Source organism: Streptomyces sp. NPDC048600, assembly GCF_055587025.1.
The window spans coordinates 111,640-166,751 of record NZ_JBVJGZ010000016.1; the positions used below are offsets into that span (position 1 = coordinate 111,640).

55 protein-coding genes and 2 pseudogenes (1 of these 57 running past the window's edge) are annotated in these 55,112 nt (G+C 72.9%); 31 read left to right on the forward strand and 26 right to left on the reverse strand.

Annotated elements, in window-relative coordinates; all coding sequences use genetic code 11:
• Positions 1–63 precede the first annotated feature (63 nt).
• Complete coding sequence (locus ACZ6SQ_RS22225) at positions 64–807, forward strand: PaaX family transcriptional regulator C-terminal domain-containing protein (protein WP_469564713.1); 744 nt, start codon at positions 64–66, stop codon at positions 805–807.
• Positions 808–969: 162 nt separating this feature from the next.
• Here the strand turns inward: ACZ6SQ_RS22225 and ACZ6SQ_RS22230 are convergent, their stop codons facing one another.
• Positions 970–1,761, reverse strand: coding sequence for a pectate lyase (locus tag ACZ6SQ_RS22230; protein ID WP_469564715.1), 792 nt, complete (start codon positions 1,759–1,761; stop codon positions 970–972).
• Positions 1,762–1,992: 231 nt separating this feature from the next.
• Between ACZ6SQ_RS22230 and ACZ6SQ_RS22235 the strand changes: the two genes are divergently transcribed.
• On the forward strand, positions 1,993–3,258 hold the full coding sequence (locus tag ACZ6SQ_RS22235) for an extracellular catalytic domain type 1 short-chain-length polyhydroxyalkanoate depolymerase (protein WP_469564859.1): 1,266 nt from the start codon (positions 1,993–1,995) through the stop codon (positions 3,256–3,258).
• 69 nt (positions 3,259–3,327) lie between these two features.
• Here the strand turns inward: ACZ6SQ_RS22235 and ACZ6SQ_RS22240 are convergent, their stop codons facing one another.
• Positions 3,328–4,407: an NADH:flavin oxidoreductase/NADH oxidase gene (locus ACZ6SQ_RS22240; protein WP_469564717.1), complete on the reverse strand. Its 1,080-nt coding sequence runs from the start codon at positions 4,405–4,407 to the stop codon at positions 3,328–3,330.
• 98 nt (positions 4,408–4,505) lie between these two features.
• On the opposite strand from ACZ6SQ_RS22240, the gene ACZ6SQ_RS22245 reads away from it, so the two are divergent.
• Positions 4,506–4,868, forward strand: a complete 363-nt coding sequence (locus ACZ6SQ_RS22245; RefSeq protein WP_469564719.1) for an ArsR/SmtB family transcription factor — start codon at positions 4,506–4,508, stop codon at positions 4,866–4,868.
• Here the strand turns inward: ACZ6SQ_RS22245 and ACZ6SQ_RS22250 are convergent.
• A complete protein-coding gene (locus ACZ6SQ_RS22250) occupies positions 4,857–6,254 on the reverse strand; it encodes an FAD-dependent oxidoreductase (protein ID WP_469564721.1) in 1,398 nt (465 codons plus the stop codon). The two genes, ACZ6SQ_RS22245 and ACZ6SQ_RS22250, sit on opposite strands and share 12 nt — an antisense overlap.
• 220 nt (positions 6,255–6,474) lie before the next feature.
• Between ACZ6SQ_RS22250 and ACZ6SQ_RS22255 the strand changes: the two genes are divergently transcribed.
• Complete coding sequence (locus ACZ6SQ_RS22255; protein ID WP_469564724.1) at positions 6,475–7,227, forward strand: DUF6214 family protein; 753 nt, start codon at positions 6,475–6,477, stop codon at positions 7,225–7,227.
• 111 nt (positions 7,228–7,338) lie between these two features.
• Here ACZ6SQ_RS22255 and ACZ6SQ_RS22260 read toward each other — a convergent pair whose 3' ends face one another.
• Complete coding sequence (locus ACZ6SQ_RS22260; RefSeq protein ID WP_469564726.1) at positions 7,339–7,998, reverse strand: DUF305 domain-containing protein; 660 nt, start codon at positions 7,996–7,998, stop codon at positions 7,339–7,341.
• A gap of 216 nt (positions 7,999–8,214) precedes the next feature.
• Here ACZ6SQ_RS22260 and ACZ6SQ_RS22265 point away from each other — a divergent pair, with 216 nt between their 5' ends.
• Positions 8,215–9,717, forward strand: a complete 1,503-nt coding sequence (locus ACZ6SQ_RS22265; protein ID WP_469564728.1) for an LVIVD repeat-containing protein — start codon at positions 8,215–8,217, stop codon at positions 9,715–9,717.
• Here ACZ6SQ_RS22265 and ACZ6SQ_RS22270 read toward each other — a convergent pair.
• The 6 genes from ACZ6SQ_RS22270 to ACZ6SQ_RS22295 all read right to left on the reverse strand — a co-directional run bounded on the left by ACZ6SQ_RS22270 (position 9,705) and on the right by ACZ6SQ_RS22295 (position 14,604).
• Positions 9,705–10,511 carry a TetR/AcrR family transcriptional regulator gene (locus tag ACZ6SQ_RS22270; protein WP_469564730.1) on the reverse strand — a complete coding sequence of 269 codons (807 nt, stop codon included), beginning with the start codon at positions 10,509–10,511 and terminating at the stop codon, positions 9,705–9,707. The two genes, ACZ6SQ_RS22265 and ACZ6SQ_RS22270, sit on opposite strands and share 13 nt — an antisense overlap.
• Positions 10,512–10,722: 211 nt before the next feature.
• Complete coding sequence (locus ACZ6SQ_RS22275; RefSeq protein WP_469564732.1) at positions 10,723–11,412, reverse strand: HAD family hydrolase; 690 nt, start codon at positions 11,410–11,412, stop codon at positions 10,723–10,725.
• Positions 11,413–11,421: 9 nt separating this feature from the next.
• On the reverse strand, positions 11,422–12,222 hold the full coding sequence (locus ACZ6SQ_RS22280; protein ID WP_469564734.1) for a phosphatase PAP2 family protein: 801 nt from the start codon (positions 12,220–12,222) through the stop codon (positions 11,422–11,424).
• A gap of 148 nt (positions 12,223–12,370) precedes the next feature.
• Positions 12,371–13,309, reverse strand: coding sequence for a M56 family metallopeptidase (locus tag ACZ6SQ_RS22285; protein WP_469564736.1), 939 nt, complete (start codon positions 13,307–13,309; stop codon positions 12,371–12,373).
• 133 nt (positions 13,310–13,442) lie between these two features.
• Positions 13,443–13,985: a DUF5134 domain-containing protein gene (locus ACZ6SQ_RS22290; RefSeq protein WP_469564738.1), complete on the reverse strand. Its 543-nt coding sequence runs from the start codon at positions 13,983–13,985 to the stop codon at positions 13,443–13,445.
• A 226-nt stretch (positions 13,986–14,211) separates the two neighbouring features.
• The gene (locus ACZ6SQ_RS22295) at positions 14,212–14,604 is read right to left on the reverse strand and encodes a VOC family protein (protein WP_469564740.1); all 393 of its coding nucleotides are present in this window, start codon (positions 14,602–14,604) and stop codon (positions 14,212–14,214) included.
• A gap of 123 nt (positions 14,605–14,727) precedes the next feature.
• Between ACZ6SQ_RS22295 and ACZ6SQ_RS22300 the strand changes: the two genes are divergently transcribed.
• Positions 14,728–15,273, forward strand: a complete 546-nt coding sequence (locus ACZ6SQ_RS22300) for a GNAT family N-acetyltransferase (protein WP_469564742.1) — start codon at positions 14,728–14,730, stop codon at positions 15,271–15,273.
• 3 nt (positions 15,274–15,276) lie between these two features.
• On the opposite strand, the gene ACZ6SQ_RS22305 is transcribed toward ACZ6SQ_RS22300, so the two are convergent.
• Positions 15,277–15,960: a glycerophosphodiester phosphodiesterase gene (locus ACZ6SQ_RS22305; protein ID WP_386378683.1), complete on the reverse strand. Its 684-nt coding sequence runs from the start codon at positions 15,958–15,960 to the stop codon at positions 15,277–15,279.
• 337 nt (positions 15,961–16,297) lie between these two features.
• Between ACZ6SQ_RS22305 and ACZ6SQ_RS22310 the strand changes: the two genes are divergently transcribed.
• The 5 genes from ACZ6SQ_RS22310 (at position 16,298) to ACZ6SQ_RS22330 (ending at position 21,755) form a co-directional block, all read left to right on the forward strand.
• Positions 16,298–17,695, forward strand: coding sequence for a DUF6421 family protein (locus ACZ6SQ_RS22310; protein ID WP_469564745.1), 1,398 nt, complete (start codon positions 16,298–16,300; stop codon positions 17,693–17,695).
• 41 nt (positions 17,696–17,736) lie between these two features.
• Positions 17,737–18,483 carry an SDR family NAD(P)-dependent oxidoreductase gene (locus ACZ6SQ_RS22315; RefSeq protein ID WP_469564747.1) on the forward strand — a complete coding sequence of 249 codons (747 nt, stop codon included), beginning with the start codon at positions 17,737–17,739 and terminating at the stop codon, positions 18,481–18,483.
• Positions 18,480–19,550 carry a threonine aldolase family protein gene (locus ACZ6SQ_RS22320; protein ID WP_469564749.1) on the forward strand — a complete coding sequence of 357 codons (1,071 nt, stop codon included), beginning with the start codon at positions 18,480–18,482 and terminating at the stop codon, positions 19,548–19,550. The genes ACZ6SQ_RS22315 and ACZ6SQ_RS22320 overlap by 4 nt, the downstream gene beginning before the upstream one ends.
• A gap of 82 nt (positions 19,551–19,632) precedes the next feature.
• Entirely contained in the window at positions 19,633–20,223 is a 591-nt protein-coding gene (locus tag ACZ6SQ_RS22325) for a transglutaminase-like domain-containing protein (protein ID WP_469564751.1), read from the forward strand.
• Positions 20,224–20,555: 332 nt separating this feature from the next.
• Positions 20,556–21,755 carry a hypothetical protein gene (locus ACZ6SQ_RS22330; protein WP_469564754.1) on the forward strand — a complete coding sequence of 400 codons (1,200 nt, stop codon included), beginning with the start codon at positions 20,556–20,558 and terminating at the stop codon, positions 21,753–21,755.
• Between the two features lie 9 nt (positions 21,756–21,764).
• On the opposite strand, the gene ACZ6SQ_RS22335 is transcribed toward ACZ6SQ_RS22330, so the two are convergent.
• Together ACZ6SQ_RS22335 and ACZ6SQ_RS22340 are read right to left on the reverse strand one after the other, a co-directional pair.
• A complete protein-coding gene (locus tag ACZ6SQ_RS22335) occupies positions 21,765–22,781 on the reverse strand; it encodes a hypothetical protein (protein WP_469564756.1) in 1,017 nt (338 codons plus the stop codon).
• Positions 22,782–22,881: 100 nt separating this feature from the next.
• The gene (locus ACZ6SQ_RS22340) at positions 22,882–23,610 is read right to left on the reverse strand and encodes a lysophospholipid acyltransferase family protein (protein ID WP_386378672.1); all 729 of its coding nucleotides are present in this window, start codon (positions 23,608–23,610) and stop codon (positions 22,882–22,884) included.
• Between the two features lie 411 nt (positions 23,611–24,021).
• Here ACZ6SQ_RS22340 and ACZ6SQ_RS22345 point away from each other — a divergent pair, with 411 nt between their 5' ends.
• The 4 genes from ACZ6SQ_RS22345 (at position 24,022) to ACZ6SQ_RS22360 (ending at position 27,141) form a co-directional block, all read left to right on the forward strand.
• Positions 24,022–24,390, forward strand: a complete 369-nt coding sequence (locus ACZ6SQ_RS22345; RefSeq protein WP_469564758.1) for a TlpA family protein disulfide reductase — start codon at positions 24,022–24,024, stop codon at positions 24,388–24,390.
• A gap of 220 nt (positions 24,391–24,610) precedes the next feature.
• Positions 24,611–25,120 carry a flavin reductase family protein gene (locus ACZ6SQ_RS22350; RefSeq protein ID WP_469564760.1) on the forward strand — a complete coding sequence of 170 codons (510 nt, stop codon included), beginning with the start codon at positions 24,611–24,613 and terminating at the stop codon, positions 25,118–25,120.
• Positions 25,121–25,338: 218 nt separating this feature from the next.
• A complete protein-coding gene (locus tag ACZ6SQ_RS22355) occupies positions 25,339–26,127 on the forward strand; it encodes an electron transfer flavoprotein subunit beta/FixA family protein (RefSeq protein WP_389322408.1) in 789 nt (262 codons plus the stop codon).
• A gap of 51 nt (positions 26,128–26,178) precedes the next feature.
• Positions 26,179–27,141 carry an electron transfer flavoprotein subunit alpha/FixB family protein gene (locus tag ACZ6SQ_RS22360; protein WP_386378664.1) on the forward strand — a complete coding sequence of 321 codons (963 nt, stop codon included), beginning with the start codon at positions 26,179–26,181 and terminating at the stop codon, positions 27,139–27,141.
• A gap of 100 nt (positions 27,142–27,241) precedes the next feature.
• Here the strand turns inward: ACZ6SQ_RS22360 and ACZ6SQ_RS22365 are convergent, their stop codons facing one another.
• A complete protein-coding gene (locus tag ACZ6SQ_RS22365) occupies positions 27,242–28,144 on the reverse strand; it encodes an endonuclease/exonuclease/phosphatase family protein (protein WP_469564763.1) in 903 nt (300 codons plus the stop codon).
• 156 nt (positions 28,145–28,300) lie between these two features.
• On the opposite strand from ACZ6SQ_RS22365, the gene ACZ6SQ_RS22370 reads away from it, so the two are divergent.
• A complete protein-coding gene (locus ACZ6SQ_RS22370; protein ID WP_469564765.1) occupies positions 28,301–29,596 on the forward strand; it encodes a DUF6986 family protein in 1,296 nt (431 codons plus the stop codon).
• Positions 29,597–29,608: 12 nt separating this feature from the next.
• Here the strand turns inward: ACZ6SQ_RS22370 and ACZ6SQ_RS22375 are convergent, their stop codons facing one another.
• The 3 genes from ACZ6SQ_RS22375 to ACZ6SQ_RS22385 all read right to left on the reverse strand — a co-directional run bounded on the left by ACZ6SQ_RS22375 (position 29,609) and on the right by ACZ6SQ_RS22385 (position 32,392).
• Positions 29,609–30,415 (reverse strand): alpha/beta fold hydrolase, encoded by an 807-nt coding sequence (locus ACZ6SQ_RS22375; RefSeq protein WP_469564767.1) that lies wholly within the window; start codon positions 30,413–30,415, stop codon positions 29,609–29,611.
• 119 nt (positions 30,416–30,534) lie between these two features.
• Positions 30,535–31,335 (reverse strand): hypothetical protein, encoded by an 801-nt coding sequence (locus tag ACZ6SQ_RS22380; protein ID WP_469564769.1) that lies wholly within the window; start codon positions 31,333–31,335, stop codon positions 30,535–30,537.
• Positions 31,336–31,342: 7 nt separating this feature from the next.
• On the reverse strand, positions 31,343–32,392 hold the full coding sequence (locus ACZ6SQ_RS22385; RefSeq protein WP_469564771.1) for a LacI family DNA-binding transcriptional regulator: 1,050 nt from the start codon (positions 32,390–32,392) through the stop codon (positions 31,343–31,345).
• A 199-nt stretch (positions 32,393–32,591) separates the two neighbouring features.
• Between ACZ6SQ_RS22385 and ACZ6SQ_RS22390 the strand changes: the two genes are divergently transcribed.
• From ACZ6SQ_RS22390 to ACZ6SQ_RS22400, 3 genes are all read left to right on the forward strand, one after another.
• Entirely contained in the window at positions 32,592–33,539 is a 948-nt protein-coding gene (locus ACZ6SQ_RS22390; RefSeq protein ID WP_469564773.1) for an ROK family protein, read from the forward strand.
• 138 nt (positions 33,540–33,677) lie between these two features.
• Entirely contained in the window at positions 33,678–33,881 is a 204-nt protein-coding gene (locus ACZ6SQ_RS22395) for a hypothetical protein (protein ID WP_389322422.1), read from the forward strand.
• A 144-nt stretch (positions 33,882–34,025) separates the two neighbouring features.
• On the forward strand, positions 34,026–35,075 hold the full coding sequence (locus ACZ6SQ_RS22400; RefSeq protein WP_469564775.1) for an NUDIX hydrolase: 1,050 nt from the start codon (positions 34,026–34,028) through the stop codon (positions 35,073–35,075).
• 206 nt (positions 35,076–35,281) lie between these two features.
• On the opposite strand, the gene ACZ6SQ_RS22405 is transcribed toward ACZ6SQ_RS22400, so the two are convergent.
• Complete coding sequence (locus ACZ6SQ_RS22405; protein WP_469564777.1) at positions 35,282–36,637, reverse strand: M20/M25/M40 family metallo-hydrolase; 1,356 nt, start codon at positions 36,635–36,637, stop codon at positions 35,282–35,284.
• Between the two features lie 249 nt (positions 36,638–36,886).
• Between ACZ6SQ_RS22405 and ACZ6SQ_RS22410 the strand changes: the two genes are divergently transcribed.
• From ACZ6SQ_RS22410 to ACZ6SQ_RS22420, 3 genes are all read left to right on the forward strand, one after another.
• Positions 36,887–38,272, forward strand: coding sequence for a geranylgeranyl reductase family protein (locus tag ACZ6SQ_RS22410; RefSeq protein ID WP_469564779.1), 1,386 nt, complete (start codon positions 36,887–36,889; stop codon positions 38,270–38,272).
• 114 nt (positions 38,273–38,386) lie between these two features.
• Complete coding sequence (locus ACZ6SQ_RS22415; RefSeq protein WP_469564781.1) at positions 38,387–39,640, forward strand: sensor histidine kinase; 1,254 nt, start codon at positions 38,387–38,389, stop codon at positions 39,638–39,640.
• Positions 39,637–40,302, forward strand: coding sequence for a response regulator (locus tag ACZ6SQ_RS22420; protein WP_469564783.1), 666 nt, complete (start codon positions 39,637–39,639; stop codon positions 40,300–40,302). Before ACZ6SQ_RS22415 ends, ACZ6SQ_RS22420 begins: the two co-directional genes overlap by 4 nt.
• Here ACZ6SQ_RS22420 and ACZ6SQ_RS22425 read toward each other — a convergent pair.
• Both ACZ6SQ_RS22425 and ACZ6SQ_RS22430 read right to left on the reverse strand, forming a co-directional pair.
• Complete coding sequence (locus ACZ6SQ_RS22425) at positions 40,263–40,550, reverse strand: DUF6332 family protein (RefSeq protein ID WP_469564785.1); 288 nt, start codon at positions 40,548–40,550, stop codon at positions 40,263–40,265. The genes ACZ6SQ_RS22420 and ACZ6SQ_RS22425 overlap by 40 nt on opposite strands.
• Positions 40,551–40,628: 78 nt before the next feature.
• Positions 40,629–42,119 (reverse strand): MFS transporter, encoded by a 1,491-nt coding sequence (locus ACZ6SQ_RS22430; RefSeq protein ID WP_469564787.1) that lies wholly within the window; start codon positions 42,117–42,119, stop codon positions 40,629–40,631.
• Between the two features lie 85 nt (positions 42,120–42,204).
• Here ACZ6SQ_RS22430 and ACZ6SQ_RS22435 point away from each other — a divergent pair, with 85 nt between their 5' ends.
• Positions 42,205–42,609, forward strand: a complete 405-nt coding sequence (locus ACZ6SQ_RS22435; RefSeq protein WP_469564789.1) for a MarR family winged helix-turn-helix transcriptional regulator — start codon at positions 42,205–42,207, stop codon at positions 42,607–42,609.
• Between the two features lie 10 nt (positions 42,610–42,619).
• On the opposite strand, the gene ACZ6SQ_RS22440 is transcribed toward ACZ6SQ_RS22435, so the two are convergent.
• Entirely contained in the window at positions 42,620–43,357 is a 738-nt protein-coding gene (locus tag ACZ6SQ_RS22440; RefSeq protein ID WP_469564791.1) for a maleylpyruvate isomerase family mycothiol-dependent enzyme, read from the reverse strand.
• A gap of 246 nt (positions 43,358–43,603) precedes the next feature.
• On the opposite strand from ACZ6SQ_RS22440, the gene ACZ6SQ_RS22445 reads away from it, so the two are divergent.
• Positions 43,604–44,056 carry a phospholipase gene (locus tag ACZ6SQ_RS22445; RefSeq protein WP_469564793.1) on the forward strand — a complete coding sequence of 151 codons (453 nt, stop codon included), beginning with the start codon at positions 43,604–43,606 and terminating at the stop codon, positions 44,054–44,056.
• An 86-nt stretch (positions 44,057–44,142) separates the two neighbouring features.
• Here ACZ6SQ_RS22445 and ACZ6SQ_RS22450 read toward each other — a convergent pair whose 3' ends face one another.
• From ACZ6SQ_RS22450 to ACZ6SQ_RS22460, 3 genes are all read right to left on the reverse strand, one after another.
• The gene (locus ACZ6SQ_RS22450; protein WP_469564795.1) at positions 44,143–45,657 is read right to left on the reverse strand and encodes an amidohydrolase; all 1,515 of its coding nucleotides are present in this window, start codon (positions 45,655–45,657) and stop codon (positions 44,143–44,145) included.
• A 28-nt stretch (positions 45,658–45,685) separates the two neighbouring features.
• Entirely contained in the window at positions 45,686–47,515 is a 1,830-nt protein-coding gene (locus ACZ6SQ_RS22455; protein WP_469564796.1) for a glycoside hydrolase family 15 protein, read from the reverse strand.
• Positions 47,516–47,795: 280 nt separating this feature from the next.
• Complete coding sequence (locus tag ACZ6SQ_RS22460; protein ID WP_469564861.1) at positions 47,796–48,575, reverse strand: DeoR/GlpR family DNA-binding transcription regulator; 780 nt, start codon at positions 48,573–48,575, stop codon at positions 47,796–47,798.
• A gap of 164 nt (positions 48,576–48,739) precedes the next feature.
• Here ACZ6SQ_RS22460 and ACZ6SQ_RS22465 point away from each other — a divergent pair, with 164 nt between their 5' ends.
• Together ACZ6SQ_RS22465 and ACZ6SQ_RS22470 are read left to right on the forward strand one after the other, a co-directional pair.
• Positions 48,740–49,621, forward strand: a complete 882-nt coding sequence (locus ACZ6SQ_RS22465) for an SIS domain-containing protein (RefSeq protein WP_469564798.1) — start codon at positions 48,740–48,742, stop codon at positions 49,619–49,621.
• 33 nt (positions 49,622–49,654) lie between these two features.
• Positions 49,655–50,521, forward strand: coding sequence for a ketose-bisphosphate aldolase (locus ACZ6SQ_RS22470; RefSeq protein WP_469564799.1), 867 nt, complete (start codon positions 49,655–49,657; stop codon positions 50,519–50,521).
• Between the two features lie 109 nt (positions 50,522–50,630).
• Here the strand turns inward: ACZ6SQ_RS22470 and ACZ6SQ_RS22475 are convergent, their stop codons facing one another.
• On the reverse strand, positions 50,631–51,764 hold the full coding sequence (locus ACZ6SQ_RS22475) for a methyltransferase (RefSeq protein WP_469564863.1): 1,134 nt from the start codon (positions 51,762–51,764) through the stop codon (positions 50,631–50,633).
• Between the two features lie 68 nt (positions 51,765–51,832).
• Here ACZ6SQ_RS22475 and ACZ6SQ_RS22480 point away from each other — a divergent pair.
• The 4 genes and pseudogenes from ACZ6SQ_RS22480 to ACZ6SQ_RS22495 all read left to right on the forward strand — a co-directional run.
• Positions 51,833–52,047 (forward strand): annotated as a pseudogene (locus ACZ6SQ_RS22480) (alpha-ketoglutarate-dependent dioxygenase AlkB); the annotation flags it as partial.
• Between the two features lie 165 nt (positions 52,048–52,212).
• Positions 52,213–52,656, forward strand: a pseudogene (locus ACZ6SQ_RS22485) (alpha-ketoglutarate-dependent dioxygenase AlkB family protein); the annotation flags it as partial.
• Between the two features lie 25 nt (positions 52,657–52,681).
• Positions 52,682–53,926 (forward strand): ROK family protein, encoded by a 1,245-nt coding sequence (locus ACZ6SQ_RS22490; RefSeq protein WP_386378642.1) that lies wholly within the window; start codon positions 52,682–52,684, stop codon positions 53,924–53,926.
• A gap of 93 nt (positions 53,927–54,019) precedes the next feature.
• The gene (locus ACZ6SQ_RS22495) at positions 54,020–54,502 is read left to right on the forward strand and encodes a hypothetical protein (RefSeq protein ID WP_469564801.1); all 483 of its coding nucleotides are present in this window, start codon (positions 54,020–54,022) and stop codon (positions 54,500–54,502) included.
• Between the two features lie 76 nt (positions 54,503–54,578).
• Here the strand turns inward: ACZ6SQ_RS22495 and ACZ6SQ_RS22500 are convergent, their stop codons facing one another.
• The gene (locus ACZ6SQ_RS22500; protein WP_469564803.1) at positions 54,579–54,767 is read right to left on the reverse strand and encodes a DUF1272 domain-containing protein; all 189 of its coding nucleotides are present in this window, start codon (positions 54,765–54,767) and stop codon (positions 54,579–54,581) included.
• A 302-nt stretch (positions 54,768–55,069) separates the two neighbouring features.
• On the opposite strand from ACZ6SQ_RS22500, the gene ACZ6SQ_RS22505 reads away from it, so the two are divergent.
• Positions 55,070–55,112, forward strand: the start of a protein-coding gene (locus tag ACZ6SQ_RS22505) for an SHOCT domain-containing protein (protein WP_469564805.1). 245 nt of this gene lie beyond the right edge of the window; only the first 43 of its 288 coding nucleotides appear in the window; its start codon is at positions 55,070–55,072; its stop codon lies off the right edge, out of view.

A 55,112-nucleotide genomic window follows, 5' to 3' on the forward strand; every position in this document is an offset into this window, starting at 1 on the left:
CAACATCCACTTCCGGCCCGTACAGTACGAGGCCATGCGCAGCCACGACACGAGGTCCCACGGATGACCGCCCCGGCAGGCCCCGGCACCGTGGAGCTGCGCCCGCTGTCCGCGCGGTCCGTCGTCCTGAGCCTGCTGCTCGGGGCGGACCCGCCCGAGATGACCGCGAGGGACCTGGCCCGGGCGGTCGAGCCGTTCGAGGTCGGCGGGTCGACGCTGAGGGCCGCGCTCAGCCGGATGGCGGCCGCCGGGGATCTGCGCCGCACCGGGGCCGGGTACCGCATCGGGGAGCGGCTGCTCGAACGCCGCCGTCGCCAGGACGAGGCGGTCCGGCCGCACACGCGCGCGTGGGACGGCGACTGGGAGATGGTCGTGGTCACCGCGACGGGCCGCGGCCCCGCCGAACGCGCCGAGCTGCGCACCCGGCTGACCGCGCTGCGCCTCGCCGAACTCCGCGAGGGCGTCTGGCTGCGCCCGGCCAATCTCTCGCGTGAACTGCCCGGGGAACTGGGGCGGGTGGCGGAACTCGGTACGGCCCGCCCGGCCCGGCCCGCGCGTGAACTGGCCGCACGGCTGTGGCCGCTGGAGGACTGGGCGGCCACGGCGGACGCCCTGCTGGCCCATGGGGAACGGTCCGTCCGTCCGGCCGACCGCCTCACCGCCTACGCGGCGATCGTCCGCCATCTGCTGGCCGACCCGGTCCTGCCGGAGGCCCTGCTGCCCGCGGGCTGGCCGGGCGCGGCCCTGCGCACGGCCTACGCGGACTACCGCCGGGAACTCGCCCGGCAGATGGCGACGCGCGCGTAGAGCCGCAGCGGCTCCACGCGCGCGTGGCGTATGACTCCGGCCCTGTGCGCGTGCCGAACGACTCGGGCTGCACGCGCGCGTGGCGGGCACAGGGGCGGCGAGGGCGACCCTGCGTAGCGCCGTGCGGGCATGCTCCGCGCGGCCGCCCTCACCGCCGGGACGTCACCGGTAGGTGATGTCCGAGGTGGAGTAACGGCAGTTGGTGCTGTCAGGGCCGCTGCCCACGGCCGTGTTGTTGTTGTACTTCTGGCAGGGGACGACCTTGCGCGAGGCGTCGTTGAGGATGGTGATGCCGCGCAGGGTGGCCACGTCGTTGCGGTTGACGTTGATGCCGACCAGCCGGGCCGTGCTGCCGGTGCCGGTCACCTCGATGGTGCTGAGGTTGACCTTGCGGGTGTACTGCGTCGAGCAGTCGCCGCAGGAGCGGTAGAGCGTCTTGAACTCCTGCACCGCGAAGTTGGAGATGTTCACGGTGCCGCCGCCGTTGTGCTGGAACACCTTGTCTGACGCCTTCTTCGCACCGCCGCCGACGACGTTGTACGTGGCGCTCGAGCCGCCGCGGAAGGTGGCGGCGTCCTCGCCGACGTCCTCCCACCAGACGTTCTGAAGCGTGCAACTGCCCAGACAGTGGATGCCGTCGGCGCCCGGCGCGCCGATGATCACGTTCTTCAGGGTGACGCCGTCGGCGAGGGTGAGGATCGGCTTCTGGTCCTCGGCCTGGTCGCCGGTGCCCAGCGCCCCGCTGCCGTAGAGGCGCAGCATGCCGTAGTCCTTGGAGCCGGTCAGGCTGATGGTCGCGGTGACCGCCTGGCTGCCGGACGCGGACGGCCAGGTGGCGGCGCTCGCCGGGGTGAGCGCCGCGCTGGTCATGAGCATGCCAATCGAGAAGCCGGCGGCGGTCAGTGCGCCGGCCGTGGTGCGCCCGCGCCCGCGCGGGTGTCGGGGAGATGTCATGTCCCGATTCCTTCCTCCGTGATGGTGGGGGTCATTACGTGGTGCGGCTCGAATCGGTCATGGTGCTGAACGGAACGTAGATGGAAAGCGCTTTCTGGTCAAGGGGGTGTGGGAGCGCTTCCATGCCGCGTGGAGCGTGCCGCGATGCCGGGCAGGGCGTCCCTCCTCGTGAAGGGGAGTCGCTGACGACTCCACGTATGTGTACTTTCGTCAGCGGGCTGAAAGTCCTCTCTGTGCTTCTTGGCGGCCCTGCTCCTGCCGCTCGGCGCGCCCGCGGCTCCCGCCCGCGCCGCCGGGACGGCCGAACGGGCCGCCCCCACCACGGCGTTGACGGAGATCACCGGCTTCGGTGCCAATCCCAGCAGCCTCCGGATGTATCTCTATGTGCCGGACGGTGTCACCGAACGGCCCGCGGTCGTGGTCGCCGTGCACCACTGCACCGGCTCCGGTCCGGCCATGTACAACGGCACCGAGTACGCCTCGCTGGCCGACCGTTACGGCTTCATCGTGGTGTACCCCTCGGTCACGCGCGCGAGCAAGTTTTTCGACGTGTCCTCGCCGCAGGCGCTGAGGCGCGACGGCGGCAGTGATCCGGTGGGCATCAGGTCGATGGTCGACCGGGTGGTGCGCGGCTACGGCGCGGACCCCGGGCGCGTCTTCGCCACCGGCATCTCGTCGGGCGCCATGATGACCAACGTCCTGCTCGGCGACTACCCGGACGTCTTCGCCGCGGGTGCCGCCTTCGCCGGGGTGCCCTTCGCCTGCTTCGCCACCGCCGACGGCTCCGAGTGGAACGGCGACTGCGCCGACGGCGCCGTGACCCGCACCCCACAGGCCTGGGGCTGCCCCGTGCGGGCCGCCCACCCCGGTTACACCGGCCCGCGGCCCCGGATGCAGCTGTGGCACGGCACCGCGGACGACGTGCTGCGGTACCCCAACTTCGGCGAGGAGATCGAACAGTGGACCGACGTGCACGGCCTGAGCCGGACCCCCGCCGTCACGGACACCCCCGCCGCCGGCTGGACCCGCACCCGCTGCGGCGGCACCGGTGACCGGGCGCCCGTCGAGGCGATCAGCCTCCAGGGCGTCGGCCACAACCTCTACGCCTACGGCATGGGCGCCCGGGTGATCACCTTCTTCGGTCTCGACGGCGACGGCCCGGCCCCGCAGCCCCGGCCCGGCGGCTGCGAGGTCACCGTCACCACCAACGCGTGGAACACCGGCCTGACGGCCTCCGTCACCCTGGCCATCACCGGCACCACCCCGGTCGACGGCTGGAAACTGGGCTTCACCCTGCCCGCCGGCCAGACCCTCAGCAACGGCTGGGGTGCCGCCTACGCGCCCACGACCGGCGCGGTGACCGCCACGAACGCGTCCTGCAACGGCACGCTCCCACCCGGCGCGAGCGTGAGCATCGGCTACCAGGCGACCCACACCGGCAACACCGCGGCGCCCGTCGGTTTCACGCTCGACGGAGCCGTCTGCGTGACGGGTTGACGCCGAGGGGGCGCACCGGCGTCCGGTGCGCCCCCTCGGAGACGTGTACCCGCGGCGTGCGCGCCCGGGTCAGACCGAGCGGTGGTACTGGTCCGGCACCCGCACCTCGCCGCCCAGTTCGCGGGCCGCGTGCCGGGCCCAGTACGGGTCACGCAGCAGCTCACGGCCGAGGAGGACAGCGTCGGCCTCGCCGTTGGCGACGATCTTCTCGGCCTGCTCGGCGTCGGTGATCAGGCCCACGGCGGCGACCGGCAGTGTGGTCCCGGCCTTCACGCGGGAGGCGAAGGGCACCTGGTAGCCGGGCCCGGTCGGGATCCGGGCGTCGGGGACGTTGCCGCCGCTGGACACGTCGAGCAGGTCGACGCCGTGCTCCTGGAGCGCGCCGGCGAGGCGGACGGTGTCGTCGGCGGTCCAGCCGCCCTCCTCCAGCCAGTCGGTCGCCGAGACCCGGAAGAACACCGGCTTGCCCTGTGGCCACACCTCGCGCACCGCGTCGACGACCTCCAGGGCGAACCGGGCGCGGTTCTCGAACGAGCCGCCGTAGGCGTCGGTGCGGCGGTTGGAGTGCGGCGACAGGAACTCGTGGATCAGATAGCCGTGCGCGCCGTGGACCTCGACGACCTCGAAGCCCGCGGCGAGCGCGCGCCGTGCCGCGTCGGCGAACCGGCCAACGATCTCCTCGATGCCCTCGACGCTCAGCTCCTCGGGCGTCTGATGCCCCTCGGCGAACGGCACCGCGCTCGGCGCCACCGGCTGCCAGCCGTGCGCCTCGGGCCCGACCGGCCTGCCGCCCTTCCAGGGCCGCTCGGTGGCGGCCTTGCGCCCGGCGTGGGCGAGCTGGATGCCGGGGACCGTGCCCTGCGCCGTGAGGAAGCGGGTGATCCGGCGGAACGCCTCGAGCTGGGTGTCGTTCCACAGGCCCAGGTCGTACGGCGAGATCCGGCCCTCGGGACTCACGGCCGTGGCCTCCACGAGGACGAGCCCGGTGCCGCCGGCCGCCCGTGAGGCGTAGTGGGCGAAGTGCCAGTCGTGCGGGGCTCCGGCGTCAGGCCCCTCGGGGGCGGCCGAGTACTGGCACATCGGCGACATCCACACCCGGTTGGGGATGGTCAGATCGCGCAGCGTGTAGGGCTCGAAGAGCGCACTCACGGCGACTCCCTTTCGTCACGGGACCGTTCGACGACTCGTACGATACTCATCGTAGTACGGGAGATGTCAAACTACGAAGACCTTCGTACAATGGCCCCATGACGCCCACCGCACCCGCCGCCGGCCGCGAGCTGCCGCACCCGGCCAGCGAGGAGATCCGGCTGGAGGGCGTGCTGCACGCCCTCGCCGACCCGATGCGGCTCCAGATCGTCAGCGAGCTCGCCGCCGCGGGCGGTGTGGAGCTGACCTGCTCGCAGTTCGCCGTGCCCGTGACCAAGTCCACGACGACGCATCACTTCCGGGTGCTGCGGGAGGCCGGGGTGATCAAGCAGGTCTACCGCGGCACGGCCAAGATGAACGGTTTGCGTGTGGACGACCTGAACGATCGTTTCCCCGGGCTGCTGGACGCGTTGATCGCCGCCGCGGCCCGGCAGGCGGGAGAAGGGCCTTCAGCGAGCTGAGGATTCGGGGGTGTGCCGCTGCCCGGGCGGCGCTGTGCGAGGCGCCGGGCGCCGGGGCTGCCGCTGCTGCTTCGCCCCTGCCGCTTCCAGGAGCGACTGCCAGTCGGGGAGTTTCACGACGTTCCTGCCCAGGGAGGCGCCGAGTTCGGCCTCCGCCCGCTCGATCGACTGCCACCCGGCCCACTGCACCGGGGTCAGCCCCGCCGCTTGCAGCGCCGTCAGCGGGTCGTCCGGGAGGTCCTTGCGGAGCAGTTGCGGCGCGTCCTGGAGCAGGGACGTCACCGTCTCCTTCGCACAGGGGCGGTTCGTGCCGATGACGCCCGTCGGGCCCCGCTTGATCCACCCCGCCACGTACTCGCCCTCGGCGACCCGGCCCGCCGTGTGCGGCACGGTGCCGGTGGTGCCGTCGAACGGCAGGCCCGCCAGCGGCACGCCCTGGTAGCCGACCGAACGCAGGACCAGCTGGGCCTCGATCACCTCGAACCGGCCGGTGCCCGTCACCCCGCCGCGCCCGTCCGGCACCGTGTGCTCGAAGCGGACCGCGCCCACCCGGCCGCCGTCGTCGAGGAGTTCGACGGGGCGCAGGAAGAACCGCGCGTGGATGCGGCGCGGAGCGTCACCGGGCGGCCGGGCGGACCAGTCGCGCAGCACCTCCACGTTGCGGCGCCGCGCGGCGGGCAGAGACGCGTCGTCCGTGTAGGCCGGGTCGAGCGCCAACTCCGCCGGGTCCACCCGGACTTCGGCGCCCGGCAGGCCGCCCAGCTCGCGCAGCTCCTTGGTGGTGAAGCGGGCCTGGGACGGGCCGCGCCGCCCCACCATGTGCACGTCGGTGACCTCGCTCGCGGCGAGCGCCGCGAACGCCGCCTGCGGCATGTCCGTGGGGCTCAGCTCGGCCGCGCCCCGGGCCAGGATGCGGGTGACGTCCACCGCGACATTGCCCACCCCGATGACCACGGCCGACCGTGTGCCCCGCACGAACCCGTCGTCCACGGCGTCCGGATGGGCGCTGTACCAGGACACGAACCGGGTCGCCGACCAGCTGCCCGGCAGATCCTCGCCGGGGATGCCGAGGTGGCGGTCGGTGGCGGCGCCGACGCAGTACACCACCGCGTGGTACAGCTCGCGGAGCCTCTCCGTCGCCATGCCCCCGGCCCCCACGTGCACCCCGCCGAGGAAGCGCACCCGCTCGTGCTCCAGGACCGTACGCAGGTTGTTCTGGAGGGACTTGATCTTCTCGTGGTCCGGCGCCACGCCGTAGCGCACCAGTCCGTACGGGCAGGGCAGCCGGTCCAGTACGTCGACCAGCACCGCGGGGTCCTGCTGGACCAGGGTCTGCGCGGTGTAGACCCCGCTGGGTCCGGAACCGACGACGGCGACACGCAGCACGGCGGAACTCCTCGTCCCGAGATGTGGCAGGAGATCGCTGGTGCCTCCAGCATCGCACCGGCGGGCCCGCCGGGGGAGAGGGCGGAGCTGACCCGTCGGAGTGCCCGGTGTGCGTGTCCCGTCGATCTTTTCGTATGGAATGTGATGATGCGGTTACGTTGCGTGTGTGCTAGAAGCATCCTTTCTTAATCTTTCTGATCGCCGTTTCGAGGACGGAGCGGTGTCCGTCCGGCCCGCGTGGGAAGTGCGGGAGAGCGAGGGCGCCACGTCCTGGTTCCAGGTACGGCTGGGCTTCGCCGACGGCGCCCGGGTGGACGCGCTGGCCGTGGTCACCGCGGGATGCCTGTCCATCGAGGACGTCCGGGCCCAGCCGGCCCTCTCCCTGGCCGACCTCACCGTCCTCGCCGACTGGATCGAGGGCCCGCTGTCCGAGGCGTGCGGGATCGAGCCGGGCGGGATGGAGTCGGGCGGTTTCGAACCGTGCGGGATCGAGCCGGGCGGCTTCGAGCCGTACGGGATCGAGGTGTGCGAGGAGAGCGGCGCGCGGGCGTGGGCCGAGGCCGACACCGAGGCCCGGGTCCGGGCCGGCGGGCCCTTCGGCTTCGGCGACCTGGGCGACCTGGACGACCACCCGGACGGCCGGCACGACCCGGACCGCTTCGGCCGTACGGGCGAGCCCCCCGCGCAGGACGAGTACGCGGGCCCGGACGGCTTCGTCGAGCCCGAGGACCCCGCAGGCCACCCCGACGCCCTCGCCCTCACTCCCGCCCCCAGCCGCGCCCGCCCCGCCTGGCCGCGGGGTGTCGAGGGGCGCCGGCTCGTCGCCCAGGAGTACCGGGCGGCGCAGGAGGACGGCGTCGACCCGGTCCTCGCGGTGATGTGCGCGACCGGGCACAGCCGCCGAAGGTCGCTGAAGCTCATCGCCCAGGCCAGGGACATCGGCTTCCTGGCACCACGTCATGCCCGCCGCTGACGGCCGCGCGTGGCGAAGCGCCTGCACTGACGGCTTCGTGTGGCGAAGCCGGGCCTGAAGGCAGCGCACGGCGGGACCGGTTGCCGGCGCCGGGCGCGCCGGGCCCGGCCGTCAGACCATGTCCCGCATCCGTGAGATCTCGCTCGTCTGCTGGGCCACCACGTCGTCGGCCATCTCCTCGACCTGGATGTTGTTCCCCTGCGACTTCACGTCCGTGGCCATGGTGATCGCCCCTTCGTGATGGGTGATCATCAGTCTCAGGAACAGGGCGTCGAAGTCCTCGCCGCGCGCCGCGCGCAGCTTCGTCAACTGGGCCTCGGTGGCCATGCCGGGCATCGCGGCGTGGTCGTGCCCCTCGCCCCGCTCCGGCTGGTCATGGGTCGTCAGCCAGCCCTTCATCGCGCCGATCTCCGGCCCCTGGGCGGCCGTGATGCGCTCGGCGAGCCGCTTCACCCGGGTCGACTCCGCCTGCTTCGGGGCGAGTTCGGACATCTCCAGGGCCTGCTGGTGATGCTCGATCATCATGCGCACATACGACACGTCGGCCGAGTTGGGGGTGTCGTCCTCGGCCCGCCGCTCGGCGGCCTCCTCGGCCGACAGGGTCCGGTTGTCCTCGCCCGGCATGCCCGGCTGGAGCACCGAAGGGCCGCTCGAAGCCGGGGACTTGGCGTCGTCGTCGGAGCCGGACTCGCAGCCGCCGAGCGCGAACGCGGCCAGGGCGGCGAGCGATACCGACGCGAGGGATGCGCGCAGCGCGCGGCGGGAATGCACAACGGCCTCCTGTGGCAGGGATGTCCGCTCCGGGGGAGGGGTGAGCAGGCACACCTTGTGAGTGTTGATGACTGTCCTAACACGGTTCCGCGCATCACTGATCAAAAACCTGGATTACATCTCCGTTTAACCCCTGTTGATCTGTGCATGATGCAGACGATACTTCGGGGGTCCGTGAACCGTTCCGTAGTGAACGGAACAAGGGAGGAAGCAGCAGTGACCCTGTCCAACAACCCCCGAACGCGGCGCAGACGACTGGGAGTTGCCACCGCGGCGGCCGGCCTGCTGGCCGCGCTGCTCACGGCTCACCCGGCCGTCGCCACCCCCGACCCCGGCGACGCCCCGACGACTCAGAAGGACGTCTCCCGCAGCGCCGAGGCCGATGTGCGCGAGGCCATCGACGCCGGCGAGATACCCGGCCAGGACGAGATCGTCCACTCGGCCAACATCACGCACGTCGCCAACGTCCCCAAGGACCTGGTGAAGGGCACCAACTCCGACCTGGCCTTCCAGGGCCGGTACGCCTTCGCCGGCAACTACGACGGGTTCCGCATCTTCGACATCAGCGACCCGAAGGCGCCCAGGACCGTCGCGCAGGTGCTGTGCCCCGGATCGCAGAACGACATCTCGGTCTCCGGCAACCTGCTGTTCCTGTCCACCGACTCCTCGCGCAGCGACAGCAGTTGCAACAGCACGACCCAGCCCGCGACCGAGAAGTCGTCCTGGGAGGGCATGAAGGTCTTCGACATCAGCGACAAGGCGAACCCGAAGTACGTCGCCGCCGTCGAGACCGCCTGCGGCTCGCACACCCACACGCTGGTGCCCGAGCGCCGCAACGTCTACGTCTACGTCTCCTCCTACTCGCCCAACGCCACCTACCCGGACTGCCAGCCGCCGCACGACGGCATCTCCGTGATCAAGGTGCCGCGCAACGCTCCCGAGAAGGCGGCGGTCGTCGGCTTCCCGGTGCTCTTCCCCGGCGAGGGCCCGGACGGCGGCGGCAACCCCGGCGCCCCGACCAACCCGGGCGTCAGCAAGACGACCGGCTGCCACGACATCACGGTCCTGCCCTCCAAGGACCTCGCGGCGGGCGCCTGCATGGGTGACGGCATCCTGTTCTCCATCGAGGACCCCGAGAACCCGAGGGTCATCGACCGCGTCCAGGACAACGTCAACTTCGCCTTCTGGCACTCCGCGACGTTCAACCAGAAGGCCAACAAGGTCGTCTTCACCGACGAGTTGGGCGGCGGCGTCGGCGCGACCTGCAACGAGGCGACCGGTGCCAAGCGCGGTGCCGACGGCATCTACGACATCGTCGGCCGCGGCGACCACCGCAAGCTGGTGTTCCGCAGCTACTTCAAGATCCCGCGCATGCAGGCCGCGACCGAGAACTGCGTCGCCCACAACGGCTCGCTCATCCCGGTCAAGGGCAAGGACATCATGGTCCAGGCCTGGTACCAGGGCGGTGTCTCCCTCTGGGACTTCACCGACTCCGCCGACCCGAAGGAGATCGGCTACTTCGAGCGCGGCCCGCTGAGCACGCAGCAGCTCACGGTCGGCGGCACCTGGTCGGCGTACTACTACAACGGCTACATCTACTCGAACGACATGGCCAAGGGCTTCGACGTGCTGCGGGTGAGCGACAAGCTCACCGACCCGGCGCGCCGGATCCAGCTGCGTGAGCTCAACGTCCAGACCCAGCCGGACTACTTCGACTGACCGGACGCGGGCCCCGGCCGGCTCTCCGGCCGGGGCTCCCGCATCGCGGGCGGCCCGTCGGCGGGCTCCCGCTCGACGGGCGGTCCGTCGGCGGGCTCCCGGCCCACGGGACGCTCGTCCGTCGGCTCCTGATCCACGGGCCGGGTGTCCGTGGAGAAGAACCGCGACAGATCCTCGTCGCACCTCCCGCCGGGCGCCTCGGTGTCCGGCGGGACCCCCATCTCCCGGTCCAGGCCGTAACGCCGGAACAGCTCCGCGCGCAGCGGCTCCATCGGCAGGCCGACGTTCGGCAGCACCATCGCGTACACCGCGCCCATCAACTGCGAGCGCAGCATGGCGTATTCGGCGTCCGGGTCCCCGCAGCCCAGCCGGGTGACCGTGTCCCGCAACAGCTCGCCGAGCCGCTGCTGCTCCGCACACCGTACGAAGCCCTCCGCCTGGAGCAGCCCCGCCATGTGCTGGCGCATGAGCACCGTGTGGTCCCGCGCGAGTCCCAGTACGGCGTCGATCGCCCGTGCCATCCGCTCCCGGCCGTCGTCCGTGCGCGGCTCGCGTTCCAGGGCCTCCTCCAGCGTCCGGTGCATCAGCCGGTGCACCGCGGACTGGACCAGCTGGCGCTTGCCGGGGAAGTAGTACGAGACCAGACCGCGTGCGGAGCCCGCCCGGTCAGCTATGTCACCGAGGGTCGTGGACTCGTAACCGCGTTCGTCGACGAGCTCGACCGCCGCCTGGAGAAGCCGTTCGCGCGAGCGCCGTCGCAACTCTTCATTGACCTGGGCGCTGCGCGGGGACATGCTGGACTCCTGCGTTGACTGGCTGCCAGCCAACTATACTCAGCGCAGCGGGCCACGCTCCTTCGGGTGCGTGGTCTCGGCTGCCGTCTGCCTCGGGCGACGCGGGGGATCGTCCGAGGTGGGCGGCTTTTCTCACCCTGTTGGTGGCCTGAGGCTATTTCTTCCGGGCGATCACGGCACCCGGCCCGGTCGACGGCTCCCCGTCCCCGGCTCAGCCCATGAGGTCCAGCACCGGCCGCAGCCCGTCGGGGCGGGCGTCGGCGGGCAGATGGTCCACGAAGTGCACCCGGCAGCCGAGCGCGGCCGCGCCGCCGTCCGCCCGCCGGTCGTCGCCCACCATCAGCACCTGCCGGGGATCGGCGCCGAGCGCCTCGCACGCCGTGGCGAACAGCCGCGGATCGGGCTTGCGGACGCCGTGCTCGTACGACAGGACGTAGGCGCCGACGAACTCGTCGAGCCCGTGCGCGCGGAAGACCGGGCGCAGGTCCCAGCCGATGTTGCTGACCACTCCCACGGCGATCCCGCGCTCCCGCAGTCCGCCGAGCACCTCGGCCGCGTCCGGGTACGGCGTCCACGCGGCCGGTGTCATATGGCGCTCGTAGAGCGCGTCGTGCAGGCCGGGCTCCGGCAGCCGGACCCGGCGGGAGAGGCCGGTGTACGCGGCCCGGTGCAGCTCCGCGCTCTCGTCGCGGACCTCCCAGAGGGCGGCGAGGTCCTCGGGGAGGTGCAGCGGGTTCGCCCCGCCCGGCAGCGCCCCGGCCTCCTCCAGGGCCCGCGCAGTCCTGGCCAGCTCCGGCCCGGACAGGGTGATCCCGGACTCGGCGAGCACGCAGGCCAGCCATGACTCGGCGGACTCGATCCGGAAGAGGGTGCCGGAGAAGTCGAACAGCACAGCGGTCATGATCGGATCCTATGACCCGGATCCAGACCCGGATCCAGACCCGGACTCGGACCCGCGCTCAGGGTCGGACCCGGACCCGCGTTCGGGCTCAGGGTCGGACCCGGTGCGTCCCGGCGGAGGCGGTGTCCTGCGGGGCGGTGCGGGCAGCCACCGCCGGTGTGCCGCCACCGCCAGGGCCACCACGGTCGCGCCCAGGAGCCAGCCGCCCAGCACGTCCGTGGCCCAGTGCACGCCCAGCCAGATCCGGGTCAGCCCGACCCCGAGGACCGACACGACGGCCACCGCCACCGCTGCGCGGAACACGGCACGGCTCACGCCGTAGCGGTGCGCGAGCCACAGGAGCAGGCCGAGCACCACCGTGGCCGTCATGGCGTGGCCGGACGGGAACGCCGCATAGTGGGCGGAGTCCACGGGGTCGGGCCAGCGCGGGCGCTCCCGGTCCAGGGCCGCCTTCAGGGTCTGCTGGACGCCCGTGCTCACGGCCACGGTGACCACGAGCCACAGGGCCGTCCAGCGCGCCGCGAGCCGCAGCACCAGCCACAGCACCGCCACCGCGCACAGCACCCGCATGGTCTGCGGGTCCCACACCCAGTCCGTGAGGACGCGGGCGACCCCGGTCAGGCCGTCCTCGGCCACCGCCCAGCGGTGCGTGGTGCGGGCGACGGACCGGTCGACGGACATCAGCGGATGCCAGGCCACTCCCACGAGCACCACCAGCAGCACGGAACACACGGCCAGTGGTCTCGCCGCACGCAGTGCGCGGTGACGGCGGGGGGACCGGGGCGGGGTTTCCGTGGGTGACGGTGCCATGGACCGATCCTTGCCCAACCGTGGGGCCCGAGGCCAACCACGGGGCCGTGGGGCAGGTGGCGCGGGTGCTGCCGACGGGGACGGCGTGGCGTCCGGCCACCGCCGGGGCCGCGTCCGTCCGAGGCGGCCGCCCCGGGGCGGGACCGCGCTACCCGAGGGCCCGCAGGCCCGGTACCAGGGCCACCACCACGGGTATCACCGGCACCAGCGCGGCCGCGGCCGTCAGCCGCAGACGGCGGCTGGGGGTGAGCCGGTCCGGCGGGGTGAGCAGCCGGTTCACCCGCTTCGGGACCTGCGCGTCGGGCGTGGGGCAGGGACCGAAGACGCCTCGGCCCTCGTTCAGTTCCACCAGCGCCAGCGCCGTCGTCAGCCGTCCGAAGCGCCGGGAGGCTGTGTCGTCGGCGGCCAGTTCGACCAGCCGGTGCATCTCGTCGCGGAACGCCTCGAACACCCGGATCTGCGGGAACCCGATCGCCAGCGCGGCCGAGCAGTGCCGCAGCCAGTCGTGCCTGGCCTGCGCGTGTCCCATCTCGTGCGCGAGGACGGCGTCGAGCTGGCGCCCCTTCAGCCGGCGCAGCGCGGCGGTCGTGACGACCAGGCGGGGCGTCGAACCGGGCAGCCACCAGGCGTCAGGGCGCTCGCCCTCCAGCACCACCAGCCGTCCGCGGCCGGACTCCTCGCCGGGCAACTTCGGTGCGCGCAGCCGCAGTTCGGCCCTCCGGTGGCTGCGCCGGGTGCGGGCCCGGGCGACCTCGCGCACCAGCATCGCCGCGCTCCACACGCCGCCCAGTGCCAGCGCCACCGCGGTGGCCGCCGCCCAGCCGCCGCCCGTGGTGCCGAGCGCGTACGCCTCCACGACCGGGCGCGGGGCCGGGGCGAACAGATGGCCGCGCACCTCCTGCCAGGCGGCCGCCGCGCTGAGGGCCATCGAGAGCGCGCAGCACAGCAGTACGGTCGCCACCGCGCACTGCCACACCCACAGGGCCACCACGGGCTCACGGTCCGGCCAGTCGGCCCGGGCCAGCACGCGGGGTGTGACCGCGGCGGTCAGGGCGCCGAGCAGCAGCAGTGCCACGGGGACCATCATGGTCACCACCCTATGAGCGGGCGGCCGTCCAAGGGTATGGACCAACGAGCCAAGTGACGCAGGCCACGGTTTCGTTCGGCGCGGCGGCACGGCAGCGGGGGCCGGGCGCACCGCAGTTGGCGGCGGCCGGGTGTCACAGCGCCAGCAGCATCGCCACCATGGCGATCCCCATCGACAGCCGGCAGGCCCGCACCAGCTCCGGCCGGTCGCCCCAGGCGATGGCCCCGGCGGGCACCGCGGACACCCCGGGCACGGGCACCAGCCGTACGCCCGACAGCAGCACGTAGCCGGTGAAGTAGAGCAGCAGGGCGCCCGTCAGCAGGGGCACGCCGGAGCCGCCGTGCGCGTGCCCGGGGGAGGACATCGCGACGGCCATGTAGACCATCGCCCCGTCGCCCACCAGGTGATGCAGCTGATGCCCGCCGGCGCGCCCGGCCCGCAGCGAGTGCAGCGCGGCACCGGCGAACAGCGCGGCACAGCCGGGCCAGGCCCAGCCGGGCGGTGTGAACACGGCCGCGGGCACGGCCATGGCGGCCATGCCGAACGCCATGAACGCCTCGGTGCCCGCGCCGCGGCGCTGCTCCTCGACCCCGCTGCGCAGCCGCAGCAGACAGTAGGCGCCGGTCGCCGAGCACAGCGCGACGAGCAGCCAGCCGGGCGACGCCGGTCCGTGCACCCGTACCTCCCCGCGTCGACGAACGCTCCAGCGAAGCGATGCCCGGGACGTACGGGGCGTACGCGAGCGCAAGGGTGTACACGGGGAGCACTCGACGGAGCACGGGCCTCTGTCGCGTCAGCGTTACGTGGCGCACTCGACGGAGCACGGGCCTTCGCCGCGTCAGCTGTACGTGGCGCACTCGGCGCGGAGCGCGGGCCTTCGCCGCGTCAGCGTTCCGGCGGCGTCACAGGCCCGGCCGGTGGCGCAGCGGGTGGTCGCGCGGCACCTCGACCAGCACGATCTCCGTGCCGTCCGGGTCCCTGATCCACATCTCGACCAGTCCCCACGCCTCGGTGACCGGGGGCCGCGCGATGTCGACGCCCTTGGCGCGCAGTTCCTCGTGCGCCCCGGCCACGTCGTCGACCTGGAGCCACAGCCGCACCGCCTCGGTGGGCATCTCCCCGGTGCGGCCGGAGAGTTCGAGGAACCCGCCGCCCAGGAAGTAGACCGTGCCCCGGTCCGGGCCGGTGCCGAACTCGCGGTAGACGGCGAGGCCCAGATCACCGCCGTAGAAGGCACGGGAACGCTCGGGGTCGCGGGGCCGCAGCAGGACGCGGCTGCTCAGCACATGCACCATGCCCGCGAGCCTAGATCGGTCGCCCGGGTCGCGCCCGTCCTGTGAGACGACTATGGCAGGTGGCCCCCGGGCCAGGGTTAGGCTCCTCGTGTTCGAACCGCGCCACAGATCGGAGCCGCGTCCATGGAATCCGCCGTCACCGCAGCCGCACTGACCTTCCGCGATGCCACCGCCGCGGACGTGGACGCGCTGGTCGCGCTGATCGAGTCGGCGTACCGGGGCGACTCCAGCCGCACCGGCTGGACCACCGAGGCGGACATCCTGGAAGGGCAGCGCACCGACCCCGCGGGCGTTCTCGCGGTGATCGACTCGGCGGACAGCAGGTTGCTCACCGTCGAGCGGGACGGTGCCGTCGTCGCCTGCTGCCAGCTCGAACACCGCGGTGACCACGCCTACTTCGGCATGTTCGCGGTCAGCCCCGGGCTCCAGGGCGGCGGCATGGGCAAGGTGATCATCGCCGAGGCGGAGCGGCAGGCCCGGCGGACCTGGGGCGTGAGCGAGATGCACATGACCGTGATCTCCGTGCGCGAGGACCTCATCGCCTGGTACGAGCGGCGCGGCTACCGCCGTACGGGACGGATGACCCCGTTCCCGTACGGCGACGAGCGGTTCGGCATCCCGCAGCGCGACGACCTCCAGTTCGAGCTGCTGGTCAAGCCGCTGGTGTGATGCTCAGGCGGTGAAGCGGCCGGTGCGTTTGATGTCGGGGTGGTCGGTGGTCGCGCCGTCCAGCTCCAGCGCGCGCACCAGCCGCAGGTGCTCCTGTGTGTTCACCACCCAGCCGACGATCCTCAGGTCCGCCTCGCGGGCGCGCTCCACGACCTCCAGGGTGATCCTTCGGATGTTCAGACAGAGCGTGGCCGCGCCCACCGCCACGGCGCGGTCCACGATGTCGGTGGAGTAGCGGCTGCCCACCAGCGCGGTGCGCGCGCCCGGCACCAGCCGGGCGATCTCGGCGACCGCCTCGTCGTGGAACGAGGAGACCTCGACGCGTTCGGCGAGATCCCGCTCGCGCATCACCTCGGCGAGCGCCCTGGCCGCCGCCACGTCCTTGATCTCGGCCTGGAGCGGCGCGCGCACCGCGTCCAGGACCTCCTCGAGGACCGGCACGCGTTCACCGCGCCCCGCGTCCAGGGTGCGCAGCTCGGCGAGGGTCTTGTCGGCCACGGCGCCGGTGCCGTCCGTGGTGCGGTCCACGTCCTCGTCGTGCATGACCACGAGGGCGCCGTCCTTGCTCAGATGAAGGTCCAGCTCGATGACGTCCAGGCCGCCGCGCTCGGCGGCGACGAAGGACCGAAGGGTGTTCTCGGGCTCGACGCCCATGACTCCGCGGTGACCGATGGTGAGGAAGTTCAAGGGGTACCTCGCTTCCGTCGACGGCGGCTCTGTGCCGTACGAACCGGAGCGGACCGTTCGCACGGCAGGTCCCGCAGCCTAATGGGCCGCCGACGGGATGGACCCGTCCGCGACGAACCCGGCGATGGCTGGTTCCCGCTCCTGTTCTGTACTCCCCGGGAAACCGCCCGTCCATGCGGGCGTCATGGGCCCGTACCCCGGCCGATCCCACCTCGACAGGAAAAAGTGAAGTGAAACCCTGGGTTCGACAGGAGATTTTCCCGAGACCCCCCTTGCTGGAAGAAACCTCATATGCCTACGGTGTCCTTACGAGAGGTTCTCGCGTGGAGGATGGGACATGACGGAAATTCTTGTGCAGGCGGCTTCGGAGGGGCAGATTCCTCCCATGACCAGGGTCATCGAGCACCCGGCGTGGCCGGTGCTCAAGGATGCCGTGGAGCAGATCCGGCCATGGCAGTCCAAGGACGGGTCGATCGACTTCACCGCCGAGGACGCCCCCGAGCGTGCCGCCGTGGAGGCCGTAGTGGCCCGCATAGCCGAGGCCGTGGAGACGCTGTCCCCGCTGCTCGCGCACGATGCCGAGTACCACAAGGCCCTGGTGAGCGACCTGCGCCGGTGGGCCGACGAGGGCTTCCAGGTGCCCGACTTCCTCGACTCGCTGCTGGCCTTCCAGCCCGCCGCGGGCCGCGCCGACGGCCTCCAGCACCTGGTCGTCTTCCCGATGTACACGCAGAACGGCAACCCGGACCGCAACCTGGAGGCGGTCGTGCTGCGCATGGTCTGGCCCGAGTGGCTGGCCGAGCTGGAGCGCACCCGCTACGACAACCCGCTGTTCTGCGGCATCAAGTTCGAGGACTTCACCGCGGGCTACGACACCAACTCCGCGGTGCTCTTCCCCGAGACCATCGCCGTGCGCGAGGCGCCGGAGCGGTTCACCTGGGGCGGCATCTTCTGCGACCGCGAGGCCGCCCGCTTCCGCCGGGTCACCGAGGCCGCCGTCGAGACCCTGGGCCTCGAGCTGCCCGAGGACATCGCCGCGATGGTCCACGACCAGACGCGCTGCGAGGAGGCCTTCGTCCTGTGGGACATGGTCCACGACCGCACCCACAGCCACGGCGACCTGCCCTTCGACCCCTTCATGATCAAGCAGCGCCAGCCGTTCTGGATGTACGGCCTGGAGGAGCTGCGCTGCGACCTCACCGCCTTCAAGGAGGCCGTGAAGCTGGAGGCCGAGGGCGTTCCGCAGGCCCGTGACGTGCAGTACGCGGTGCTCTTCGACCGGATGTTCCGCTTCCCGCTGACCGGCGACCGCAACCGCAACTACGACGGCCTCGGCGGCCAGCTGCTCTTCGCCTACCTGCACAAGCACGACGTGGTGCGCTGGACCGACAACAAGCTGTTCATCGACTGGCAGCGTGCCCCGCAGGTCACCAACGAGCTGTGCGCCGAGATCGAGAAGCTCTACCGCGACGGCATCGACCGCCCGAAGCTGGTCCACTGGTTCGCCGGCTACGAGCTGGTCTCCACCTACCTCTCCCCGCACCCGGGCTCCAGGTGGGCCAAGGGTCCCGACGCCCTCGACCTGGCCCAGCCGCCCCGCAAGCTCGTCGATGACGTGCTTCCGGACGAGTTTCCGCTGAGCATGTTCTATGAGGCCCTGTCCAAGAAGCTGAAGAACGTGATCGCCTCCACCAAGGGCATCACGGCGGACAGCGCCGAGCGGGTCGCCGCGTGAGCGACCGGCACACCGAGAACACTGCTCAGGAGGCGAAGAACATGGGGAACGGGGCTCTCAGCGGTGCGGTGATCGCGGTGGCCGGCGCGGGTGGACCCGCCGGCCGGGCGGCACTGCTCAGGCTCGCCGAGGCGGGCGCCACGGTCGTCGCGGCGGACAACGACCCGGAGCGGCTCGCCGAGGCCGTGGACGCGGCCCGGTACGCGTCCGGCGGCGCCACCGTCACGGGCGAGACGGTCGACCTGCTCGACCTGGACTCCACCCGCGACTGGGCCACGCGCACCGAGAAGGAGTTCGGGCACGTCGACGGCCTGGTCCACCTGGTCGGCGGCTGGCGCGGCAGCGAGACCTTCACCAAGACCAGCCTCGACGACTGGGACTTCCTGGAGCTGCTGCTCATCCGCACCGTGCAGCACACCTCCCTCGCCTTCCACGAGGCGCTCCAGCGCAGCGAGCGGGGCCGCTACGTCCTGATCAGCGCCGCGGGCGCGACCAACCCGACCGCCGGGAACGCCGCGTACGCCGCGGGCAAGGCGGCCGCGGAGGCGTGGACGCTCGCCATGGCCGACTACTTCCGCAAGGCCGGGGGTGAGCAGGGGCCGACCTCGGCTGCTGCGATCCTGGTCGTGAAGGCGTTGGTGCACGACGCGATGCGCGCCGAGCGGCCCAACGCGAAGTTCGCGGGCTTCACGGACGTCAAGGACCTCGCCGAGGCCGTCGTCGGCGTCTGGGACAAGCCCGCCGCGGAAGTGAACGGAAACCGTCTGTGGCTCACCGAGCAGCCGTGAACCCCCCGAAGACCGACGCGCGTCGCCACCACGATCCGGAGGTCCGCGGTTTCGCCAGCGACAACTACGCCGGGGTGCATCCGGAGGTGATGGCCGCCCTGGCCCTGGCCAACGACGGCCATCAGGTCGCGTACGGCGAGGACGACTACACCGAGAACCTCCAAGGGATCGTCCGCAGCCACTTCGGGCCCACGGCCGAGGCGTTCCCGGTCTTCAACGGCACCGGCGCCAATGTCGTCGCGCTCCAGGCGGTCACCGACCGCTGGGGCGCGGTGATCTGCGCCGAGAGCGCGCACATCAACGTCGACGAGGGCGGCGCGCCGGAGCGGATGGGCGGCCTCAAGCTGCTCACCGTGCCCACGCCGGACGGCAAGCTCACCCCCGAGCTGATCGACCGGCAGGCCTGGGGCTGGGAGGACGAGCACCGCGCGATGCCGCAGGTCGTCTCGATCACCCAGAGCACCGAGCTGGGCACGCTCTACACGCCCGACGAGATCCGCGCGATCTGCGAGCACGCCCACGCACACGGCATGAAGGTCCACCTGGACGGCTCCCGCATAGCCAACGCCGCCGCCTCGCTGAACGTGCCCATGCGGACGTTCACCAACGCGGTCGGCGTCGACATCCTCTCCCTGGGCGGCACGAAGAACGGCGCGATGTTCGGCGAGGCGGTCGTCGTCATCAACCAGGACGCCGTGCGGAGGATGAAGCATCTGCGCAAGCTGTCCATGCAGCTCGCCTCCAAGATGCGCTTCGTCTCCGTACAGCTGGAGGCGCTGCTCGCCAAGGACCTCTGGCTGCGCAACGCCCGCCACGCCAACGGGATGGCCCAGCGCCTGGCCGAGGGCGTACGCGCGCTGCACGGCGTCGAGATCCTCTACCCGGTGCAGGCCAACGGCGTCTTCGCCAAGCTCCCGCACGACGTGAGCGAGCGCCTCCAGAAGCGTTTCCGCTTCTACTTCTGGGACGAGGCCGAGGGCGTCGTGCGCTGGATGTGCGCCTTCGACACGACCGAGGAGGACGTGGACGCGTTCCTCGCGGCCCTGAAGGAGGAGATGGCTCACTGAGCCACCTCGAGTGATGCATAGGTATGCGGTCGCCCGAAAAGTCATTGACTGCCGGGTGATCGCATTCCTATGCTCTGGCGGCATGGAGCTGATCCAGAACACCGCTGACCTTTCCGCGTACTTGGCCGCCGACGAGGTCATCGACCATCACCATCCGGTGGTGCGCGAGACCGCGGCCCGTCTCGCGTCCGGCGCCGGCGACTCGTATGACTATGCGAGGGCCGCCTTCGAGTACGTACGCGACGCCATCCCGCACTCCGCCGACACCGGCGACCCACGTGTGACCTGGCGCGCCTCCGACGTCATCGAGCTCCGCACGGGCATCTGCTACGCCAAGTCCCACGCCCTCGCCGCGCTGCTGCGGGCGGAGGACATCCCGACCGCGCTGTGCTACCAGCGGCTGCGGGACGACGGTTCGGGCCACTGCGTGCACGGCCTCGTCGCCGTCCGCCTCGACGGCGCCTGGCACCGCCAGGACCCCCGCGGCAACAAGCCCGGCGTCGACGCGCGCTTCTCCCTGGCCGGCGAACGCCTGGCCTTCCCGGTCACCCCGGACTCCGGCGAGACCGACTACCCCCACCTGTACGCCACCCCCCACCCGACAGTCCTCAAGGCGCTCCGCTCCGCCGTCGACCGCCCCCACCTCTGGACGACACTCCCCACCACCCTCTGACCCCTCCAAAGGGGGCGCGGGGAACGGCGCAACAGGCACCCGGAGGACCGCGAGGACCTCCGCGACACGTCCCCAAAGGGGCGCGAGGACCTCCGCGACAGGTACCCAATGGGGCGCGGGGAACTGCGCGACCGGCCCACGACGTCCCGCACCCGACGACGCCCACCAGCCCCGGCATCGCCCCGCCCAGGCCTTGCAGAGGCCACCGCATCGCAACGTCCCCAAAAGGGGCGCGGGGAACTGCGCGACCAGCCCAAGCCAACCCGCACCCCGACGACGCCCACCAACCCCCCCCACACCGAACCGCCCAACCCCCCGGCTAGGGTCACCGCATGAGTGACGGGGGAGCGACACAGAACACCACGGCCGAGGCCGAACGGGCCGAACAGGGAGGGCGGTTCGCCGCGCTGAGGCGCCACCCCCTGCTCACCTCCGCCGCAACACTCGCCCTGCTCGCCGCAGGCACCGCCGTACCCCTCGCCCTGGCCGGCGGCGACGACACCCCGCCCTGCCAGGATCTCCCCGCCACCACCCGGGCCCTGGCCACCGACCCCGCCGCGGCGACCGACGCCCTCGACCCCGGCGACGACATGGCCCGCATGGACGCCGTACGCGAACTGCTGCGCATCGACGACCCCTGCGGGGACGGCGGCAAGGTGCTCGGCGAGGTCGTGGAGGCCGCCACCCGCGCCCCCGCCCCCGGCACCGCGCACACCCTCGCCCAGGCCCGCGCCGCGTTCGGCGTCGCCGCGGCCCTGGACGGCGCCGGGATACCCGCGGGCACGGCCCCCGGCGTCGCGCGGATGCTCGCCGACTACGTCGTCGACGAGGCGCTCTACCTCATGCACAGCGACGACACCGCCCTGCCCGCGGTCCCGGCCGAGGCCGCCGCACCCGACCCGCAGGGCTGGACCCGCTACGGCCGCTTCCTCGCCCCCGGCGAGGCCCACACGGACTTCGAGTACGAACAGCCCTACGGGGACGCCGAGGCCGACCCGGAGCAGCTGGTCGCCGAACTCGCCCGGGACCCCGAGGCGTTCGCGATCCTCTACGACGCCGAGCGCGCCTACTTCGCGCACTACCTGGAACGCCTCACCCGCCAGGGCGGCGACCCGGCCTTCCGGCCCGACCCCGAGGACCGGGGCGAGTACGCGAGCACCGCGACCACCTGGCCCGACAACGACCTGGAGGACATCGCCGAACGCGTCGGCAACCTGATGAAGCACCGGGCCGCCGGAGCCCGGGAGGGGGAGATCGACGATCTCGCCGCGTTCGACGACGCCGTACGACGGCACACCCGCGGCACCTACCGGCCCGCGCCCCGCCAGGTCGGCACCCGCCCGCCGATGGCGGCGATCGCCGCGCGCCCGGTCGCCGGGCCGGTGCGGGGCGATCTGATGGACGGCAGACAGCAGTTGTTCACGGTGCTCGACGCGTGGGCCCGCGAGCGGGGGGTCCCGCGCGAACGGGCCGCGGCCGTGCGGCAGATCGTCGACGACGCGTATGTCCGGGGGCTCTGGATGCGGTTCTGAACCGCTCCGTCAGCCGGTGACGCGCAGGTCCGTGCAGTCGCGCCGCCGGCTCTGCTCCTCGGCGAACGCCCGCAGCAGAGCGCGCTGTCGCGCCTCGCCGAGGCCGGGAACGCCCTCGTCGGCGGAGAGGGCGAAGCCGGCCGCCTCGCCGTCGCAGCGGGCGGTCGCGGTGAGGGGCCGCGGCACCCCGTCGTCGGTGACCAGGCGGCGGCTCCAGTCGCCGTACCAGGCCGCGAAGGTCATCCCGCGCTCGCCCTCGCCGCTGTCCTCGTCGCCGGTCTCCAGATCGCAACGGCCCGTCGGCGCCGCGTCGTTGAGCCCGTCGGCGAGCCGCCACCCGGACGGCCGCGGCAGCGTGTCCCGCAGGGCTCGCGCGCAGGACCCGTCGGCCTCGTCGAACGGCACCGCGCGCGGGCCGTCCTCGGGGTCCGGCGGACCCGACTCGCCCTCGGGCGCCCGCAGCGGCCGCGCGCCGCAGCCGAGCCGGTCGGACGCGGCGGCGACCAGGGCCAGGGCGGTGTCGTAGGCGGCGGGCTGCCCGGCGGCGGCCTCGCGGCCGAAGACGGTCCGCACCGTCATCCGGCGCTGCCGCCCCTCGGCGTCCCGGCCCAGGTCCGGGCAGGGCACCCGGAACTGAAGGCTGCCGAACCGGTCGACGAAGCCGGGCAGCCCGGCGGGCAGGGCCGCGGAGGGACTGAAACCCTGTTCGTCGAAGAGGGACATGTACTCCCGGTCCTGGTCGTCGCGCCGGGTGTACGCCTCCATGCGCAGGAGGAGCGCGTCGTCGCCCTCGTCGTCCTCGAAGGACAGCGAGCAGCTGTAGGAGCCGAGCCGCTCATGGCTCGTGGCCGTGTCCTCGGTGAAGTGGGAGCCGTGCACCGCGAGCCGGCGGACCGCGTCGGCAGGCAGCGCCCCGGCGCACGCGCCGCGCAGCAGCATCCAGTCCTGGACGTACGGTTCGGCGATCCAGCCGCCGACCCCGAGGACGGCCGCGGCCGTCACCGAAATCTTGATCCAGCGCCGCATCGAACCGCCCCCGTAGCGCACTCGGCAGAGGACGGCCCGCCGGGCCGTCCCGTTACCGCCGGGACCCTATCGGCCGGAGCCCGGCGCGCCCGACACCGGGTCAGCGTGACTCCGCGGCCTTCACCTGCTCCGGGGTCGGCGCGGTGCCGCCGAGGTGGGCGGGCAGCCACCAGCTGTCCTCGGGGCCCTTGGGGCGGGCCGGGTAGGCGCGCTGGGCGGCGTCGAGGAGTTCCTGCACCCGCTCGCGGACCTGGCGGGTGAGGGCACCGGCGTACTTGTCCTTGGAGGCCTCGATCGCCTCTCCCACCCGGATGGTGACCGGGATGTGGCTGCGCTTGAAGTTGCGCGGCTGGCCCTTGGTCCACAGCCGCTGCGTGCCCCACACGGCCATCGGGATCAGGGGCACGCCCGCCTCCTGGGCCATGCGCGCGGCACCGGACTTGAAGCTCTTGAGGGTGAACGACTGCGAGATCGTCGCCTCGGGGAACACCCCGACCAACTCGCCGGAGCGCAGCGACCGCAGGGCGTGCTGGTAGGCCGCCTCGCCCTGGGCGCGGTCCACCGGGATGTGCTTCATACCGCGCATCAGCGGGCCGGAGACCTTGTGGCGGAAGACCGACTCCTTGGCCATGAAGCGCACCAGCCGCTTCTGCGGCAGCGCCGACAGACCGTTGAAGACGAAGTCGAGGTAGCTGATGTGGTTGCTCACCAGCACGGCACCGCCCGACCGGGGGATGTTCTCCGACCCCTGGCAGTCGATCTTCAGGTCCCAGGCCTTGAACAACGTCAGGGCCAGACCGACGACGGGACGGTACACAAGCTCTGCCATGGGTGGGACGGACCCTTTCTGCTCTGCCTGGGAAAGGGGCTCCCGGCCGAAAGTTACGGAGCCGTAGGTTTACGGCATGTCGCAGATCGTGCCCGAAGAACGCGTGGGGAGCCAGCCCGCGTGCCCGACCCGGGCGAGATCCTCGTCACGTCCACCTCGCGCTTTTAGCTTCGCTTTACTCCGGGCTTACCCACCGGCCACGCCCGAACCAGGGACAACTCGCGCCCCGGGTCGGTGTGCTGATCACACCATCGGTGGTGTCCTCGCCGTCCCGCCGTCCGCCGTCCCGCGAGGGCGGTTCCACCGGCCCGCAAGCGGGACGCGACGGGAGTGCGGGAATCATTGCGGTCGTGTGAACGCTTCAGCTCAGGACGACAAGGACGGAAGGCGGTCGCGGCGGGCGTCCGTGACGTGCCGTCCCGGCGGCGGAAGGGGAGAGCGCGGGTGCGCGGGCGCGACGAGGGGACGGTGCTCGGCCCGGCCGAGCTGGGCGGGGAACTGGGGGAGCGGGCCACGCTGGTGCAGTTCTCCAGCGCCTTCTGCGCGCCCTGCCGGGCCACCCGCAGGGTGCTCGGGGAGGTGGCGGCCATGGTGCCCGGCGTCTCGCATCTGGAGATCGACGCCGAGGACCGGCTGGAACTGGTCCGTGCGCTGGAGATCCTGAAGACCCCGACCGTGCTCGTCCTGGACGCCGGCGGGCGGGTGGTCCGCCGGGCCTCCGGGCAGCCCCGCCGGGCGGACGTGATCGCGGCTCTGGGGGCCGCGGTCGCGGGTGGGTGAGGGGGCTTCTCATGGTTCGTGACGTGCGCGTGAACCGGCTCCCACATGGCGGTACGTACTTGACTGTGCCCGCCGTCCGTCGTCAGCCTGACGTCCATGCCATCGGAACTCCTTCTGTTCAGCCGGGTGCACATCGACCTGGCGCGCACCGCGAGCGCGCGCTGTCCGGGCTGCTGAGCTCCCGCGACCCGCTCGTTCCCACCATCAGAAGGACAACTCCATGACGGCCACGTCCGACCTCGGCACCCCCCGTCTCGCCTCCCCCGAACTTCTGCGCTCCGTCTTCCGGCGGCATGCCGCGGGTGTCGCGGTCATCACCGCGCGCGGCGCCGCCGGGCCCGTCGGTTTCACCGCCACCTCGCTCACCTCCGTCTCCGCCGAGCCCCCGATGATCTCCTTCGGCATCGGTACCGGCGCCTCCAGCTGGCCCGCGATCGCCGAGGCCGGGCATGTCGGCGTCCACATACTCGGCGAGCACCAGCAGGACCTCGCCGCCACGTTCGCCCGCAGCGGGGCCGACCGTTTCGGCCCGTCGACCGCCTGGCGCGAGGGCCCCGAGGGGGTGCCCCTGCTCGACGGCGTGCCGGCCTGGCTGGTCTGCCGGGTCGCCGCCCGGGTGCCGGCCGGCGACCACCGGCTGGTGCTGGCCGAGGTGCTCCTCGGTGACCCGACGGGCGTCGGCCGCCCGCTTCTGTACCACCAGGGGCGCTTCACCGCTCTGCGGGATTGATCACGCCTGGGCGGTTCTGCGAAGCGGTCCGATTCCGGTTACGCTGCGTTGCGAAGGTCACAGTTCAAAGCGCTTGCTTAGCGGGGAAGAACTGGGTGTACTGACGAGTAATATTTCGGTCGGAGCGCCGGATCGCCCCGACCGGGATCGGCCGCTTGAGGCGCCTATGCTGCCTGCAAGAGGCAGCCGAGAAATGACGATGCAGTAGGAGAGCCGGCGTGAGCTTGAGGATCGTTGTCACTGTGAAGTACGTGCCCGACGCCACTGGCGACCGGCACTTCGCCGATGACCTGACCGTCGACCGCGACGACGTGGACGGCCTGCTCTCCGAGCTGGACGAGTACGCCGTCGAGCAGGCGCTTCAGATCTCCGAGAACTCGGACGACGACGTCGAGGTGACCGTCCTGACGGTCGGCCCCGAGGACGCCAAGGACGCGCTGCGCAAGGCGCTGTCGATGGGCGCCGACAAGGCCATCCACGTCGAGGACGAGGACCTGGAGGGCACCGACGCCATCGGCACCTCGCTGGTGCTGGCGAAGGCGATCGAAAAGGCCGGCTTCGACCTGGTCGTCTCCGGCATGGCCTCCACCGACGGCACCATGGGCGTCGTCCCGGCCCTGCTCGCCGAGCGTCTCGGTGTCCCGCAGGTGACCCTGCTGTCCGAGGTCTCCGTCGAGGACGGCACCGTCAAGGGCCGCCGTGACGGCGACGCCGCCTCGGAGCAGTTGGAGGCCTCCCTGCCGGCCGTCGTGTCGGTCACCGACCAGTCCGGCGAGGCGCGTTACCCGTCCTTCAAGGGCATCATGGCCGCGAAGAAGAAGCCGGTTCAGTCCTGGGACCTGTCGGACCTGGACATCGACGCGGACGAGGTCGGTCTGGAGAACGCCTGGACCGCGGTCGACTCCGCGGCCGCGCGTCCGGCCCGCACGGCCGGCACCATCGTCAAGGACGAGGGCGAGGGCGGCAAGCAGCTCGCCGAGTACCTCGCGAGCCAGAAGTTCATCTAAGGCTCGACACGCCGACCGCCCCTCAACTTCGTTACGCAGGAGAGCAATCCCATGGCTGAAGTCCTCGTCTACGTCGACCACGTGGACGGTGCCGTCCGCAAGCCGACCCTCGAGCTGCTGACCCTGGCCCGCCGCATCGGCGAGCCCGTCGCCGTCGCGCTGGGCAACGGCGCCGCCGACACCGCGGCCGCCCTCGCCGAGCACGGCGCGGTGAAGGTCCTCACCCACGACGCGTCCGAGTACGCCGACTACCTGGTCGTCCCGAAGGTCGACGCCCTCCAGGCCGCCGTCGAGGCCGTGTCCCCGGCCGCCGTGCTGGTGCCGTCCTCCGCGGAGGGCAAGGAGATCGCCGCCCGTCTGGCGCTGCGCATCGGCTCCGGCATCATCACCGACGCCGTCGACCTCGAGGCCGGCGACGAGGGCCCGGTGGCCACCCAGTCGGTGTTCGCCGCGTCCTTCACCACCAAGTCCCGTGTCTCCAAGGGCACCCCGGTCATCACGGTCAAGCCGAACTCGGCCGCCGTGGAGGCCGCCCCGGCCGCCGGCGCCGTCGAGGCGCTCGCCGTGACCTTCTCCGACAAGGCCACCGGCACCAAGGTCACCGCGCGCACCCCGCGCGAGTCGACCGGCCGTCCGGAGCTGACCGAGGCCGCGATCGTCGTCTCCGGCGGCCGTGGCGTCAACGGCGCCGAGAACTTCGCGATCATCGAGGCCCTCGCCGACTCGCTCGGCGCGGCCGTCGGTGCCTCGCGTGCCGCGGTGGACGCCGGCTGGTACCCGCACACCAACCAGGTCGGCCAGACCGGCAAGTCGGTCTCGCCGCAGCTGTACATCGCCAACGGCATCTCCGGCGCGATCCAGCACCGCGCGGGCATGCAGACCTCGAAGACCATCGTGGCCGTCAACAAGGACCCCGAGGCCCCGATCTTCGAGCTGGTCGACTACGGCGTGGTCGGCGACCTGTTCGACGTCGTCCCGCAGCTCACCGAGGAGATCAACACCCGCAAGGGCTGATCACCTCACCACCTGATCTCCGTCAGGCTGTCCGAGGCCCCCGTGACCCGCACCGGTCACGGGGGCCTCGCCATGCCGCCGGGCGCCTCCCGCGAGGCGTTCACCCCAGGGTCAGCGTCACCTGCACGGGCAGATGGTCGCTCGGGAACTGCCCTTCCACGGCGAAGGTGTTGACCGACGCGCGGTGCGTCACGACGCCCGGGGTGGCGAGGATCCAGTCGATGCGGTCGCCGTCCGGCACCAGCGGCCGGTACCCGTGGAAGGTGCCGTACAGCGGCCCCCGTTCGGCCGCCGTGTCCCAGGTGTCCACCAGGCCCGCCGCCAACAGGCTGTCGTGGACCGGGTTCCGGTGCGCCGCCACGTTGAAGTCGCCCGTCACCAGCAGCGGCAGGGCCGGGTCCAGGGCGCCGACGCGTCCGGCGATGAGCGCGGCGGCCCTGAGGCGGGCGCTCTGGCTGCGGTTGTCGAGATGCGTGTCGAGGACGTGGAACTCCCGCCCCGCGTCGGCCAGATCGCGGAAGCGGACCCAAGTGGCCATCCGGATCGAGGCCCCGCCCCAGGTGTTGGAGGCGATCACCTCGGGCGTGCCGGACAGCCAGAAGTGGTCGTAGGCCACGGGCGCGAGCCGGCGGGTGTCGTAGAAGACGGCCATGAACTCGTCCCGGCTGCCGCCCGCGCGGCCCGTGCCGATCCAGCCGTAGTGCGGCGCGAGGTCGGCCTCGATGTCCCTCAGCTGCTGGTAGAGGCCCTCCTGGGTGCCGATCACATGCGGGCGCTCGCGGCGCAGCAGGGCGCGCAGGACGGGGCGGCGGACGGTCCAGCTGTGGGGCTCGGCGGTGCTCGCGAAGCGGAGGTTGAAGGACATCACGCGCAGCGTGCGGCGGGGTTCGCCGGCCGAGGCGGCGGAGACGGACAGTGCTGTACTGGAGGCGGGCACGGTGACCGCGGCGGCCAGGGCGGTCTTCAGGCCCAGACGGCGGGTGACGCGACTGCGGTGCGGCACGGGTACTCCTCGGGGAGAAGGACGACCGGACGAGTCGGTGCGCTGGAGAGTGTGACAGCTCCCCGTGAGATGAGGTGTTGACCGGCCAGAAGTCCCCGGATAACTTCATTCTACGGATTGTTGATTCCGGAGTGCGGAAAATTGGAGGGTGTGGGAATGGGTCAGGGCCAGCAGGAGCAGGTGGCGACGAGCCTCGCGGGCACCGTCAGCGAGGAGATCGGCGCCTCCCTCTCGGAGGTCGACGCGGAACTCGAGCGCGTCTACCCCGGGGACCCCGGCACCCGCCAGCCCGTGCACACCGTCTACGTACCCGGCGACGTCTTCGCCGCCGACACCGTCCGCTCCTGGGGCGACCGGGCCCTCGCCGCCCTCGACGAACACGCCCCGGACGCCGCCTCCTTCGCCGCCGTCCTCGGCCTGTCCGGCGAACTCGCCGAGCCGGTGTACTCCCGCGTCCGCGCCAAGCTGGAGCGCGAACCGATCGAAGACCTGCGCGTCGACTTCGAGGACGGCTACCAGGGCGGCCACGAGGACCGGGACGCCGCCCGCGCCGCCCGCCTGATCGCCGAGGCCTACCGCGACGGCAGCGCCGCCCCGTACATGGGCATCCGCATGAAGTGCATGGAGGCCCCTGTCCGCGACCGCGGCATCCGCACGCTGGACGTCTTCCTCACCGGCCTGATGGAGGCCGGCGGACTGCCCGGCGGACTGGTCCTGACCCTGCCCAAGGTGACCTACCCCGAGCAGGTCACCGCCATGGTCCGGCTGCTGGAGGCCTTCGAGAAGGCGCACTCCCTGGAGCCCGGCCGGATCGGCTTCGAGATCCAGATCGAGACCAGCCAGTCCATCCTGGCCGCCGACGGCACCGCCACCGTCGCCCGGATGATCCGGGCCGCCGAGGGCCGCGCCACCGGCCTGCACTACGGCACCTTCGACTACAGCGCCTGCCTCGGTGTCTCCGCCGCCTACCAGGCCAGCGACCACCCGGCCGCCGACCACGCCAAGGCGGTCATGCAGGTCGCGGCGGCGGGCACCGGCGTACGTGTCTCGGACGGCTCGACCAACGTCCTCCCGGTCGGCCCCACCGAGAAGGTCCACGACGCCTGGCGCCTGCACTACGGCCTCACCCGCCGGGCGCTGGCCCGCGCCTACTACCAGGGCTGGGACATGCACCCGGGCCACATCCCCACCCGCTACGCCGCCGTCTTCGCCTTCTACCGCGAGGGCTTCGAGCAGGCCGCCGCCCGCCTCGCCCGCTACGCCAGTCGCGCTGCGGGCGACGTCATGGACGAGCCCGCCACCGCCAAGGCCCTCAGCGGCTACCTGCTGCGCGGCCTCGACTGCGGCGCCCTGGACATCGCCGAGGTCGCCCGGCTGACCGGCCTGACCCGGGCCGACCTGGAGGGGTTCGCCTCACCGCGGCGCGGCGACCTCACGGCGTCCGCGAAGTAGGGCCCTGATCTCTCAGGCCGGCCCGGCGGCCGTCGCCTCCGCGCGGCGGACCGGGAACATGGTCGGTACCGGATCGTTCCCCAGGAAGTCGAGGACGATCCGGTTGACCACCGCGGGCTTCTCCATCGTCAGCAGGTGCGAGGCCCCGGGGACGACAGCCAGCTCGGCCCCGGGGATCGCGCGGTACAGCGCGATCGTATGCTCCAGGGTGAACATGTCGTCGTCCCCGGCCATCACCAGGACGGGCACCGTGATCCGGGCCAGATCCTCCGTGGAGAGGTCCGGCTCCTTGCGGTACATGTCGAGCAGCCGGTCCGCGACCACCGGCCAGTGGTCCGGCCCGTCCGGCGCCACGGCGACGTACATCTCGCGGAACGGCGCCATGTCCGGACTGGCCGCCGTCATATGGTCGAGCAGCCCCGGCACCGCCGCACACTCACTCGGCGGGCGGAAGTTCGCGCCGATCGCCACGACCTTGCGGACCACGTCCGGGCGGGCGATCGCGACCAGCAGGGCCACGATCGCGCCGTCGCTCCAGCCGACCAGATGAGCCGGGCCGCCGACCATCATCTCGACGAAGTCGGCGGTGTCCCGCGCCATGTCCTGGTACGTGAGCGGCCCGGGGACGTCGGGCGTGCGCCCGTGCCCGCGGCGCTCGGGCAGGAAGACGTGGTACTCCGCCGCGAGGGCGGCGCGCTGCGGGTCCCAGGTCTCGTTCGTGCAGAACCCGCCGTGCAACAGCAGCAGCGGCGGCTCACCGGCCGCACCCTCGGTCTCGTACCACGTCCTGACGCCGGGAAGATCCACGTAGTCGCCCATGGCCGCCGGCTCCCTCCGGAGTGCCCCCGCTCACGGCCAGTGTCCGCCGCCCGCGGAGCCGCCCGCAACGCGAGCGGCCACCGGGCCGCGCCCCGGCGCTCACGACCGGCCGAGCCGCCCTAGTGCCCTTCTGGCGCGTCCGTGCCGCGCCCCGTCGGCACCCACGCCTCCAGCCCGGACCGCGTCACCAGCCCCGCCTCCGCGAACAGCCGCGTGCCGTGCTCGCACAGCGCCGCATCGGCCCGTGCCCGCGTGACGAACTCCTCCGGCGTCGTCCCGAACAGCTCCCTCAACCGGGGCAGCCCGGCCAGCAGTTCGGTGAGCAGCTCCCGCTGCCCGGGGTGCGGCCGGGGCGTGCCGCCGCCGTCGTGCAGCACCCCGCGCCGGTTGACGTACGCGTACACCCCCGGCAGCGTCCGCCCGTCCTCCAGCTCCACCGGCACCTGCGCCGCGGGCAGCCAGGCCCGGCGGAAGTTGCCGGCCGGCAGCGGCACGCCCTCGCTGGCGTCCACCACCGCGAGCTGTTCGCCGTCCAGCCATGCCACGAACAACTCCCGCACGGCGCCCGGCGCGCGCAGGGGTGACGCCGAGACGTATCCCATCCGGCTGACATGCGCGGAGACGCCCACGGCGAGGCCGGTGACCCGGACCTTCACCAGCGGCACGGGCGCCGAGAGCCCGGCCCGGGCCATCTTGCGGCCCAGCTGGCCGGGCGAGGCGTTGGAGCCGACCGCGAGCACCGGGGTGCGGTCCGGGTGGACCAGCCGGGTCAGTGGCCACAGATGGCCGCCGTCGAGCAGCCCGGACCGCCGCGGCCACACACCGGGATAGCTCAGCGGGTCGTCGTGCGGCACCCCGGAGAGCCCCAGGGCCTCCAGCGTGTGCCGTTCCGGGTCCGGGGCGGCCGTGTCCGGGTCCATGGACGCCTCAGTCCGCGGGCGGCAGTTCGCCGGAGCCGCGGGCGATCAGACGGGTGGGCAGCTCGATCCGCTCGGGCGCGACCAGATTGCCGTCCAGCTGCCGGAACAGCCGCTCGGCCGCCGTACGGCCCAGCGCCGCGGCGTCCTGCGCGACCACGGTCAGTCCGGGCCGCAGCAGGTCGGCGAGCTCGATGTCGTCGAAGCCCACCAGGGCGACATGGCGCGCGTGCTCGGCGAGGACCCGGACGACCGTGACGGTCACCCGGTTGTTGCCGGTGAAGATCGCCGTCACCGGGTCGGAGCCGGAGAGCATCTCCTCGGCCGCCCGGCGCACCCGCTCGGGGTCGGTCGCCCCCAGGGACATCCAGGACCCCGCCACCGGTATCCCGGCGTCCTCCATGGCCGCCCGGTAGCCGCGCAGCCGCTCGGCCGCGGTGTGGATGCGGGGCATGTCGCCGATGAACCCGATCCGGCGGTGCCCGTGCGCGATCAGATGGGCGACACCGTCCCGGGCCCCGCCGTAGTTGTCCGACAGCACCACGTCCGCGTCGATCCGCCCGGCCGGGCGGTCCACGAACACCGTGGCCACGCCCGCCCTGATCTCCGGCTCCAGATAGCGGTGGTCGTCACCGGCCGGGATGACCACCAGGCCGTCCACCCGCCGCGCGCACAGCGCCAGCGCCAGTTCCTGCTCCCGCTCGGGTTCCTCGGCGCTGGAGCCGTTGATCAGCAGCGCGCCGTGGGCGCGGGCCACCTCCTCCACGGCCCGGCTGAGGGGACCGTAGAAGGGGTCGGCGAGGTCCTCCAGGACCAGGCCGATGCTGGCGGTGCGGCCCTTGCGCAGCACACGGGCGCTGTCGTTGCGCCGGAAGCCGAGCGCCTCGATGGCGTCCTGCACCCGCCGCTCGGTGTCGGGTGTGACACCGGGCTCGCCGTTGACGACACGCGACACCGTCTTCAGGCCGACACCGGCCCGTGCGGCGACGTCCTTCATCGTCGGGCGGGTCCCGTAGCGGGCTGGGGAGAGCCCGTCGGCTCGGCGGATGGCATCGGCCACGGTGGGGTGTCCTGTCCTGTGATCCTCGGGGGTGCGTGGATTCGTGGATTGTATGAGGATGTGGCGTCGAGCATAGAGCCTGGACAACGTTGTCATAGTCGGGGGACACTGTCCGACGCATACTTCGCCGGCGCGCCCCACCGCCGGACAGACCTCCGCATTTCCTGCCCATTCCCACGGCTGACGGGGAGAACCGACCTTGACGCACACCGCCCACGTGGCCGCTCTCGACATCGGCGGCACCAAGATCGCCGGTGCCCTGGTGGACGGCGACGGCCGGATACTGGTGCGCGCCCAGCACCCGACGCCCGCCCGCAAGGACGGCGACACGGTCATGGACGCCGTGCGGCAGGTCCTCGCGGAACTCGCCGCCTCGCCCCTGTGGCGGCACGCCGACGCGGTCGGCATCGGCAGCGCGGGACCGGTCGACGCCTCCACGGGCACGGTCAGTCCGGTCAACGTCCCCGGCTGGCGCGACTACCCGCTGGTCGACGGCGTCCGCGAGGCGACCGGAGGACTCCCCGTCGAGCTGATCGGCGACGGCGTGGCCATCACGGCCGCCGAGCACTGGCAGGGCGCCGCCCGCGGCCACGACAACGCCCTGTGCATGGTCGTCTCCACCGGCGTCGGCGGCGGTCTGGTCCTCGGCGGCCGACTCCACCCGGGCCCCACCGGCAACGCAGGCCACATCGGCCACATCAGCGTCGACCTCGACGGCGACCCCTGCCCCTGCGGCTCGCGCGGCTGTGTCGAGCGCATCGCCAGCGGCCCCAACATCGCCCGTCGCGCCCTGGACGCGGGCTGGCTGCCCGGCCCGGACGGTGACGTCTCCGCCGCCGCGGTCGCCGCCGCTGCCCGCTCCGGCGACCCCGTCGCCCTCGCCTCCTTCGAGCGTGCCGCGCGGGCCCTGGCCGCCGGTATCGCCGCCACCGCGACCCTGGTCGAGATCGACATCGCCGTCGTCGGGGGCGGTGTGGGCAACGCGGGCGACATCCTCTTCACGCCCCTGCGCAAGGCCCTCGCCCACTACGCCACGCTCTCCTTCGTACGGCGGCTGAAGGTGGTGCCCGCCCGGATGGGCACGGACGCCGGACTGGTCGGTGCCGCCGCGGCGGCACTGTCGCGGAGGGCCGCCGCGGGAGTGTGAGCCGGGTGCGTGAGCCGGGGGCGCGGCGAGGTGGCCCCCTTCTTGGCGGAACGGTTCCGCCGCGCGAGACGTCGAGGGCGGCCCTGACCTTCGTACGACGGCCGTGACCTTCGTGCGGCGGGTGCCGTTGAGTCCGGCATGAAGAAGCGCAGCATGCTCGCCATCGCCTCCCTCGCCACCGGCTTCGTCGTCGCGGCGGTCACCCCGTCCCACGCCCTCGGCGACGACCTGGGCGACCTCGACGTGAACGGCACCCTCAGCACCCTCGACCGCACGATCGCCAGCGACAGCCTCGACGTCGACGAATCCGCCCTCGGCGGCCAGGGCGCGCACAACGGCTGACGGCCCCGAACGCCGTCCCCAGGGCGCCGGATCTCCCCGCCGGGAGGTCCGGCGCCTCACTGTTCGCAGGCACTCAACTGCGTCTGGTTTCCGTGGCAGGGTGGAACGGGCAAGCCACTGGGGGCCAACAGAAGAGGGGGAATCGTGACCGTCGTCTGGATCAACGGCGCGTTCGGTGCGGGGAAGACGTCCACCGCACGGGAACTGATCGACCTGATCCCGAACAGCACGCTCTTCGACCCCGAACTCATCGGAGGGGCACTCACGCACCTGCTGCCCGCCAAACGACTCGCCGAGACGAGCGACTTCCAGGACCTGCCGATCTGGCGCCGGCTCGTCATCGACACGGCGGCCGCGCTGCTCGCCGAGCTCGGCGGCACCCTCGTGGTGCCCATGACCCTGCTGCGCCAGGAGTACCGCGACGAGATCTTCGGCGGTCTCGCCGCCCGCCGGATCGCCGTACGACACCTCGTACTGACCCCGGCCGAAACGATCCTGCGGGAGCGGATCGCCCGACGCGAGGTCCCACCGGACCTGCCCGACGGCGAGATACGCGTACGCCAGTGGTCCTACGACCAGATCGAACCCTACCGGGCCGCCCTGGCCGACTGGCTCTGCGCCGACGCCCACCCCGTCGACAACGGCACTCTCACACCCCACGAGACCGCCGCGCGCATCGCCGACGCCGTCGCCTCCGGCACCGCGCCCGCCTGCGCCATCGTGCAGACCGCCCAGCCCACCGCCGAGACGGTCGCCTCGGGCGTCCTGCTCTTCGACGAGCACGACCGCGTCCTGCTCGTCGACCCCACGTACAAGCCCGGCTGGGAGTTTCCCGGCGGCGTCGTCGAACCCGGCGAGGCACCCGCCCGCGCCGGTGTGCGCGAGGTCGCCGAGGAGACGGGCATCCGGCTGGCGGACGTACCGCGCCTCCTGGTCGTCGACTGGGAACGCCCGCAGCCCCCCGGCTACGGCGGGCTGCGGCTGCTCTTCGACGGCGGCCGGCTCGACCGCTCCGCCGCCGAACGCGTGCTGCTGCCCGGCCCCGAACTGCGTGCCTGGCGCTTCGTCACCGAGCAGGAGGCCGCCACCCTGCTGCCGCCCGTGCGCTACGAACGCCTGCGCTGGGCCCTGCGGGCGCGCGAGCGCGGGGCGGCGCTGTACCTGGAGGCGGGCGTCCCGGCCGGGAACGGCTGATCGGCGCCGCCGCGCGGGAACGCGGCACCCTCACGGTCGTACGCGGCCCGCCGCGGCCGGGGCGTACGCCAGGGCGCGCCCGGCACCCGCCACCCCTGTCGCCCCCGGCGGCCGGAGCATCCGCCGCAGAACCGCTCCCGGAGGAGGAAGGCGCGGGGCCCCACCCGGTGAGGCCCCGCGTCCCACGGCGTCAGCGTCGCACCGCGTCAGCGCGCCGCGTAGTTGCGCAGGAACAGCGCCTCCGCCACCGACAGCCGCTCCAGCTCCTGCGGCGACACGCTCTCGTTGACCGCGTGGATCTGCGCCTCCGGCTCGCTCAGGCCGATGAGCAGGATCTCCGCGTCCGGATACAGCGAGGAGAGCGTGTTGCACAGCGGGATCGAGCCGCCCTGACCGGCGTACTGCATCTCCTCACCCGGGTAGGCGACCGCCATCGCGTCGGCCATCGCCTGGTACGCCGGGCTGGAGGTGTCCGCGCGGAACGGCTGGCCCTGGCCGATCTGCTCCGTCGACACCCGGGCGCCCCACGGCGTGTGCGCCTCCAGGTGGGCGACGAGCAGCTTGGTGGCCTCGGCCGCGTCGGCGCCCGGCGGCACCCGCAGACCGATCAGCGCGCGGGCGCTCGCCTGCACCGACGGCGTGGCACCCACCACCGGCGGGCAGTCGATGCCGAGCACCGTGGCCGAGGGTCGCGCCCAGATCCGGTCCGCCACCGAGCCCGAGCCGATCAGGCCCACACCGTCCAGCACCTTGGCGTCCTCGCGGAACTGCTTCTCGTCGTAGGCGAGCCCGTCCCACGACGGCCCCTGCCCGAGCCCGTCCACGGTCGTCGTGCCGTCCTCGGCCCGCAGCGAGTCCAGCACGCGGATCAGCGCCGCCAGCGCGTCGGGCGCCGCACCGCCGAACTGGCCGGAGTGCAGGTTGCCCTGGAGGGTGTCGACCCGCACCCGCAGCGTCGTCATACCGCGCAGCGTGGTGGTGACGGTGGGCAGGCCGACCCGGAAGTTGCCCGCGTCGCCGATGACGATGGTGTCGGCCGTCAGCAGCTCCGGGTGCGCCTCGGCGTACTGCTGGAGGCCGCCGGTGCCCATCTCCTCCGAGCCCTCGGCGATGAACTTCACGTGCACCGGGACACCGCCGTTCGCCTTCAGGGCGCGCAGCGCGAGCAGGTGCATGATCACACCGCCCTTGCAGTCGGCGGCGCCACGGCCGTACCAGCGCCCGTCGCGCTCGGTCAGCTCGAACGGCGGCGTGGTCCAGCGTGTCTCGTCCAGCGGCGGCTGCACGTCGTAGTGCGCGTACAGCAGGACCGTCCGCGCGCCCTCCGGGCCGGGCAGGTAGCCGTAGACCGACTGGGTGCCGTCCGGCGTGTCGAGCAGGGCCACGTCCTCGAAGCCCTCGGCCGACAGCGCGTCCGCGACCCAGCGGGCCGCTCCCTCGCTCTCGGACCTGGGGAACTGGTCGAAGTCCGCCACCGATTTGAAGGCCACCAGCTCGGCGAGTTCCGCCTTGGCCCGGGGCATCAGCTCGGTGACGGTCTCGGCGACCGGATTCGACGACATGGGCACGCTCCTCGTAGGTGCGACGTTGGACGTATGGGTAGCGCGATCCTGTCACAGTGACCTGCGGCGGGGCCCGTGCGCCGGGTCCCCCCGACCATGGCGAACAGCACGTTTCGGCCGGTGCCCGACGGGTGGGGAGCGGGCGCCGGACCGCGCGACGGGGGCATGGTCCTCGGGACGGGCACCGGGCCCGCCGTAGGATGCGCAGGACAGAAGCGACAGGCGGCTGGACCGGGAGCAGTAACCATCGTGAGCAGCGAGAACTCTTCGGCGGACGACGAGCGGCAGGTCTGGGACGTCGTCGTGGTGGGCGCGGGACCCGCGGGGGCCTCGGCCGCCTACGCGGCCGCGGTCGCGGGACGACGCGTGCTGTTGCTGGAGAAGGCCGAACTGCCCCGTTACAAGACATGCGGCGGCGGCATCATCGGCCCCTCGCGCGACGCGCTGCCGCCCGGCTACGAACTGCCCCTGCGCGACCGGGTGCACGCGGTCACCTTCACCCACAACGGCCGCTTCACCCGCACCCGGCGCTCCCGGCACATGCTCTTCGGGCTGATCAACCGCCCCGAGTTCGACCAGCAGATCGTCGAGCACGCCCAGAAGGCGGGCGCCGAACTGCGCACCGGCGTCACCGTCTCGCGCGTCGAGCAGCACGGCTCGGCGGTACCGGACCGGCGCACGGTCGCCGTCGTCCTCCAGGGCGGCGAGACCGTCCTGGCACGGGCCGTCGTCGGCGCGGACGGCAGCGCCAGCCGCATAGGAGCACACGTCGGCGTGAAGCTCGACCAGGTCGACCTCGGCCTGGAGGCGGAGATCCCTGTCCCGCAGACCGTCGCCGACGACTGGAAGGGCCGCATCCTGCTCGACTGGGGCCCGATTCCCGGCAGTTACGGCTGGGTCTTCCCCAAGGGCGACACCCTGACCGTCGGGGTGATCTCGGCGCGCGGCGAAGGCGCGGCCACCAAGCGGTACCTGGAGGACTTCATCGGCAGGCTCGGCCTCGCCGGGTTCGAACCGAGCGTCTCCTCCGGGCACTTGACCCGCTGCCGCGCCGACGACTCGCCGCTCTCGCGCGGACGCGTGCTGGTCTGCGGCGACGCGGCCGGGCTGCTGGAGCCGTGGACCCGCGAGGGCATCTCGTTCGCCCTGCGCTCCGGGCGGCTCGCGGGGGAGTGGGCCGTGCGCATCGCCGAGGCCCACGACGCCGTCGACGCCCGCCGCCAGGCACTCAACTACGCCTTCGCCATCAAGGCGGGGCTGGGCGTCGAGATGGCCGTCGGCAAGCGCCTGCTCGCCGCGTTCGAGCGCCGTCCCGGGGTCTTCCACGCCGGTCTCACCGGTGTGCGTCCCGTGTGGCGGGCCTTCATGGACATCACCCGTGGCCGGACCTCCCTCGGGGAGATCGTCCGCAACCGGCCCATCGTGCAGCGGATGCTGGTCCTGCTGGACCGGGGGGTGGCCGAGAAGCCCGCGGTGGGAGAGGGGGCTGGTTCCGGGCCCGCTGCCGGTTCCGCTTCCGGTGCGGAAGGGGCCGGAGCGCCGGGCGAGGGGGCCGGGGCGGCTGAGGCGGCTGGGGAGTCCGGGACTTCCGGGGCCTCTGGGGCTTCCGACGCTTCCGGGGGCGTCACTTCCTGATCCTGGTGTGGTGGGGGACACCGCCCCCACCTCACACGTACTTCCTGGGGAGTACGTGTGATCACCACGCCCGGCTGACGCCCTCGGCGCCGTGCCCGGTCTAGCGTGGCGGGCATGGACGATCAGCGCGTGCGCCGGGGGAGACCACCGTGGGGTCCGCCGCCGTGGGTCCTGGAACACCGGCGCCGGGAGCGCCGGTGGCCCTGGCCCTCGACGCTGCTGATCACCGTCTTCGTCATGGCCGGCTCCTCCTTCGCCGCTCACGAGCAGGCGGGCGAGCGGGCGGACCTCGACGTGTTCGGGCGGGTGCTGCTGGTGCTGGCCTGCGGGCAGCTGCTGTGGCGGCTGCGCCGCCCGGTGCCGGTGGTGTTCGGCACGGCGGCCACCGCGGCGGTCTATCTGGGTGCCGGGTATCCGTACGGCCCGGTGTTCCTCACGGTCGCCGTGGCCTGCTTCAGCGCGGTCGTGGCAGGGCACCGCAGGGCCGCCTGGGCGGCGGTCGGCGGGCTGTGGGCCGCGCATGTGCTGGTGGCGCACCGGCTGTACCGGTGGCTTCCCCCGCCGGGCGACTCGGCGTCGTCCTGGGGGCAGGAGGCGGTGATCGCCGCCTGGGTCGCCGCGATCGTCGCGCTGGCGGAGCTGGTGCGGGCACGCCGTGAGCAGTGGGCCCGTGAGCGGGCCGAGCGGGCCCAGGCGGCCCGGCGGCGCGCGGACGAGGAACGGCTGCGGATCGCCAGGGAGTTGCACGACGTCCTCGCGCACAGCATCTCGGTGATCAACGTGCAGGCGGGCGTGGGCCTGGCCCTGCTGGACACTGACCCGGAACAGGCGCGGGCCGCGCTCACCACGATCAAGTCGGCCAGCAAGGAGGCGCTCGGCGAGGTCCGTCAGGTGCTCGACACCCTGCGCACCGCGGGTGACGCCCCGCGCGCGCCCGCCCCCGGCCTGGACCGGTTGCCGGAACTTGTGCAACAGGCTGCGGGCGCGGGTCTCACGGTCACGGTCGAGGGCGAGGTGCCCCGGCTGCCGCCGGGCGCGGACCTCGCCGCGTTCCGGATCGTGCAGGAGGCGCTCACCAACGTCGTACGGCACTCGGGGTCCCGCCGTGCGCGCGTGGTGCTGGATCGGGGCGACGGGCCGGCGCCCCGGGCGGACGACGGCCGGCCGGGCGGGCCGGTGCTGCGGCTGCGGATCGACGACGACGGTCCGGCGACCGGCGCCGACGCGGGCGGCAGCGGGAACGGCCTGGCCGGGATGCGGGAGCGGGCGGCGGCGCTGGGTGGCACGATCGAGGCGGGGCCCCGGCCGGACGGCGGCTACCGGGTGCTCGCGGTACTGCCGTTGCGAGCCGAGGAGGAGGACCGGTGATCCGAGTGCTGCTCGCCGACGACCAGTCGCTGGTCCGGGCCGGCTTCCGGGCGCTGCTGGACGCGCAGCCGGACATCGAGGTGGCCGGGGAGGCCGCCGACGGCGAGGAGGCGCTGCGACGGGTGCGCGAACTGCGCCCCGACGTCGTGCTGATGGACATCCGGATGCCCGTCCTCGACGGACTGACGGCCACCCGGCGCATCACCGGGGACGATGAGCTGAGGGACGTCAGGGTGGTCATGCTGACGACGTTCGAGCTCGACGAGTACGTCTTCGAGGCGATCCGTTCCGGGGCCTCGGGGTTCCTGGTCAAGGACACCGAGCCGGAGGAACTCCTGCGTGCGGTGCGGGCGGTGGTGGCGGGCGACGCGCTGCTGTCGCCGGGCGTGACCCGGCGGCTGATCGCGGAGTTCGCGGCCCGTTCCAAGGAACCGGCGGCCGCCGGCGCGCTGGCCCGGCTCACCGAGCGGGAGCGTGAGGTGATGACCCTGGTCGGCATCGGGCTGTCCAACGACGAGATCGCCCGCCGCCTGGTCGTCAGCCCGCTGACCGCCAAGACCCATGTCAGCCGCACGATGGTGAAGCTCGGGGTGCGCGACCGGGCCCAACTCGTGGTGCTGGCCTACGAGTCGGGGCTGGTGCGGCCGGGCTGGCTGGGCTGAGCGGACCCCCGGAACCGCATGAGTACGGACACCACGCGGACGGCGAAGAGGACGGGCGCGACCACCAGCCCGGCGCGGACCAGCAGGGTCTCCAGCGGGCCGGGCAGATCGAAGAGGAACGCCGGCCCGGCGACCGCCCCGAACACCAACGCGGCCGCGAAGGCCGCGCTGAAGAGGGCGTATCCGATCTCGACGGTGATCGCGTCCCGTTCGGCCTGTGTGCGGCGCCGTCCCCCGTGCGTGGTCATGCTCCCGAGTGAAACAGGCGGGTGCCCGGCGGGGCAAACGGCCCCGCCGGGCACCCGTGGGAGGCGGCGTCCCCCGACTCAGTCGCGGACCGCGACGCGGTCCGCGCCCGCCTCCTCGGTGGTGGACCTGGCGACGACGACGGAGTGCGCCGGACGTCGGACCCGTAGTCCGGTCAGGGTGACCAGCAGTCCCGCCGCGGCGATCGCGGCGATCACGACCAGGCCGGGCCGGTAACTGTCCAGGACGGCCTGCGGGGTGGCGCTCTCCGGGGCGCCCGCGGTGACCACCGCGGTGACCACGGCGAGGAAGATCGCGCCGCCGACCTGGACGGAGGTGTTCAGCAGGCCGGAGACCATGCCCTGCTCGTGGTCCTCGACCCCGTTGGTGGCCTGGATGTTGAGCGAGGGGAAGACCAGCGCACAGGCGGCGCCGATCAGCAGCATGCTCGGCAGGATGGCGACGGCGTAGACCGGGTCGAGGTCGACGCCGAGGAACAGCGCGTATCCGGCGACCATCAGGGCGAAGCCGACCGCGATCAGCCGCTGGGTGCCGAACCGGTCGACGATCGAGCCGACCTTGGTGGAGGAGACGGCCACCAGCGCGCCGGCGGGCAGGAACGCCAGCGCGGTGTGCAGCGCGGACCAGCCGAGCAGCGACTGCATGTACAGGGTGACCAGGAACTGGAAGCCGACGTACGAGCCGAAGAAGGCCATGGCGCCGAGCTGGGCGCGGATCTGGCTGCCGGAGCGCAGTACGCCGAGCCGGATCAGCGGCCCGGCCGAGCGGCGCTCGACGAGCACGAACGCGGTCAGCATGACGGCGACGGCGAGGAAGGACAGCAGGGTGCGGGCCGAGGCCCAGCCGGATTCCGGGGCCTGGACGACGGTGTAGACCAGCAGCAGCATCGAGGCGGTGCCGAGGACGGCGCCGGGGATGTCGTAGCCGTTGTGGTTCTGTTCGCGGGTGCTGCGCGGCAGCAGCTTGAGGCCGGCCACGAGGGCGAGCAGCGCGATGGGCGCGGGGAGCAGCATCGTCAGGCGCCAACTGGCCTCCGTGAGAAGGCCGGAGAGCACCAGGCCCATGGAGAAGCCGGTGGCGGCGCAGGTGGTGTAGATGGACAGGGCCCGGTTGCGCAGGGGGCCCTCGGGAAAAGTGGTGGTGATGATCGACAGGCCGGCCGGCGCGGTGAAGGCCGCGCTCAGGCCCTTGATGAAGCGGCTGGCGATGAGCAGGGGGCCGGAGTCGACCAGGCCGCCGAGGAGCGAGGCGAGCGCGAACACGCCGAGCGCGACCAGGAAGACCTGGCGTCGGCCGAGGAGGTCGGCGGTCCGTCCGCCGAGGAGCAGCAGTCCGCCGTAGCCGAGGATGTAGCCGCTGACGATCCACTGGAGGGTGGAGGTGGACAGGCCCAGGTCGGAGCCGATGGACGGGAGGGCGACACCGACCATCGACACGTCCAGGGCGTCGAGGAACATCGCGGCGCACAGCACCAGCAGGGTGCCCCACAGCCGGGGTGTCCATCGATCCGTCGCCGACGGGGCCGCGGGGATGGTGAGCGGAGAGGTCATGGCGACGACACTACATGCACATGCATCGAATGCAAGTGCATTTAATTCCGATGCAACGAAATCTGTTCTCTGCTACGGTGCGCCCATGGCGGCGAAGAAGGCCGGGCAGGCGCTCGTGGACCAGTGGCGGGACATCCTGGCGCTGCACGCCCGCACGCAGTGCGAACTCGACCGCGCGCTGGGCCGGCACGGCCTGTGCGCAAGCGACTTCGAGGTGCTGGACGTGCTCGCCGAGGCCTGCGCCTTCCGCGTCCAGGAGATCGCCGAGCGAGTCCATCTCAGTCAGAGCGCGCTCTCCCGGCTCGTCGCCCGGCTGGAGAAGTGCGGCCTCGTCGAGCGCGGTCTGTGTCCGGAGGACCGCCGTGGCGTACGGGTGGCGCTCACCGCGAAGGGGCGCGAGCTGCACGGCGCGGTGCTGCCGGTGCAACGGGAAGTGCTGACAAGGATGTTGGGGAGCCGGGCCGAGGCGGGCGACGCGCGGCCGGTCTGATCCCGCGCGGTCAGCCGATCCCCGAGCGCTCCCGCCACAGATCGGCGAGCGCGCGGTCGCCGGCGATGTGCGGGACGGGCAGCCGGTTCCACAGCGCGAAGTACAACTCGTTCGCCGTGCCCGAGAGTTCGGCGGTGGCGGGCCCTTCCTCGTCGAGCGTGGTCACCGGCGGCTCCGGCGAGAGCCGTACGCTCCACACCACGTCGGTGTCCGAACAGCGCACCCGCAGAACGCGCGGCATGTCGGTGCGGACCCGGCTGCGGCTGCGGGCGTGGAACCCGCGCAGCAGTTCGTCGATCCCGTCGGCCGCGAACTCCGTGTCCACCGGGTCCGGGGCGACGCCGAGCGCCGCCTGCGCGTCGAAGCGGTGCACGGTCGTCTCGTGGGCCTGCCGTCTGGTCCAGAAGGCCAGGGGTGAGGGGTTCGGGGCCGGGAGGAAGGTCCAGCACGCCACGTCCTCCGGCGTGTCGGCGAGCGTCGCCAGCAGCCGCCGGTGAACGTCCCGGTACCAGTCGGTCAGCTCCTTGCCGTCGAGGTCGGACGTCTCGTCGAACGGCCGGGGCCCGGTGATCCGCTCCCTGACGAACGCCTCGGCCCACACATGCACCGCACCCGTGTGCCGCACCAGGTCCCGTACCCGCCAGCCGGGACAGGTCGGTACGTCGGCGTCGGCCCCGGCGCGCTCCGCGGCGTCCGCGAGCAGCCGGCCCGCCAGGTCCAGGGCCTCGAGGTGGTGAGCGGTGTCCATGGGGGGAGTCTGCCCGACGGAATGCCGTCGGGGGCGGGGCGCGTCGGGTTTCCGTGGCTCGTTTTCGTGGACATTCGCCTCATCATGCCCTCGGCGGGGCTGTCGACAGTTGTTGAGTGACCATCGGCGACAGAGAGTTAACGGATCATTGAGGTTACCTAGGGGTATGCAGAAGCCCCTTCCGCCCATCATCTTGTCATGTACCTGCGATCCGATGGCCGGGTCGCAGTCTCATGGAGGTGTGGGATGCACCGCAGACTCGCCACCGGTCTGGCCGGATCGGCTTTCGCTCTCGTCACCGTCGTCGGCACGGCCACCGCCGCCGAGGCCGCTCCCGCCGACAAGCCGCAGGTCCTCTCCAGCTGGACGCAGACCACCGCGTCCAGCTACAACCTCTGGGCCGCCGCGCGCTCGAACCAGTCCGCCTGGTCCGCCTACGGGTTCGACTGGTCCACGGACTACTGCTCCTCCTCGCCGGACAACCCGTTCGGCTTCCCCTTCAGCATGTCCTGCGCCCGCCACGACTTCGGCTACCGCAACTACAAGGCGGCCGGCACCTTCAGCGCCAACAAGTCCCGCCTCGACAGCGCCTTCTACGAGGACCTCAAGCGCGTCTGCAACAACTACAGCGGCGCCACCAAGACCTCCTGCAACGGCACCGCCTGGACGTACTACCAGGCGGTCCGCGCGCTCGGCTGACGCCCTCCGGCACGGGTGCGGCGGCGACCCGCAGACGCCGCCGCACCCGTCCGGGGGTCCGTCGTCGACGCCCCCCGTCCTTGCGGCTATGCCTCGTACGGCCCGAAGGTGAACCGGCCGGCCAGCAGGGTCGCGTGCACCGGCATCTCGCGGAGTACGCGCTCGCCGGCCCCGAGCGGGTCCGTGTCCAGCACCACCAGGTCGGCCGGGTCGCCCGCCTCGACCATGAGCCGCCCCCGGGTGGAGGCCGCCAGCGCCGCCCGTAGCGGGATCCGTTGCTCCGGGTGCCATGCCGGGCGGTCGTCCACGGTGCGGCCCACCGCCGCCGCGACGGCCGGCCAGGGGTCCAGCGGGGCCACTGGCGCGTCCGAACCGAACTCCAGGCGCGCCCCGGCGGCCAGCAGATCGCCGTACGCGAAGGCGCGGCCCGTGCGTCCGGCCCAGTGCCGGTCGGCCACGTCCCGGTCGTCCACGGCGTGCGCGGGCTGCACCCCGGCCGTCACCCCCAGAGCGGCGAAACGCGGCACGTCCTCGGGCGTCAGCAACTGCGCGTGCTCGATCCGGCCCCGGCAGCCGACCGCCGCGAACGCGTCCAGGGCAAGGGTGTTGGCCCGGTCGCCGATCGCGTGCACCGCCGGTTCGACACCGTGCGCCCAGGCCCGCCGCATCAGCCGCACCAGCTCCTCGTACGGCGTCTGCTGGAGGCCGTACGCCTCCGCCGTGCCCTCGAGACCCGGGTACGGGTCGGCGCACAGCGCGGTACGGGTGTTGAGGGACCCGTCGGTGAACAGCTTCAGCGGGCCGACCCGCACCAGACCGCCCGTGCCGGGCAGCACGTCACCGGTGCGCAGCCCGCGCGCGATCGCGGCCTCCAGGCGGTCCGGGTACACGGCGGCGTCGACCCGCACCGGCAGCGGGCCCGACGCGGCCCGCCGGGACCAGTCGGTGAGGTTGTCGGCGAAGTGGAAGTCGACGACACCCGTCACCCCGCGCGCGGCGGCGTCCCGCAAGGCCTCGGCGATCCAGCCGTCCAGCACCTCCTCGGGCACCTCCGGCAGCGCCGACACCGCCCTGAAGCACTCGCCCTCGCGCAGCAGCCCGCTCGGGTGCCCGGCGCCGCCGACCAGCGCGAGCCCGGCGGAGTTCAGCCACGCCGCGTGCAGATCGGCGCTCACCAGCGCGACCGGGCGGTCCGGACACACCGCGTCCAGCAGCGACCTGTGCGGGGCGTCGGGCCACAGCCCGTCCCGGAAGCCGTACCCGATCAGGACCTCGCCCTCGGGCAGCCCGGCCGCGTGGCACCGTACGGCGTCGGCGGCCGACCGTGCCGAGTCCGCGCCGGACAGATCCAGCCGGTGCCGCACGCTCGCCCACTGCGCGGCGTGGACATGCGCGTCCCACAGCCCGGGGAGCAGCGTGCGGCCGTCGAGGTCGAGCACCCGGCCGCCGCCGACCGCCTCACCGGTGACCGCCGCGATCTCGGCCCCGGCGATCCGTACCGAGCCGATGGGCCCGCCCGGCCCCAGCCGCACATTGCCGAGAACCAACTCGCCGTCATCGTCGTGCAGTTGCCGGGGCAGCAGGCTGTCGGGGCTCGTCATCCGGATGCTCCACGGGGTCGGGTCGGTCTCAGCCGAGGGCGCGGTCGAGGTTGAAGGCGGCACTGATCAGGGCGAGGTGGGTGAACGCCTGCGGGAAGTTGCCCTGTTGCTCCCCTGTCTGCCCGATCTCCTCCGCGTACAGGCCGACATGGTTGGCGTACGTCAGCATCTTCTCGAAGGCGAGGCACGCCTCGTCCACCCGGCCGGCGTGCACCAGGGCCTCGACGTACCAGAACGAGCAGATGGAGAAGGTGCCTTCGTCGCCGCGCAGTCCGTCGGGGCTGGCCTGCGGGTCGTAGCGGTAGACCAGGGAGTCGGACACCAGGTCCTGGGTGAGCGCGTCCAGCGTGGACAGCCACTTGGGGTCGGTGGGCGCGATGAACTTGGTCAGCGGCATCATCAGCAGCGCCGCGTCCAGGACCTCGCCGCCCTCGTGCTGCACGAACGCGCGGCGGTTCTCCGACCAGCCCTCGCTCATGATCCGGCGGTAGATGGTGTCCCGGGCCTCGCGCCAGCGGTTGACGTCGGCGGGCAGGCCGCGCCGGTTGGCCATCCGGATGGCCCGCTCGATGGCCACCCAGCACATCAGGCGCGAGTACAGGAACCTCTTGCGCCCGCCGCGGGTCTCCCAGATGCCCTCGTCGGGCTGGTCCCAGTGCGCGCAGACCCAGTCGACGATCGCGCACACGTCGTCCCAGTGGTCGCTGGAGATCGGCCGGGCCCATTTGTCATAGAGGTAGATCGAGTCGATCAGGGCGCCGTAGATGTCGAGCTGGAGCTGGTCGGCGGCCGCGTTGCCGACCCGGACCGGCGCGGAGCCGCGATGGCCCTCCAGGTGGGCGAGTTCGCACTCCGGGAGGTCGGTGCGGCCGTCGATGCCGTACATGATCTGGAGCGGTCCGGAGGCGTGGCTCTCGCCCGGGGTGATGTGGTCGGTGACGAACCGCATGAACGCCTCGGCCTCGTCGGCGAATCCGAGCCGCAGCAGGGAGTAGACGCAGAAGGCCGCGTCGCGGACCCAGACGTAGCGGTAGTCCCAGTTGCGTTCGCCGCCGAGCTGTTCGGGCAGGCTGGTGGTGGCCGCGGCGACGATCGCGCCGGTGGGGGCGTACGTGAGCAGCTTCAGGGTGAGGGCGGAGCGGTGCACCATCTCCCGCCAGCGGCCCCGGTAGCGGGACTGGGACAGCCAGCGCCGCCAGTACGCGACGGTCGCGGTGAACTGCCGTTCCGCCTCGGTGCGGGCGCAGCCGCGCGGGGCCACCCCGGGGCCGACCTGGTCCAGCGCGAACACCGCCGACTCGCCCTCGGAGAGCTTGAAGTCGGCGCGGGCGTCGGGGCCGTCGGCCTCCAGCGGCAGGGTCGCGGTCAGCGCGAGCGTGAGCTTCTCGGACTCGAAGACCGCCATCTCGCCGTCCAGGCGCAGGCTGTGGGGCTGGGCGCCGTAGTCGAAGCGGGGCGCCACCCGCACCCGGAACGGCACCGAGCCGCGCACGCACAGCACGCGCCGGATCAGGCGGTGCCGCTCGGTCTCCGCCACCGAGCCGTCGACGGGCATGAAGTCCTGGACCTCGCCGACGCCGTCCTCGGTGAAGAAGCGGGTGATCAGGACGTTGGTGTCGGGGAAGTAGAACTGCTTGGTGCGGGCCGGGCCGATCGCCGTCACCTCGAAGCGGCCGCCGCGCTCGGCGTCCAGGATCGAGGCGAAGACGCTGGGCGCGTCGAACGCCGGGCAGCAGTACCAGTCGATCGTGCCGTCGGTGCCCACCAGGGCCACACTGCGCAGGTCGCCGATCAGACCGTGCTCGGAGATGGGCAGGTACCGGGCGTCGGCCCCCTCGAAGCTGGTTGTCGCGGCCATCGCAGCCTCCTCGTCGGCTCGCACGGCGCGGCTTCCAGCTTAGGCGGGTTCCACAGGGGCCACCCCCGGGCAGGGGCCACCCCGCGGGCAGGGGTCACCCCCCGGGCAGCGGCGGCCCTCCGGGCCGGGGCCTCCGGCTGCGGGCGTCCTCACGGTCGCCTCGGCGGGTGTCCTCGCGGACGCCCCGGCAGGTGTGTCCCCACGGACGCCCCGGCAGGTGTGTCCCCACGGACGCCCCGACGGGTGCCCCTGCGGGCGGGCCCGGGGGCGCCCCGCCCCTCTACACCGCCCGCACCGCGACACCCGCCTCCTCGAAGCGGCGGACGGTCTCCGCGTCCACCGCCGAGTCCGTGACCAGGGTGCCGACCGCCTCGGCGGCGCAGATGCGGGCGAAGGCGCGCCGGCCCAGCTTGCTGGAGTCGGCGGCGACGACCACACGGGCGGCGCGCTCGCAGAGCAGCCGGTTGATGGCCGCCTCGGCCTCGTCGTGCGCGGCGGCCCCGTGCGTGACGTCGAAGGCGACCACGCCGAGCACCGCCACATCGAGGGTGATCTGCCCGAGCACCCCGTCCGCGAGCGGCCCGATCAGCTCGTACGACTGCGCCCGCGCGACCCCGCCCGTCACCACGATCTTGAACTGCGGGCGCACGGCCAGCTCGTTGGCGATGTTCAGCGCGTTGGTGACCACGGTCAGCGCGGGCGAGCCGGAGGCGAGGTCGGCGCGCACGGCCAGGGCGCGGGCCACCTCGGTGGTGGTCGTGCCGCCGGTGAGGCCGACCGCCTCGCCGGGCACGATCAGATCGGCGACCGCGCGGGCGATGCGCTGCTTCTCCGAGGCGCGGCGGGCCGTCTTGTAGCGCAGCGGCAGCTCGTACGACACACCGTGCACGACCGCGCCGCCCCGGGTGCGCACCAGCATCTGCTGCTCGGCGAGCTGGTCGAAGTCGCGGCGGATCGTCGCGGCCGAGACCCCCAACTCGGCGGCCGCCTCCTCGACGTCCAGCCGGCCCCGCTCGACGAGCAGTTCCAGCAGCGTCTTCCAGCGGGCGTCGCGCGACATCCGCACCTCCAACCAGCCCATGGCGTGATCACCACCGATTCCCGGTGACCCTAGCGCACCCGTCACCGGCGCAGATGCGCACTGAATGGAGCTACCGAATGCTTGAAGATGCTCGAAAGTTCACGCTATCTTGCATGAACAATCACCGGTGGGAGGGGTCCGGCATGACTCATGTCGAGGACGAGCTGCACAGCCAGCCGGAGTGCTGGACCCGGGCCGCGGCGCGGGCGCCGGAGCACCGCGCGGCGCTGCCGGCGGCGGGGGAGCGGGTCGCGATCGTCGGCTGCGGCACCTCGTACTTCATGGCGAAGTCGGCCGCGGCCCTGCGCGAGGGCGCGGGCCAGGGCGAGACGGACGCCTTCGCCGCCTCGGAGTTCCCGCGCGGCCGCGCCTACGACCGCGTCGTCGCCCTCACCCGCTCCGGTACGACGACCGAAGTGCTGGACCTGCTCGCCGAACTGCGCGGCCGCACCCGCACCTGCGCCGTCACCGCCGATCCGCACACACCGGTCATGGAGGCCGCCGACGACCTGATCGTCCTCCAGGACGCCGACGAACGCTCCGTCGTCCAGACCCGGTTCGCCACCACCGCGCTCACCCTGCTGCGCGCCCACACCGGGCTGCACACCGACGCGGCGGTCGCCGACGCCCGCACCGCGCTGGCCGAGCCGCTGCCCGAGGACCTCGTGGAGCGCACCCAGTTCACCTTCCTCGGGCGCGGCTGGACCGTGGGTCTGGCGAACGAGGCCGCGCTGAAGATGCGGGAGGCCTCCCTGTCCTGGGCCGAGGCGTACCCGGCGATGGAGTACCGCCACGGGCCGATCAGCGTCACCGGCCCCACCACCGCGACCTGGATGTTCGGCGAGGCACCCGAGGGCCTGGCCGGGCAGGTGCGCGCGACCGGCGGCCGATGGCTGGCCGGGGAGCTGGACCCGCTCGCCGAACTCGTCCGCGCCCAGCGGCTCGCCGTCGCCGTCGCCGCCGCCCGCGGCCTGGACCCGGACAACCCGCGCCACCTCACCCGCTCGGTCGTCCTCACGCCCTGATTCCCCTCACCGCCCTCGCCCAGGGAGCCCCGCGTGCCCCTCGTCACCACCGGTGAGCTCGTCACCCGCGCCGCCGCGGGCCGCCGTGCCGTCGCCGCCTTCAACGTCATCACCCTGGAGCACATCGAGGCCGTCGTCGCCGGCGCGGAGAGCGTCGCCGCACCGGTCGTGCTCCAGGTCAGCGAGAACGCCGTCAAGTTCCGCTACGGCCGTCTGCTGCCCCTCGCCCGGGCCGCCGTCGCCGCCGCCGAACGGGCCGCCGTGCCCGTCGCCCTGCACCTGGACCACGTCCAGAGCGACGCCCTGCTGCGGCAGGCCGCCGAGGCGGGGTTCAGCTCGGTGATGTACGACGCCGCACGGCTGCCGTACGCCGAGAACCTCGCCGCCACCCGGGCCGCCGCCGACTGGGCGCACGCCCAAGGGCTGTGGATCGAGGCCGAGTTGGGCGAGGTGCGCGGCAAGGCCGGCCGGCCCGCGCTGGACGCCCACGCGCCCGGCGCCCGTACCGACCCGGCCCAGGCGAGGGCGTTCGTCGCCGACTCCGGCGTGGACGCGCTCGCCGTCGCCATCGGCAGCGTGCACGCCATGACCACCCGCACCGCCACCCTCGACCACGGCCTGCTCAAGAACCTGTCGGCCACCCTCCAGGTGCCGCTCGTCCTGCACGGCTCCTCGGGCGTGCCCGACGGCGAACTGACCGAGGCCGTCACCGGAGGCATCACCAAGGTCAACATCGGCACCGCCCTCAACGTGGCGATGACCGGCGCCATAAGGGAGTTCCTCGCCGCCCACCCCGAGGCCGTCGACTCGCGCACCTACCTCAGCGTGGGCCGCGAGGCCATGGCCCGCGCGGTCCGGAGCATCGTGGAGGTGCTCCGGACCGGCCCTGGCACGGCCTGAGTCCGGCCGGGGGCGGGACCGCGGGGGTGCTCCTGACGGGCCCTGGCACGGCCTGAGTCCGGCCGCGCGCGGGACCGGCGATCACCTCTGGCGGCCGTCGCGGGCCCGGCTAGCGCCTGACGGCTCTGAGGACCACGAACTTGGGGTCGCCTGCGACGAGTTCACTGTTCCCGAACACCCGCCGCAGCTTCACGTGATACCCGAGGTGCCGGTTCCCGATCACCCACAGCTCACCGCCGGGCCGCAGCACCCGCCGCGCGCCGGTGAACATCCGCCACGCCGTGGCGTCCGTCGTCGCCTGATGGGAGTGGAAGGGCGGGTTGTTCAGCACCAGGTCCATGCTGCCGGCCGCCACCCCGGCCAGCCCGTCCCCGACCCGGAACTCGGCGTGCCCTGGCACCCCGTTCGCCCGGTAGGTGGCCTCCGCGGAGGCCACCGCCTGGAACGACTCGTCGGTGAACAGCACTTCGGCCTCCGGGTTGGCCAGCGCCACCGCCGTCCCCACGACGCCGTTGCCGCACCCGAGGTCCACCACCCGGCGCGCCCCGCGCGTGACCGGCAGATGCCCGAGGAAGAAGCGCGTGCCGATGTCCAGGCGGTCGGCGCAGAACACCCCCGCGTGGTTGACGACCGTCCGCCCCGAGACGGGCCCGATCCCCTCGGGCAGGTCGTAGCGGTGCGGCCACGGATTCTCCGACCGCCGCAGAGCCGCGTCCGGAGTGCAGAAGATCAGCCGCGCCTTCTTCTCGGCCAGCGAGGTCCGGGTCGGCCCGATCAGGCTCTCGAAGAGCTGGAGCGTGGAGGTGTGGATCTCCTTGACCATGCCGGTGCCGACGACGACCGTGCCCTCGTGCACCGAGGGGGCCAGCCGCCGCAACTGGTCCTCCAGCAGCGCCAGGCTCTTGGGCACCCGCACCAGCAGCACATCGATCCGGCCCGGCGGTGTGTCCTGCGTGGTGAGCAGCTGGACCGTGCCCGGCTCCGCCCCGGCCCGCTCCAGGTTCGCCCGGCTCGCCTCCTGTCCCAGCCAGGAGTCGGTGATCTGCACCGGCCGGTGCGCCGCCAGCGCCGTCACCAGCGCGCCCCAGCGGTCGCCCAGCACGACGACCGTGCCGGACAGATCGACGCCGGAGCCGTCGAGATGCCGCAGCAGATACTCGTCGGAGGCGTCCCAGGCGCGCAGCCGGTCGCGCGGGTCCTCGGGGAAGCGGGCCAGCGTCAGCTCGCCCCACGGCGTCGTCATACGGTCGTTCATCGTGCGTCCAGGCTAGCCGAGCCGCAGCTCAGCACAGGTGGGGGAGGATGGGCGGCATGGACGCCGAGCTGTTCCCGAGAGAGCGCGCCGAGGTGGCGCCCGGCGCGGTCCACCTGCCGGACTGGCTCGACGGGGACGGGCAGCGCGAGCTGCTCGCAGCCTGCCGGGAGTGGGCGCGCCCGTCGGCGGCCTGCGCACGGTACGCACCCCGGGCGGCGGCACCATGACCGCCCGGCAGGTCTGCCTCGGCTGGCACTGGTACCCGTACGCCTAGGGTCCTTCTGATGGATCTCCGCGGCGTCGCGACGCCCGGCACGTACCCTCGCCGCACGGCGCGAAGGGACAGGTGGCTCCGCCACATGACCCTCCGCACCGCACGCCGATCGCACGCACCGAACGCCGCTCCTTCTCCCACGGAGATCCATCAGAAGGACCCTCCCGCACGGTCGTCGACGGCGACGGCACCCCGGTCAAGCCCTTCCCCGCCTGGCTCGGCGAACTGGGCCACCGCGCGGTGGAAGACGCGCTCGGCCCAGGGGCGGCAACGGCGGCGTACGACATCGCGCTGGTCAACTTCTACGACGGCGACGCCCGGATGGGCATGCACCGCGACGCCGACGAGACGTCCGACGCGCCCGTGGTGTCGCTCAGCCTCGGCGACAGCTGCGTGTTCCGGTTCGGCAACACCGGGTCGCGTTCACGGCCCTGGACGGATGTCGAACTGCGCAGCGGCGACCTGTTCGTCTTCGGCGGGCCCTCCCGCCTGGCCTTCCACGGCGTGCCACGCGTGCTGCCGGGGACCGCGCCGGCCGGGCTCGGCCTGAGCGGACGGCTCAACCTGACCCTGCGCGTCAGCGGATTCCCGGCGTCCGCCCGATGATGCGGATCATGGGAGACTCGCTCTCATGAGCGGCAAGGCGGACCCCCGGCCGACGGGGGAAGGGACCACCTCGAGGACGCGGTTGGACCGGGGGCGCGGTGCGCTCGGGCCCGCGTTGGAGCTCGTGCACACCGGCCGGGCACCCACGCGCGCCGTCCTGACCGCGGAACTCGGCGTGACCCGTGCCACCGCGGGCGCGGTCGCCGCCGAGCTGGAGGCGCTCGGCCTGATCCGCGTCGACGCCCGGCCCGCCGCGGCCGCGGGCTCCCAGGGCCGCCCCTCGCACCGGCTGGAGGTCGCCGAACAGGGCCCGGTCGCGCTCGCCGCCCAGGTGCACGCGGACGGGTTCCGGGCCGCGCTGGTCGGCCTCGGCGGGCGGATCGTCGCCACCGCGCCGGGCCGCGAGACCGTCGACGCCGACCCGGCGAAGGTGCTCGGCTCGGTCGTCGACGAGGGCGCCCGGCTGCTGCGCGAGACCGGGCGGCGCTGCGTCGGCGCCGGGCTCGCCGTGCCCTCGGCCGTCGCCGAGCCGGAGGGTCTCGCCCTCAACCCGCTGCACCTCGCCTGGCCGCCGGGCGCCCCGGTCCGCGAGATCTTCGCCGAGCGGGTACGCGCGGCCGGCATCGAGGGACCCGCCTTCGCCGCCAACGATGTCAACCTGGCCGCGCTCGCCGAGCACCGGCACGGAGCCGGACGCGGCGCCCGTGACCTGCTGTGCGTGGCCACCGGGCACCGCGGTGTCGGTGGCGCGCTGGTCCTCGACGGCCGGCTGCACACCGGCAGCGCCGGGCTCGCCCTGGAGGTCGGCCATCTCACCGTCAACCCCGAGGGCCGCCCGTGCCACTGCGGCGGCCGCGGCTGTCTCGACGTGGAGGCCGACCCGCTGGCCCTGCTCACCACCGCCGGTCGCACACCCGGTCCGGAGAGCTCCCTGCTCAAGCAGGCCGACGACCTGCTCCGTCAGGAGTACGCCGACCCGGCCGTGCGCAACGCCGCCGAGGCACTCATCGACCGGCTCGGGCTCGGACTCGCCGGTCTGGTGAACATCCTCAACCCGGACCGGATCATCCTCGGCGGGCTGCACCGCACGCTGCTGGACACCGACCCCGACCGGCTGCGGGCCGTCGTCGCCGACCGCAGCCTGTGGGGCCGCAGCGGCGGCGTGCCCATCCTGGCCTGCTCCCTCGACCACAACAGCCTGGTCGGCGCGGCGGAACTGGCCTGGCAGCCGGTCCTGGACGACCCGCTGGGAGCGCTGACGGCGGCCTGAGGTCCGGGCCTGCCGCCATCTGCCTTGGGGGCATCGGGTGCGCCCGTCCAGGATCAACGATCTTCAGCCAGGCCGACCGAACGGGACCCTCCTTTGCGTCACTCCGTATTCCCGGTCGCGGCCTCGGCTCGGCGTGCCTGGCTCGTACCGGTTCTCGCGGTGGCCCTGACCGGCTGCTCGCTGTTGCGTCAGGACGCGGTGTGCACCCAGGCCGGCGCGGACTCGCATGTCTCGGTCATCTGGCGGCCTTCCGACTTCGGAGGACCCGACGCGGCGCGGATACGGCTGTGCGTGGACGGCACCTGCCGTGTGCGGATGTCGGGCGAACTCAGCGAGCCCCTCCTCTTGCTGCATATGACGTTGCCCGACGACATCGGCGCCTCGACCCTGCCGGTGCGGCTGACGGTGACGTCCGCGATGACCGGCGAGACGGTCGTCCAGGACAGCGTCGCGGCGAAGTTGACCGCGCAGGACCCCAACGGCGCGTCCTGCCCGCCCCGCGTCTGGACGGCGACCTACCGCGTCGACCCCGTGAAGGGGCTCACTTCCCCGAAGGGCATGAAGCTCCGGGGGTGAGCCCGCCCGCGAGCGTCGGACGCCCCAACGCCCGTGCACATAAAGGCACTCGGCGCGTCTCCGCCCCGCCGGTCCGTCAGGCGGGAGTCACCACCCGGCGCGGCCGGTCCACCAACTCCCCGCCGCAGTTGGGGCACACGCCCTCCATCGCCTCGGCGCAGGGAAGGCAGAACGTGCACTCGTAGGAACAGATCCGGGCGGCCCCGTCGCCGGGCAGCTCCGCCGTGGTGCAGCGTTCGCAGCGGTCACGCATCTCCAGGGCCATGAACGGTCTCCTCATGTGGGGGGCTGCCCTCATCGTCCGCGCCCGCACGGCCCGCCGGCAGCGCCCCGGGCGGCCAAGGATCACCGTGATCGGGCCACGGCACCACCGGGGCCCCTCCGGCCCACCCCGGGGGCCCGGCCGCCCCCGCCCCCGAGCAAGGCCTCCCCCGGGAAGACCCGCCACCCCCGCCCGTACTCCCCGGGAAGTACCCGCACTGCCCCCGGCCGTACGACGACCCGGACCCCTCCCCGCGGCGAGGCTCGGACCATCACCTGAAGACCCGTCGAAGGAGATGAACCGACATGGAGACACTCGCGCACTGGGACGGCGGCCCCGGGCCGTGGA

Coding starts and splice junctions, on each gene's coding strand:
- ACZ6SQ_RS22225 (WP_469564713.1), top strand. CDS start 64: ATGACCGCCCCGGCAGGCCCCGGCACCGTGGAGCTGCGCCCGCTGTCC.
- ACZ6SQ_RS22230 (WP_469564715.1), bottom strand. CDS start 1,761: ATGACATCTCCCCGACACCCGCGCGGGCGCGGGCGCACCACGGCCGGC.
- ACZ6SQ_RS22245 (WP_469564719.1), top strand. CDS start 4,506: ATGACGCCCACCGCACCCGCCGCCGGCCGCGAGCTGCCGCACCCGGCC.
- ACZ6SQ_RS22270 (WP_469564730.1), bottom strand. CDS start 10,511: ATGTCCCCGCGCAGCGCCCAGGTCAATGAAGAGTTGCGACGGCGCTCG.
- ACZ6SQ_RS22275 (WP_469564732.1), bottom strand. CDS start 11,412: ATGACCGCTGTGCTGTTCGACTTCTCCGGCACCCTCTTCCGGATCGAG.
- ACZ6SQ_RS22280 (WP_469564734.1), bottom strand. CDS start 12,222: ATGGCACCGTCACCCACGGAAACCCCGCCCCGGTCCCCCCGCCGTCAC.
- ACZ6SQ_RS22285 (WP_469564736.1), bottom strand. CDS start 13,309: ATGATGGTCCCCGTGGCACTGCTGCTGCTCGGCGCCCTGACCGCCGCG.
- ACZ6SQ_RS22295 (WP_469564740.1), bottom strand. CDS start 14,604: ATGGTGCATGTGCTGAGCAGCCGCGTCCTGCTGCGGCCCCGCGACCCC.
- ACZ6SQ_RS22300 (WP_469564742.1), top strand. CDS start 14,728: ATGGAATCCGCCGTCACCGCAGCCGCACTGACCTTCCGCGATGCCACC.
- ACZ6SQ_RS22310 (WP_469564745.1), top strand. CDS start 16,298: ATGACGGAAATTCTTGTGCAGGCGGCTTCGGAGGGGCAGATTCCTCCC.
- ACZ6SQ_RS22315 (WP_469564747.1), top strand. CDS start 17,737: ATGGGGAACGGGGCTCTCAGCGGTGCGGTGATCGCGGTGGCCGGCGCG.
- ACZ6SQ_RS22325 (WP_469564751.1), top strand. CDS start 19,633: ATGGAGCTGATCCAGAACACCGCTGACCTTTCCGCGTACTTGGCCGCC.
- ACZ6SQ_RS22330 (WP_469564754.1), top strand. CDS start 20,556: ATGAGTGACGGGGGAGCGACACAGAACACCACGGCCGAGGCCGAACGG.
- ACZ6SQ_RS22335 (WP_469564756.1), bottom strand. CDS start 22,781: ATGCGGCGCTGGATCAAGATTTCGGTGACGGCCGCGGCCGTCCTCGGG.
- ACZ6SQ_RS22340 (WP_386378672.1), bottom strand. CDS start 23,610: ATGGCAGAGCTTGTGTACCGTCCCGTCGTCGGTCTGGCCCTGACGTTG.
- ACZ6SQ_RS22350 (WP_469564760.1), top strand. CDS start 24,611: ATGACGGCCACGTCCGACCTCGGCACCCCCCGTCTCGCCTCCCCCGAA.
- ACZ6SQ_RS22360 (WP_386378664.1), top strand. CDS start 26,179: ATGGCTGAAGTCCTCGTCTACGTCGACCACGTGGACGGTGCCGTCCGC.
- ACZ6SQ_RS22370 (WP_469564765.1), top strand. CDS start 28,301: ATGGGTCAGGGCCAGCAGGAGCAGGTGGCGACGAGCCTCGCGGGCACC.
- ACZ6SQ_RS22375 (WP_469564767.1), bottom strand. CDS start 30,415: ATGGGCGACTACGTGGATCTTCCCGGCGTCAGGACGTGGTACGAGACC.
- ACZ6SQ_RS22380 (WP_469564769.1), bottom strand. CDS start 31,335: ATGGACCCGGACACGGCCGCCCCGGACCCGGAACGGCACACGCTGGAG.
- ACZ6SQ_RS22395 (WP_389322422.1), top strand. CDS start 33,678: ATGAAGAAGCGCAGCATGCTCGCCATCGCCTCCCTCGCCACCGGCTTC.
- ACZ6SQ_RS22405 (WP_469564777.1), bottom strand. CDS start 36,637: ATGTCGTCGAATCCGGTCGCCGAGACCGTCACCGAGCTGATGCCCCGG.
- ACZ6SQ_RS22415 (WP_469564781.1), top strand. CDS start 38,387: ATGGACGATCAGCGCGTGCGCCGGGGGAGACCACCGTGGGGTCCGCCG.
- ACZ6SQ_RS22425 (WP_469564785.1), bottom strand. CDS start 40,550: ATGACCACGCACGGGGGACGGCGCCGCACACAGGCCGAACGGGACGCG.
- ACZ6SQ_RS22430 (WP_469564787.1), bottom strand. CDS start 42,119: ATGACCTCTCCGCTCACCATCCCCGCGGCCCCGTCGGCGACGGATCGA.
- ACZ6SQ_RS22435 (WP_469564789.1), top strand. CDS start 42,205: ATGGCGGCGAAGAAGGCCGGGCAGGCGCTCGTGGACCAGTGGCGGGAC.
- ACZ6SQ_RS22440 (WP_469564791.1), bottom strand. CDS start 43,357: ATGGACACCGCTCACCACCTCGAGGCCCTGGACCTGGCGGGCCGGCTG.
- ACZ6SQ_RS22445 (WP_469564793.1), top strand. CDS start 43,604: ATGCACCGCAGACTCGCCACCGGTCTGGCCGGATCGGCTTTCGCTCTC.
- ACZ6SQ_RS22450 (WP_469564795.1), bottom strand. CDS start 45,657: ATGACGAGCCCCGACAGCCTGCTGCCCCGGCAACTGCACGACGATGAC.
- ACZ6SQ_RS22455 (WP_469564796.1), bottom strand. CDS start 47,515: ATGGCCGCGACAACCAGCTTCGAGGGGGCCGACGCCCGGTACCTGCCC.
- ACZ6SQ_RS22460 (WP_469564861.1), bottom strand. CDS start 48,575: ATGTCGCGCGACGCCCGCTGGAAGACGCTGCTGGAACTGCTCGTCGAG.
- ACZ6SQ_RS22465 (WP_469564798.1), top strand. CDS start 48,740: ATGACTCATGTCGAGGACGAGCTGCACAGCCAGCCGGAGTGCTGGACC.
- ACZ6SQ_RS22475 (WP_469564863.1), bottom strand. CDS start 51,764: ATGACGACGCCGTGGGGCGAGCTGACGCTGGCCCGCTTCCCCGAGGAC.
- ACZ6SQ_RS22490 (WP_386378642.1), top strand. CDS start 52,682: ATGAGCGGCAAGGCGGACCCCCGGCCGACGGGGGAAGGGACCACCTCG.
- ACZ6SQ_RS22500 (WP_469564803.1), bottom strand. CDS start 54,767: ATGGCCCTGGAGATGCGTGACCGCTGCGAACGCTGCACCACGGCGGAG.